The following is a 54,548-nucleotide window of genomic DNA, read 5'->3' as shown; positions in this document are numbered from 1 at the left end:
AGGCTCACCTCGGCTGGATCGCGGCCCGCGGCTGGGACATCTCGGGCCTGACCGAGCAGTGGGCCGAGCGCCTGCGCGAGAAGGGCTTCGAGCAGGTCGCGCCGCGCACCAACGTGGCCACGCCGGTCTTCGACGGCGCCCACGAGGAGGAGATCGTCGGTCTGCTCAGCAACACCCTGCCCAACCGCGACGGCGATCGCATGGTGCAGGAGAGCGGAAAGGCGCTGCTGTTCGACGGCCGCTCCGGCGAGCCGTTCCCCTACCCGATCGCGGTGGGCTACAGCTACATCCTCAAGCTGCTGCACCTGGTGGACGACAAGATCCACGCCCGGTCCACCGGCCCCTACTCCATGATCACCCAGCAGCCGCTCGGCGGTAAGGCCCAGTTCGGTGGCCAGCGCTTCGGTGAGATGGAGGTGTGGGCGCTGGAGGCCTACGGCGCGGCGTACGCCCTGCAGGAGCTCCTGACCATCAAGTCCGACGACGTCCTCGGCCGAGTCAAGGTCTACGAGGCCATCGTCAAGGGCGAGAACATCCCCGAGCCCGGCATCCCCGAATCCTTCAAGGTCCTCATCAAGGAAATGCAGTCGCTGTGCCTGAACGTCGAGGTGCTCTCCAGCGACGGCATGTCCATCGAGATGCGCGACACCGACGAGGACGTCTTCAGGGCCGCCGAAGAACTCGGTATCGACCTGTCCCGGCGTGAGCCGAGCAGCGTGGAAGAAGTCTGAGGGGGAGATCGCACATGCTAGACGTCAACTTCTTCGACGAGCTCCGGATCGGGCTGGCGACGGCCGATGACATCCGCCAGTGGTCACACGGCGAGGTCAAGAAGCCGGAGACGATCAACTACCGGACTCTCAAGCCGGAAAAGGACGGACTCTTCTGCGAGAAGATCTTCGGCCCGACCCGCGACTGGGAGTGCTACTGCGGTAAGTACAAGCGCGTCCGCTTCAAGGGCATCATCTGTGAGCGCTGCGGCGTCGAGGTCACTCGCGCCAAGGTGCGTCGTGAGCGGATGGGCCACATCGAGCTGGCCGCGCCCGTCACGCACATCTGGTACTTCAAGGGCGTTCCCTCGCGTCTCGGCTACCTGCTTGACCTGGCCCCGAAGGACCTCGAGAAGGTCATCTACTTCGCGGCCTACATGATCACGCAGGTCGACGCCGAGATGCGCGACCGTGACCTGCCCTCGCTCGAGGCCAAGATCTCGGTCGAGCGGCAGCACATCGAGCAGCGTCGTGACGCCGACATCGAGACCAGGCAGAAGAAGCTCGAAGGCGACCTGGCCGAGCTTGAGGCCGCGGGCGCCAAGGGCGACCAGCGCCGCAAGGTCCGCGAGGGCGCCGAGCGCGAGATGCGCCAGCTGCGCGACCGCGCGCAGCGCGAGCTCGACCGCCTGGACGAGGTGTGGAGCCGGTTCAAGAACCTCAAGGTCCAGGACCTCGAGGGCGACGAGCTGCTCTACCGCGAGATGCGCGACCGCTTCGGCCGCTACTTCAAGGGCGGCATGGGCGCGCAGGCGATCCAGGACCGTCTGACCAGCTTCGACCTCGACGCCGAGGCCGAGAACCTGCGCGAGACGATCCGCAGCGGCAAGGGCCAGAAGAAGGCCCGCGCCCTCAAGCGGCTCAAGGTCGTCTCGGCGTTCCTCAACACCACCAACTCGCCCCGCGGGATGGTGCTCGACTGCATCCCGGTCATCCCGCCGGACCTGCGCCCGATGGTGCAGCTCGACGGTGGCCGGTTCGCGACCTCCGACCTCAACGACCTCTACCGTCGTGTGATCAACCGGAACAACCGCCTCAAGCGTCTCCTTGACCTCGGCGCTCCCGAGATCATCGTGAACAACGAGAAGCGGATGCTCCAGGAGGCCGTCGACTCGCTGTTCGACAACGGCCGCCGCGGCCGCCCGGTCACGGGTCCCGGCAACCGTCCGCTCAAGTCCCTCAGCGACATGCTGAAGGGCAAGCAGGGCCGCTTCCGCCAAAACCTGCTGGGCAAGCGCGTCGACTACTCCGGCCGTTCGGTCATCGTCGTCGGCCCGCAGCTGAAGCTGCACCAGTGCGGTCTGCCCAAGCAGATGGCGCTGGAGCTCTTCAAGCCGTTCGTGATGAAGCGCCTGGTCGACCTCAACCACGCGCAGAACATCAAGTCGGCCAAGCGGATGGTCGAGCGGGCCCGCCCGGTTGTGTGGGACGTCCTCGAAGAGGTCATCACCGAGCACCCCGTGCTGCTCAACCGCGCTCCGACGCTCCACCGCCTGGGTATCCAGGCGTTCGAGCCGCAGCTGGTCGAGGGCAAGGCCATCCAGATCCACCCGCTCGTCTGCACCGCGTTCAACGCGGACTTCGACGGCGACCAGATGGCCGTGCACCTGCCGCTGTCGGCTGAGGCCCAGGCCGAGGCACGCATCCTGATGCTCTCGACCAACAACATCCTCAAGCCGGCCGACGGCAAGCCCGTGACGATGCCCACCCAGGACATGGTCATCGGCCTCTACTGGCTGACCACGCAGAAGGAGGGCGCCCTCGGCGAGGGCCGCGTCTTCGGCTCCGTGGCCGAGGCCCAGATGGCGTTCGACCGCCGCGAGCTGGACATCCAGGCGAAGATCCAGATCCGGCTCAAGGACGTCTTCCCCGCGCGCGACTGGGTCGCGCCGGAGGGCTGGGAGCAGGGCGACCCGATCCGCCTGGAGACGACGTTCGGCCGGTGCCTGTTCAACCAGACGCTGCCGCCGAACTACCCGTTCGTCAACTTCCAGGTCGGCAAGAAGCAGCTGTCCACGATCGTGAACGAGCTGGCCGAGACCTACCCCAAGGTCGAGGTCGCGGCTTCGCTCGACGCGCTCAAGGACGCCGGCTTCCGCTGGGCGACCCGCTCCGGTGTCACGATCTCGATCGACGACGTCGTCGCGCCGCCCAACAAGGCCGAGATCATGGAAAACTACGAGCGCCGGGCCGACAAGGTCCAGCGCGAGTACGAGCGCGGCCTGATCACCGACGAGGAGCGCCGCCAGGAGCTCATCGAGATCTGGACCCACGCCACCGCGGACGTCGAGACCGACATGGTCAACGCGTTCCCGGCGACGAACCCGGTCTGGATGATGCTCAACTCCGGCGCCCGCGGTAACAAGATGCAGGTGCGTCAGATCGCCGGTATCCGTGGCCTGGTGTCCAACACCAAGGGTGAGACGATCCCGCGTCCGATCAAGGCCTCGTTCCGCGAGGGCCTGTCGGTGCTGGAGTACTTCATCTCCACCCACGGTCAGCGGAAGGGTCTGGCCGACACCGCCCTGCGCACCGCCGACTCGGGTTACCTGACCCGTCGTCTGGTGGACGTGGCGCAGGACGTCATCGTGCGCGAGATCGACTGCGGCACCGACCGCGCCGTCCCGCTGCACGTCGGCGAGCGCGACGCGTCGGGCAACCTGGTCAAGGCCGACAACGCCGAGTCCAACGTGCACGGCCGCATCCTGGCCGAGGACGTCGAGGTCGACGGCAAGATCATCGCTCCGGCGGGTGTCGACATCAACGACATCCACGTGACCGACCTGGTCAACGCCGGGATCGAGACCGTGCGCACCCGCTCCGCGCTGGTGTGCGAGGCCAAGATCGGTGTCTGCGCGACCTGCTACGGCCGCTCGCTGGCCACCGGCAAGCTCGTGGACGTCGGCGAGGCGGTCGGCATCATCGCCGCCCAGTCGATCGGTGAGCCCGGCACCCAGCTGACGATGCGTACCTTCCACACCGGTGGTGTGGCCGGCGCTGACATCACCCACGGTCTGCCCCGTGTCCAGGAGCTCTTCGAGGCGCGCATCCCCAAGGGTGTCGCCCCGATCTCCGAGGCCGAGGGCCGCGCGCGGATCGACGAGACCGACAAGACCCGCAAGGTGGTCATCACCCCGGACGACGGTTCCGAGGAGATCGCCTACCCGGTGTCGATGCGGTCGCGTCTGCTCGTCTCGGAGGGCCAGCACGTCAAGGTCGGCCAGCAGCTGATCGCCGGTGCGGTCAACCCGAACGAGGTCCTGCGCATCATGGGCCCGCGCGAGGTGCAGCTGCACCTGGTCGCCGAGGTCCAGCAGGTGTACCGCTCGCAGGGTGTGTCGATCCACGACAAGCACATCGAGATCATCGTCCGCCAGATGCTCAAGCGCGTGAACGTGCTCGAGTCGGGCGACACCGACCTGCTCCCCGGCGAGCTGGTCGAGCGTCCCCGCTTCGAGAACATGAACCGCGAGACCGTGGCCGAGGGCGGCCAGCCCGCCGCCGGCCGTCCGGTCCTCATGGGCATCACGAAGGCGTCGCTGGCCACCGAGTCGTGGCTGTCGGCGGCCTCCTTCCAGGAGACGACCAGGGTTCTGACGGACGCGGCGATCCACGCCAAGTCCGACTCGCTCCTGGGCCTGAAGGAGAACGTCATCATCGGTAAGCTCATCCCGGCCGGCACTGGCATGCCCCAGTACCGCAACATCCGGGTCGAGCCGACCGAGGAGGCCAAGGCCGCGATGTACACGGTCGGCGGCTACGACGGCTCCGCCGCGGACTACACGTTCGGCACCGGGTCGGGCGAGGCTGTGCCGCTGGAGGAGTACGACTTCGGGCAGTACAACCGATAGGCCCGTCGCGCTAGACGGTTAGCGGAAGCGCCCGAGATCTCCGGATCTCGGGCGCTTCCGCGTTCCCCGGGCTACACAGGCTGGGGAGAGACCACATGCACCGCCGCGGCGCTGTGACGGGCCGTCCGCGGCCGCACCCGGGCTACGCCATCCGCCTCCACGACCGAAGGCGACGCCTCGTCCTGGGCGGGTTCAGGGGGAGGGCTTGTCGTTCCCGCGTAGAAGGTTGGTGTAAGGAGGGCAGAACAGTAGCCCGGAGCGGGTAAACTTGGCGCGGAGTCTGCTACTGACCACGGCGCGAAACATATCGACGCGCAGCCGTTTTGACGTGCTGCGCGGGGCTAGGTAGTCTTGCCCTTCGTGCCCGTGTATTCATGGGCTCTCACGCGTGCGCTCGCAACGGCGCGGCGTGGCCTCCCCCTGGCGTACTTCTGCGCGGGAGTGTGGCTCTGTAAGAGCGCGACACGCCCGACCGCGTGGGTCGAAGCAGGGGAGAAAACCGCAGGTCATGACACCGGCAGTACCTGCGAAATGCACAACCTGACGTATCACCGGCATAGGCATGAACGGAGTGGCAGTGCCCACTATTCAGCAGTTGGTCCGCAAGGGCCGGCAGGACAAGGTCTCCAAGACCAAGACTCCTGCCCTAAAGGGGAGTCCGCAGCGTCGCGGCGTCTGCCAGCGCGTCTACACCACGACCCCCAAGAAGCCCAACTCGGCACTGCGCAAGGTGGCCCGTGTCCGCCTCACCAACGGCATCGAGGTCACGGCCTACATCCCGGGTGTGGGTCACAACCTGCAGGAGCACTCCATCGTGCTCGTGCGTGGCGGTCGTGTGAAGGACCTGCCGGGTGTTCGCTACAAGATCATCCGTGGCTCGCTCGACACCCAGGGTGTCCGTAACCGCAAGCAGGCCCGCAGCCGCTACGGCGCGAAGAAGGAGAAGAGCTAACTATGCCTCGCAAGGGTTCTCCTGGCCGCCGTCAGCTCATGTCTGACCCGGTTTACAGCTCGCCGCTGGTTACGGCCCTGATCAACAAGGTGCTGCTGGACGGCAAGCGCTCCATCGCGCAGTCGATCGTCTACGGCGCCCTCGAGGGTTGCAAGGACAAGACCGGCAACGACCCGGTCATCACGCTCAAGCGTGCCCTCGACAACGTCAAGCCCACTCTTGAGGTCCGCAGCCGCCGTGTCGGTGGCGCGACCTACCAGGTCCCGGTCGAGGTGCGCGCCTCGCGCAGCACCACCCTGGCCCTGCGCTGGCTGGTGCAGTACTCCCGCGCCCGCCGTGAGAAGACCATGACCGAGCGCCTCATGAACGAGCTCCTCGACGCCAGCAACGGCCTGGGGGCGAGTGTCAAGAAGCGCGAGGACACCCACAAGATGGCCGAGTCCAACAAGGCCTTCGCCCACTACCGCTGGTAACAGCGGGTTCGACGAGACGACGAGGACGCGAGAGAAGTGGCCGCAACGACCGCTCTTGACCTGGCCAAGGTCCGTAACATTGGGATCATCGCCCATATCGATGCGGGCAAGACCACGACGACCGAGCGCATCCTGTTCTACACCGGCATCAACTACAAGATCGGTGAGGTCCACGATGGCGCTGCCACCATGGACTGGATGGAGCAGGAGCAGGAGCGCGGCATCACGATCACGTCCGCCGCGACGACTGCCGAGTGGGACGGTCACACGATCAACCTGATCGACACCCCGGGCCACGTCGACTTCACCATCGAGGTTGAGCGCAACCTGCGCGTCCTCGACGGCGCTGTCACCGTGTTCGACGGTGTCGCGGGTGTCGAACCGCAGTCCGAGACGGTGTGGCGGCAGGCTGACCGCTACGGCGTCCCGCGCATCTGCTTCGTTAACAAGATGGACCGCGTCGGCGCGGAGTTCCACCGCTGCGTCGACATGATGGTCAGCCGTCTGGCGGCGACGCCGGCGGTCGTCCAGCTTCCGTGGGGCGTCGAGGCCGGCTTCAAGGGCGTCATCGACCTCATCCGGATGAAGGGTCTGCTCTGGAGCGAGGAGGCGGCCAAGGGTGAGATGTACGACGTCGTCGACATCCCGGCCGACCACGCCGAGATCGCTCGCGAGTGGCGCGACAAGCTGGTCGAGACCGTCGCCGAGAACGACGACGAGCTGATGGAGCTCTTCCTCGAGGCCGTCGAGCCCACCGAGGAGCAGCTGATCGCCGCCATCCGGCGCGCGACGCTCGCCAGCGCCATCAACCCGGTCCTCACCGGCACCGCGTTCAAGAACAAGGGCGTGCAGCCCCTGCTCGACGCCATCGTCGCCTTCCTCCCCGCGCCGACCGACATCCCGGCCTTCAAGGGCCACGCGGTCGGCAACGAAGAGGAGATCATCGAACGGCACGCGGACCCGTCCGAGCCGTTCTCGGCCCTGGCCTTCAAGATCATGAGCGACCCCCACCTGGGCAAGCTCACCTACCTCCGCATCTACTCGGGTTCGCTCGAGACCGGCTCGCAGGTGCTCAACCCTGTGAAGGGCCGCAAGGAGCGGATCGGCAAGATCTACCAGATGCACGCCAACAAGCGCGAAGAGCGCCCGTCGGCGTACGCCGGTCAGATCGTCGCCGTCATGGGTCTGAAGGACACCACGACCGGTCACACGCTCTGCGATGTGAGCAACCCCGTGGTCCTCGAGTCGATGACGTTCCCGGCTCCGGTCATCAACGTCGCGATCGAGCCCAAGACCAAGGGCGACCAGGAGAAGCTGTCCACCGCCATTCAGCGGCTGGCCGAGGAGGACCCGTCCTTCCGCGTCCAGCGTGACGAGGAGACCGGTCAGACGATCATCTCCGGCATGGGCGAGCTCCACCTGGAGATCATCGTCGACCGCATGCGCCGCGAGTTCAAGGTCGAGGCCAACGTCGGTCGTCCGCAGGTCGCGTACCGCGAGACCATTCGCCGCAAGGTGGAGAAGGTCGACTACACCCACAAGAAGCAGACCGGTGGTTCCGGTCAGTTCGCGCGGGTCATCATCAACCTCGAGCCGCTCGGCGAAGGCAACGACGGGTACGAGTTCGAGAACAAGGTCTCGGGTGGCCGCGTCCCGAGGGAGTACATCCCCTCGGTCGACGCCGGCGCCCAGGAAGCCGCCGAGTTCGGCGTGCTGGCCGGTTACCCGATGGTCGGCGTGAAGGTTACGCTGACCGACGGTGCCGCGCACGACGTCGACTCCTCGGAAATGGCCTTCAAGATCGCTGGCTCGATGGCCTTCAAGGAGGCCGCGCGCAAGGCGGACGCTGTGCTTCTCGAGCCGATGATGGCCGTCGAGGTCACCACGCCCGAGGACTACATGGGTGACGTCATCGGTGACCTCAACGGTCGCCGCGGGCAGATCCAGTCGATGGACGAGCGCGCAGGCGCCCGGGTCATCACCGCCCTGGTTCCGCTGTCCGAGATGTTCGGCTACGTGGGTGACCTTCGTAGCAAGACGCAGGGCCGCGCGAGCTACAGCATGCAGTTCGACTCCTACGCGGAGGTGCCTCCCGGCATCGCCAAGGAGATCGTCGCGAAGGCCCGGGGCGAGTAGTACGAACCCCGGAGTCCCTGGTGAGGCGGTGCTAGCCGCCTCACCGCCCAGGGGCCGGGTAACTTCCCGGGCCCGAGTGTGAAGTAAGTCAGTCAGATTCTCTAAGGAGAGAACCAGTGGCTAAGGCCAAGTTCGAGCGGACTAAGCCGCACGTGAACATCGGCACCATTGGGCACATCGACCACGGCAAGACCACTCTGACCGCGGCGATCACCCAGGTGCTGCACAAGCGCTTCCCCGACATCAATGAGGCGACCCCGTTCGACAAGATCGACAAGGCGCCCGAGGAGAAGGCGCGCGGCATCACGATCTCGATCGCGCACGTCGAGTACCAGACCGAGAAGCGCCACTACGCCCATGTGGACTGCCCCGGTCACGCCGACTACGTGAAGAACATGATCACCGGTGCCGCGCAGATGGACGGCGCGATTCTGGTGGTCGCGGCGACCGACGGTCCGATGCCCCAGACGAAGGAGCACGTCCTCCTGGCCCGCCAGGTCGGCGTTCCCTACATCGTCGTGGCGCTCAACAAGTCCGACATGGTGGACGACGAGGAGATCCTGGAGCTCGTCGAGCTCGAGGTTCGTGAGCTCCTGTCCGCTCAGGAGTTCCCCGGCGACGACCTCCCCGTGGTCCGCGTCTCCGCGCTCAAGGCGCTGGAGGGCGACACCAAGTGGGAGGACAGCATCATCGAGCTGATGACCGCTGTCGACGAGAACGTCCCCGAGCCGGTCCGTGAGACCGACAAGCCGTTCCTGATGCCGGTCGAGGACGTTTTCTCGATCACGGGTCGCGGCACCGTCGTCACCGGTCGTATCGAGCGCGGTGTGGTCAAGGTCAACGAGACTGTCGACATCATCGGCATCAAGGAAGACAAGACCACCACCACGGTCACCGGTGTCGAGATGTTCCGCAAGCTGCTCGACGAGGGCCAGGCCGGTGACAACGTCGGTCTGCTCCTGCGTGGCATCAAGCGCGAGGACGTCGAGCGCGGTCAGTGTGTCATCAAGCCGGGCACCACGACCCCGCACACCGAGTTCGAGGCTCAGGTCTACATCCTGGGCAAGGACGAGGGCGGCCGCCACACGCCGTTCTTCAACAACTACCGCCCGCAGTTCTACTTCCGTACGACGGACGTGACCGGCGTGGTGAACCTCCCCGAGGGCACCGAAATGGTCATGCCGGGCGACAACACCGAAATGCGCGTTGAGCTGATCCAGCCCATCGCCATGGAGGACGGTCTCAAGTTCGCGATCCGTGAGGGTGGCCGCACCGTCGGCGCCGGTCGCGTGACGAAGATCCTGAAGTAGCACGATTCGCCGGGGCGGCGGTCGGCCTCATTCACAGGGCCGGCCGCCGATCCGCGAAAGCACCAGCACGGCTCCACGCAAAGCCGTGATCTCGCAGTGGCTTCGGACGACCGCAGGTTGTGACCGAAGTAACTGCCGGATCACGGAAGAAAACGGCAGATCATATGCGTCTGCTACGTGGGGTTATCGGGCGGTTTCGCCCGTATGAACAGCGGCAACAGGCCGCACGATACTTTTTCAGACGACAGCGAAGGACACCGAGGCCACTATGGCGGGACAGAAGATCCGCATCCGGCTTAAGGCCTATGACCACGAGGTCATCGATAGCTCGGCCAAGAAGATCGTCGAGACGGTGACGCGGACTGGCGCGAAGGTCGCGGGCCCGGTGCCGCTGCCGACCGAGAAGAACGTGTACTGCGTCATCCGCTCGCCGCACAAGTACAAGGACAGCCGCGAGCACTTTGAGATGCGCACGCACAAGCGGCTGATTGACATCATCGACCCCACGCCCAAGACCGTCGACTCGCTCATGCGTCTCGACCTCCCCGCGGGCGTTGACATCTCGATCAAGCTCTGAGGGAACGCACTGACATGGCTAAGACGATCAAGGGCGTCCTGGGCAAGAAGCTCGGCATGACCCAGGTCTTCGACGCGGACAACCGGATGGTTCCGGTGACCGTGGTCGAGGCCGGTCCGTGCGTGGTGACCCGCGTCCGCAGCGCTGAGAAGGACGGCTACTCCGCCATCCAGCTCGGCTTCGGGCAGGTCGACCCCCGGAAGGTCAACAAGCCGCTCGGCGACTACCTGCGTAAGCACGACATCACCCCGCGCCGTTACTTTGCGGAGATCCGCACCGACGACGCGAGCGACTACACCCTCGGCCAGGAACTGCTGGCCGACACCTTCGAGGCGGGCCAGTACGTTGACGTGACTGGCAAGTCCAAGGGCAAGGGCTTCGCCGGTGTCATGAAGCGCCACGGCTTCAAGGGCCTGGGCGCCTCGCACGGTACGCAGCGCAAGCACCGCTCGCCGGGTTCCATCGGTGGCTGCGCCACCCCGGGCCGCGTATTCAAGGGTCTTCGCATGGCTGGCCGGATGGGTAACGTCCGCACCACCGTGCAGAGCCTCAAGGTTCACGCCGTGGACGCCGAGAAGGGCCTCATCCTGATCAAGGGTGCGATCCCCGGCGCCAACGGCAGCCTGGTCCTCGTCCGTACCGCTGCCAAGAAGGGGGCTGCCAAGTGAGTACCACTATTGACGTCCTCGACGCCAGCGGCGCGAAGACCGGCACGGTTGACCTCCCCGAGAACATCTTCGGGGCCAAGGTCAACGTTCCGCTGATCCACCAGGTGGTCGTGGCCCAGCTCGCCGCTCGCCGGCAGGGCACGCACAAGGCCAAGACCCGTGGTGAGGTCCGCGGTGGCGGCAAGAAGCCTTACCGCCAGAAGGGCACCGGCCGCGCCCGTCAGGGTTCGACCCGCGCGCCCCAGTTCGCCGGCGGTGGCGTCGTCCACGGTCCGGTTCCGCGCGACTACTCGCAGCGGACCCCGAAGAAGATGAAGGCCGCCGCCCTGCGTGGCGCCCTGTCCGACCGGGCGTCCGGCAACCGCGTTCACGTGGTCAGCACGCTGGTCACGGGGGAGACCCCGAAGACCAAGGCGGCCCTTGAGGCGCTGCGCAAGATCACCCAGGCTCCGCGCGTTCTCGTCGTCGTCGACGAGGCCGACGAGCTGACCTGGATGAGCCTGCGCAACGCTCCGGAGGTCCACCTGCTGGACGCCGGGCAGCTGAACACCTACGACGTGCTCGTCCACGACGACGTGGTCTTCACGCAGGAGGCCTACGACCAGGTCGTCGCGCGGCTTTCGGTCGAGTCGAGCAAGAAGGAAGACGCCTGATGGAGAAGATCGCCGACCCGCGCGACGTCATCATCAAGCCGGTCGTCTCCGAGAAGAGCTACGGCCTGATCGATGAGCACAACAAGTACACGTTCCTGGTCCGTAAGACCGCGAACAAGACTCAGGTGAAGATCGCCGTTGAGCAGATCTTCGGGGTCAAGGTCAGCAGCGTGAACACCATCAACCGGCAGGGCAAGCGCAAGCGCACCCGCACCGGTTTCGGCAAGCGTCCCGACACCAAGCGCGCGATTGTGAGCCTGGTCGAGGGCGACCGGATCGACATCTTCGGTCAGATCGCCTAGTGCTTGCCGTACATAGCTAGAAAAGGGCGAACCGCCGCACATCCGTGCGGCGGGCTCTCCCATGTAACCGACAAAGGATGAACGAAAAAGATGGGCATCCGTAAGTACAAGCCGACGACCCCGGGTCGCCGCGGGTCGAGTGTCTCGGACTTCTCCGAGATCACCCGCAGCACGCCCGAGAAGTCGCTGCTTGCGCCCCTTCACAGCAAGGGCGGCCGCAACGTACACGGCCGGGTCACCGCGCGCCACCAAGGCGGCGGTCACAAGCGCGCCTACAGGATTATCGACTTCCGCAGGCATGACAAGGACGGCGTTCCCGCCAAGGTCGCTCACATCGAGTACGACCCCAACCGGACCGCCAACATCGCTCTGCTGCACTATGCCGACGGTGAGAAGCGCTACATCATCGCTCCCACCGGCCTCAAGCAGGGCGACCGGATCGAGAACGGCCCTTCGGCCGACATCAAGCCGGGCAACTGCCTGCCGCTGCGCAACATCCCGACCGGTACCTTCATCCACGCGGTGGAGCTCCGTCCGGGCGGTGGCGCCAAGCTGGGTCGGTCCGCCGGTGCGCAGATCCAGCTGCTCGCCAAGGAGGGCCAGTACGCCACGCTGCGTATGCCTTCCGGCGAAATGCGCATGGTCGACGTGCGTTGCCGCGCGACTGTCGGTCAGGTGGGCAACGCCGAGCAGGCCAACATCAACTGGGGCAAGGCCGGACGTATGCGGTGGAAGGGCAAGCGCCCGACCGTCCGCGGTGTCGCGATGAACCCCGTCGACCACCCCCACGGTGGTGGTGAGGGTAAGACCTCCGGTGGTCGCCACCCGGTCAACCCCAAGGGCAAGCCCGAGGGCCGTACCCGTCAGGCGAACAAGGCCAGTGACAGGCTGATCATCCGCCGTCGGTCCAAGAGGAAGAAGCGGTAGGAGCAGCCACAATGCCACGTAGCCTTAAGAAGGGCCCCTTCGTGGACGACCACCTTCAGAAGAAGGTCGAAGTCCAGAACGAAAAGGGTTCCAAGAACGTCATCAAGACGTGGTCGCGCCGGTCGATGATCGTGCCCGACATGCTCGGTCACACGATCGCCGTGCACGACGGCCGCAAGCACGTCCCGGTGTTCGTCACCGAGTCGATGATCGGCCACAAGCTCGGCGAGTTCGCACCCACGCGGACGTTCCGCAGCCACGTCAAGGAAGACCGCCGCAGCCGGCGATAAACAGCCTTCAGAAGTAAGAGGAGTAAGCGATGGAAGCCAGGGCTCAGGCGCGGTTCGTCCGTGTCACGCCCCTCAAGGCCCGCCGCGTGGTGGACCTTATTCGCGGGCTGCCCGCTTCGGAGGCGCAGGCCGTGCTGCAGTTCGCTCCCCAGGCGGCGAGCGAGCCGATCTACAAGGTGCTCTCGAGCGCGGTAGCGAACGCGGAGCACAACTTCAAGCTCGACCCCGAGACGCTCGTCGTGAGCCGCGCGTGGGTCGACGAGGGCCCGACGCTGAAGCGGTTCCGTCCGCGTGCCCAGGGTCGCGCCTATCGGATCAACAAGCGGACGAGCCACATCACCGTGATCGTGGAGTCCCGCGAGCCGAAGGGAAGGACCCGATAGTGGGCCAGAAGGTTAACCCGCACGGGTTCCGCCTCGGCATCACGACCGACTTCAAGAGCCGGTGGTACGCCGACAAGCTGTACAAGTCGTACGTCGCCGAGGACGTCGCGATCCGCCGCATGCTGCAGAAGGGCATGGAGCGGGCCGGCATCTCCAAGGTCGAGATCGAGCGCACGACGGACCGCGTGCAGGTGGACATCCACACCGCGCGTCCCGGCATCGTCATCGGCCGCCGCGGCGCCGAGGCGGACCGCATCCGTGGTGACCTGGAGAAGCTGACCAAGAAGCAGGTTCAGCTCAACATCCTCGAGGTCAAGAACCCGGAGATCGACGCTCAGCTGGTGGCCCAGGCCGTCGCCGAGCAGCTGTCCAGCCGTGTCTCGTTCCGCCGTGCCATGCGTAAGGCGATGCAGTCCTCCATGAAGTCCGGCGCCAAGGGCATCCGTGTCCAGTGCTCCGGTCGTCTGGGCGGCGCTGAGATGTCCCGGTCGGAGTTCTACCGCGAGGGCCGGGTGCCGCTGCACACCCTTCGCGCGGACATCGACTACGGCTTCTACGAGGCCCGCACGACCTTCGGCCGGATCGGCGTGAAGGTCTGGATCTACAAGGGCGAGGCTCCGACCAGCCGCGCCGAGCGTGAGGCGGCTGCCGCCGGTGCTCGCGCCGGCCAGCGTCGCGAGCGCGACGACCGTCGTGGTGGTGGCGGCGGCGACCGTCCGCGTCGTGGTGGTGGCGCCGGTGGCGCTCGCCGCGGCGGCGGTGGCGGTGGCCGTGGCGACCGCGCCCCCCGCACCGAGGCGGCCGCACAGGCCGCCCCCGAGACCGGCCCGGCTGCGCAGCCGGGTGCTGAAGGGAGCTGACCATGCTGATCCCGCGCAGGGTCAAGCACCGCAAGCAGCACCGGCCCGACCGCAGTGGCGCCGCCAAGGGTGGCACCAGGGTCACGTTCGGCGAGTTCGGCATTCAGGCGATTGAGCACTCTTACGTGACCAACCGCCAGATCGAGTCCGCGCGTATCGCGATGACCCGCCACATCAAGCGTGGTGGCAAGGTGTGGATCAACATCTACCCCGACCGTCCCCTCACCAAGAAGCCCGCCGAGACCCGCATGGGTTCCGGTAAGGGTTCGCCGGAGTGGTGGATCGCCAACGTCAAGCCCGGACGCGTGATGTTCGAGCTGTCGGGTGTCGCCGAGCCGGTGGCTCGTGAGGCGCTCAAGCGCGCCATTCACAAGCTGCCCATGAAGTGCAAGATCGTCAAGCGTGAAGTGGGTGAGGCGTGATGGCCAAGAGCCTGACCGCCGGCGAGCTGCGGGTGGAGGACCAGGACACCCTGGTCCAGAAGCTCAAGGAAGCCAAGGAGGAGCTGTTCAACCTCCGCTTCCAGTCAGCGACCGGTCAGTTGGAGAGCCACGGGCGGCTGCGCGCCGTTCGCCGCGAGATCGCCCGCATCTACACCGTGATGCGCGAGCGCGAGCTCGGCATTGTCACGGTGGTTGAGAAGGAGTCGAGCGATGGCTGAGACCGAGACCACTGAGACGACGCAGCGGACCTTCCGCAAGGTCCGCGAGGGCCTGGTCGTCAGCGACAAGATGGACAAGACCGTCGTCGTCGCCGTCGAGGACCGCGTCAAGCACCGTCTGTACGGCAAGGTCATCCGCCGTACGACCAAGTACAAGGCACACGACGAGGCCAACGCCTGTGGCGTCGGCGACCGCGTGCTGCTCATGGAGACCCGCCCGCTCTCCGCTACCAAGCGGTGGCGCGTGGTGGAGATCCTCGAGAAGGCCAAGTAAGGCCTGCTCGGATATATGCGCGCCTCGTGGGGGCTGTCTCGACAGCCCCCATGACGGCGTCCAAGGACGTGGCCGTCGTACGGCTGCCGCATCGCCTGCGGTGCGGCCTCTCTCGCTGAGAGGGGCTGTGGCCGGGGGAACAAGACAACGACAGGTTCCGCCAGGCTCAGCTCGCTGAGAACCGGCGCGACTAACAGGAGTAACAGTGATCCAGCAGGAGTCGCGACTCAAGGTCGCCGACAACACGGGTGCCAAGGAGATTCTCTGCATCCGCGTTCTCGGTGGCTCGGGTCGACGCTACGCGGGTATCGGCGACGTCATCGTCGCCACGGTTAAGGACGCCCTCCCCGGCAGCACGGGCGTCAAGAAGGGTGACGTGGTCAAGGCCGTCGTCGTACGCACGGTCAAGGAGCGCCGCCGGCCTGACGGCTCCTACATCCGCTTCGACGAGAACGCCGCCGTCATCATCAAGGACAGCGGTGACCCTCGTGGCACTCGTATCTTCGGCCCGGTCGGCCGCGAGTTGCGCGACAAGAAGTTCATGCGCATCATCTCGCTCGCTCCGGAGGTGTTGTAATGCCGAAGTTCCTGCACGTGAAGAAGGGTGACCTGGTTCAGGTCATCGCCGGCAAGGACAAGGGTGCCAAGGGCCGGGTCATCGCCTCCCTCCCGCACGAGGACCGTGTGGTGGTCGAGGGCGTCAACCTGATCAAGAAGCACTCGAAGGAGACCAACCAGGGTCCGCGTGGCGCCAAGCAGGGCGGCGTGCAGACCATGGAGGCCCCCATCCACGTGAGCAACGTGAAGAAGCTCAAGGACGAGAAGCCCGCTGAAAAGCAGCCCGCCGACGAGAAGTCCAAGAAGGCCGGCGACGCTTCGGAGGGTGAGGACAGCTGATGACTGCCACGACCACCGAGACCGAGCGCCCGACGCCGCGCCTCAAGACGAAGTACCGCGAGGAGATCATCGCGAAGCTTCGTGAGGAGTTCGGCTTCGAGAACGTCATGCTGGTGCCCGGGCTGACCAAGATCAAGGTCAACATGGGTGTCGGCGAGGCCGCTCGCGACTCCAAGCTGATCGAGGGCGCTGTCCGCGACCTCACGGTGATCACCGGCCAGAAGCCGGCCGTCGTCCGCGCCCGCAAGTCCATCGCGCAGTTCAAGCTGCGCGAGGGCATGCCGATCGGCGCGCACGTGACCCTTCGCGGCGACCGGATGTGGGAGTTCCTCGACAGGCTGCTGTCGCTGGCGCTGCCCCGTATCCGTGACTTCCGCGGTCTGTCGCCGAAGCAGTTCGACGGCAACGGCAACTACACCTTCGGTCTGACCGAGCAGGTCATGTTCCACGAGGTCGACCAGGACAAGGTCGACCGCCCGCGGGGCATGGACATCACGGTTGTGACCACCGCGAAGAACGACGACGAGGGCCGGGCGCTGCTGAAGCTCCTCGGCTTCCCTTTCAAGGAGGCCTAAACGATGGCGAAGAAGTCGCTGATCGCCAAGGCGGGGCGTAAGCAGAAGTTCGAGGTCCGGGCCTATACCCGTTGCTCTCGCTGTGGCCGTCCCCGCGCCGTCTACAGGAAGTTCGGCCTGTGCCGTGTCTGCTTCCGCGAGATGGCGCACCGGGGCGAGCTGCCCGGCATCACCAAGTCCAGCTGGTAGGTACTCTGAGGGGCGGCCGTTCTCCGGCCGTCCCTGGAGTGCGCCAGCCGTACTTTCCAGATATATCCAAATGGGGCGCTCCGTCGGAGCGCCCGTGACCACGCCGAAGGTCCACCGGTAGAGCGCGGAGAGGTAGCCGAAGCGGACACTGAGGGAGGCATTCGCCCACCCCGAGGTGCGAGCCGAGGCGGACTCGACCATCAGAAGCGCTTCACCGACTGGAAACCGCGGCGAGGAAGGCCGTTGGCCATGACGATGACCGACCCGATCGCAGACATGTTGACGCGTCTGCGCAATGCGAATTCGGCATATCACGACAGCGTGACCATGCCGTATTCCAAGATCAAGGCGCACATCGCCGAGATCCTCCAGCAGGAGGGTTACATCCAGGCCTGGACCGTCGAAGACGCCAAGGTCGGAAAGAACCTCGTGGTGGAGCTCAAGTTCGGGCCGAGCCGTGAGCGTTCGCTCGCGGGGCTGCGCCGGGTTTCCAAGCCCGGGCTGCGTGTATATGCGAAGAAGGACAACCTGCCTCGCGTTCTGGGCGGGCTGGGCGTCGCGATCATCTCGACGTCTGGCGGGCTCATGACCGACAAGCAGGCCGGCAAGCGTGGCGTGGGCGGCGAAGTCCTCGCCTACGTCTGGTAGAGGGGAGGAACACAGCATGTCGCGAATCGGACGGCTGCCCATCCCTGTGCCCAGTGGCGTAGACATCACGATCACCGGCCAGGACGTCCAGGTCAAGGGCCCGAAGGGCACGCTTTCTCACACGGTGGCCGAGCCCATTTCGGTGGCTCGCGCCGATGACGGGACCATCTCGGTCTCCCGTCCCAATGACGAGAACAAGGTCCGTGCGCTGCACGGCCTGTCTCGCACGCTCATCGCCAACATGGTGGAGGGTGTCACTCAGGGCTACTCCAAGAGCCTTGAGATCGTCGGTGTTGGTTACCGCGTTCAGGCCAAGGGCCCGACGCAGCTGGAGTTCGCTCTCGGCTTCAGCCACCCGGTGGTCGTTGACGCTCCCGAGGGTGTCTCCTTCCGCGTCGAGAAGCCGACGCTGTTCCACGTGGACGGCATCGACAAGCAGAAGGTCGGCGAGGTCGCCGCGAACATCCGCAAGCTGCGCAAGCCTGACCCGTACAAGGGCAAGGGTGTGCGGTACCAAGGCGAGCAGATCCGCCGCAAGGTCGGAAAGGCTGGTAAGTAGGCATGGCTGGCAAGACTGCGTACAGCAAGCACACGGCTGCCCGCACCGTCTCGCGGGCCCGCCGTCACGGCCGCGTCCGCAAGAAGGTCGTCGGTACGGCGGAGCGTCCGCGCCTCGTCGTCAACCGCTCGACCCGGCACCTGTTCGTCCAGATCGTGGACGACTCCAAGGGTCACACGCTGGTCAGCGCCTCGACCATGGACGCCACGCTGCGTTCTGCCGAGGGCGACAAGACCGCGAAGGCCAAGAAGGTCGGCGAGCTCCTCGCTCAGCGGGCCAAGGATGCCGGTATCACCGCTGTCGTCTTCGACCGTGGTGGTAACCGCTACGCGGGCCGTATCGCCGCTCTGGCGGACAGCGCCCGTGAAGGCGGGCTCGAGTTCTGATGAGGAACCGAGGATCGCAACTGATGGCAACAGCTGAGAAGAGGAACCACTGATGGCTGCAGCTCCGCGTCGCGGTGGCGGCACCGGTGGCGAGCGGCGGGACCGTCGCGACGACCGCCGCGGTGGCGCCGCCGACAAGGGCGTTTCGTACATCGAGCGCGTAGTGAAGATCAACCGAGTGGCCAAGGTCGTGAAGGGTGGTCGTCGCTTCAGCTTCACCGCCCTGGTCGTCGTCGGTGACGGCAACGGCATGGTCGGCGTCGGCTACGGCAAGGCCAAGGAAGTCCCCGCGGCCATCGCCAAGGGTGTCGAAGAGGCGAAGAAGCACTTCTTCCGCGTTCCTCGCATCCAGGGCACCATTCCGCACACCGTGCAGGGCGAGGAGGCGGCAGGCGTCGTCTTCCTGCGTCCGGCCTCGGCCGGTACCGGCGTCATCGCCGGTGGCCCGGTGCGCGCGGTCCTGGAGTGCGCGGGCATCCACGACGTGCTGTCCAAGTCGCTCGGCTCGGACAACCCGATCAACATCGTGCACGCCACGGTGGCGGCGCTGCGGGGTCTGTCGACTCCCGAGGCGATCGCGGCCCGTCGTGGCCTGCCGATCGAGGACGTCGCTCCCAAGGCGATGCTCAAGGCGCGCGCCGAGGGTATTGCCGAGGCTGCCGCGGCGGCTAAGGCGGTGAGCTAGTCATGGCACGCCTGAAGATCACTCAGGTTCGCTCGAAGATCGGTGGCAAGCAGAACCAGCGTGACTCGCTGCGTTCGCTTGGCCTGAAGCGAATCGGCGACGTCGTCGTCAAGGAGGACCGTCCCGAGATTCGTGGGATGGTCTCCGTGGTGACGCACCTCGTCGTGGTGGAAGAGGTCGACTAGTCATGACTGACAAGGCTCCGCTCAAGATTCACGACCTGCGTCCGGCCCCCGGATCCAACAAGTCGAAGGTCCGTAAGGGCCGCGGCGAGGCGTCCAAGGGCAAGACCGCGGGTCGCGGCACCAAGGGCTCGCGGGCCCGCACGACGGTTCCCCTCGGTTTCGAGGGTGGCCAGGTGCCGCTGCAGCGCCGTCTGCCGAAGCTGAAGGGCTTCTCCAACGCGCTGTTCAAGACGACGTACCAGGTTGTCAACCTGGACAAGCTCGGCGAGCTGTTCCCCGACGGTGGCGAGGTCACCGTCGAGACGCTGGTCGCCAAGGGCGCCGTCCGCAAGAACCAGCCGGTGAAGGTCCTCGGCACCGGTGAGATCTCCGTCGCGGTGAACGTGCAGGCACACGCCTTCTCGGGTTCCGCGAAGGAGAAGATCACCGCTGCTGGTGGGTCCGTTACCGAGCTGTAAGACCGCTATGACGAGGCGTGGGGGCCCTGACCATGGGCCCTCACGCCCGTAGTGCGTTAGAGTTCGCGAGACGGCAGGCATCTGTCCGGCTCGAATTGACTTGACACTTCAAATGGCAGATCCCCGCACCATCGCATACTCACACCGCCACCATGGCGCGCAGGAGGGACCGTGCTGACCGCGTTTACCCGGGCGTTCCGGACGCCGGACCTGCGCAAGAAGTTGCTCTTCACTCTGGGCATCATCGCGCTGTTCCGACTCGGCTCGGTTCTTCCGACTCCGGGCGTTCACGTCCAGAATCTCGCGACCTGTCTCGAACAAGCACGAGACAGTTCCGCCGGCAACATCTATGGAATGGTGCAGCTGTTCAGCGGCGGCGCCCTTCTGAAGTTGTCGGTTTTCGCGCTGGGCATCATGCCGTACATCACCGCGAGCATCATTCTGCAGCTGCTCGTCGTCGTGATCCCCCGACTAGAAGCCCTGAAGAAGGAGGGGCAGGCCGGGCAGACGAAGATCACGCAGTACACGCGTTATCTGACCATCGGCCTCGGCATTCTCCAGTCGACCGCCTTCATCGCGCTGGCCCGTACCGGCCAGTTGTTCCCGCAGTGCCAGCAGGAGATCCTGCTCGACCCGGACAACATCTTCGGGATCGTCACGATGGTCATCATCATGACGGCGGGCACCTCGGTGATCATGTGGCTTGGTGAGCTCATCACCGACCGCGGTGTCGGCAATGGTATGTCGATCCTCATCTTCACGCAGGTCGTCGCGGTCTTCCCGTCCGAGCTGGCCAACATCTTCCAGGCGAACAAGTTCACCTTCGCCGCCGTTCTGGTGGTCGGCATCTTCATGATCGCCGCGGTCGTCTTCGTCGAGCAGGCTCAGCGCCGCATCCCCGTGCAGTACGCCAAGCGGATGGTCGGGCGCCGGATGTATGGCGGCACTTCCACCTACATCCCGCTGAAGGTGAACCAGGCGGGCATCATCCCGGTCATCTTCGCGTCGTCCCTGCTCTATCTGCCGCAGCTGCTCACGTCACTCTTCGCCAACGCGGAGAGCCCGAACGCGGTCGTGCAGTGGATCTCGCAGAACTTCGTGACGGGCGACACCCCGATCTACATGATCACGTTCTTCCTGTTGATCGTGTTCTTCACGTACTTCTACGTGTCGATCACCTTCAACCCCGTCGAGATCGCCGACAACATGAAGAAGTACGGTGGGTTCATTCCGGGTATCCGCCCGGGACGGCCCACGGCCGAATACCTCAACTTCGTGCTCACCCGGTTGACGGCGCCCGGCTCGCTCTATCTGGGTCTGATCGCCATGGTCCCGATCGTCGCCCTGGCCATCGCCGGTGCGAGCCAGAACTTCCCGTTCGGAGGGACGAGCATTCTCATCATGGTTGGCGTCGGCCTGGACACGGTGAAGCAGATCGAGAGCCAGCTCCAGCAGCGTAACTACGAAGGTTTCCTGCGCTAGTGAGGCTGGTTCTGGTCGGGCCCCCCGGAGCGGGTAAGGGGACACAGGCCCAGTACATCGCATCAAACCTGTCCATCCCGAAGATCTCGACAGGTGACATTTTCCGTGCCAATGTCTCGGGCGGCACGGAGCTCGGCACGCTCGCCAAGACGTACATGGACCGCGGCGACCTCGTGCCCGACGAGGTCACGATCGCCATGGTCCGCGACCGGCTCCGTGAGGACGACGCGCAGGACGGTTTCCTGCTCGACGGCTTCCCCCGCAACGTGTCGCAGGCCGAGGTGCTGCGCGACATGCTGAAGGACTGGGAGCTGGGTCTCGACCTCGTGCTGGAGCTCGTGGTCGACGACGAGGAGGTGGTACGCCGGCTGGCCGGCCGGCGTACCTGCAGTCAGTGCGGGCGCATCTGGCACGTCGAGTTCGACGACAAGAAGGACGACGTCTGCGACGCGTGCGGAGGCAAGCTCTTCCAGCGCGACGACGACAAGGAGGAGACCGTCAGGCACCGCCTGGAGGTCTACCAGGAGCAGACGGCGCCGTTGGTCTCCTTCTATGCCAAGGACGACCTTCTCGTGGGTGTCGACGCCACCGGTCCGGTGGAAGAGGTCACGCAGCGGGCCATGGAGGCGATTCGCCCTTACATGGGATAGCGATCAAAGTATGCGAGGTGGCGCGGGATTCCGTGCCACCTCGCGGCTATTGTGGGGGAATTGACCTCCCGCGTCCGCCCGTTGAAACACCCTGGGGGGTGCCACACGTGTTCAAGAAGAACCGGCATGGAATTCAGATCAAGTCGCCCGAGCAGCTCGAGAAGATGCGGGCGGCCGGCCTGGTCGTCGGGCGTACGCTCGATCTGCTGAAGCGTTCGGTACGGCCCGGCATGACGCCGCTGGATCTTGACGTGATCGCGGAGAAGGCGATCCGCGAGGAGGGCGCCATCCCGTCGTTCAAGGGCTACCAGGGCTTTCCCGCGACGATCTGCGCCTCGGTCAACGACGAGGTCGTCCACGGGATCCCGACCAACGCCCGCCAGTTGCGCGAGGGCGACATCATCTCGATCGACTGCGGCGCGATCCTGGACGGCTGGCACGGCGACTCGGCGGTGACGGTCGCGGTGGGCGAGGTGGCGCCCGAGCTGGTCGAGCTCATGCGGGTGACGGAGGAGTCGATGTGGCGGGGAATCGCGGCACTCAAGGTGGGCGCGAACCTGTCCAATATCGGCTTCCAGGTGGAGAAGTACGTCAAGTCCCAGGGCCGCTACGGCATCCCCCAGGAGTACGGCGGGCACGGCATCGGCACCGAGATGCACATGGACCCCTGGATCGCCAACCACGGCAAGCCGGGCCGCGGGCCGGTTCTGGAAGAGGGCATGTGCCTGGCGATCGAGCCCATGGTCAACCTGGGCGGAGCGCGTACACGGGTGCTGGCCGACGAGTGGACCGTCGTGACGATGGACGGTAAGCCTTCCGCGCACTTCGAGCACAGCGTCGCGGTGACACATAATGGTCCTTGGGTGCTAACCGCCCTCGATGGGGGCAAAGAGCGACTAGCACAGCTGAACTAGCGGCCGGGAGTTGAGTGTGATGGCGCAAAGCCCTGAGATGAGGGCGTCCGACGTCGACCGCGACCGGGTGGCCGCAGTCCTGCGTGAACACACGGCACAGGGCCGCATCACCATGGACGAGTTCAACGATCGGCTTGAGCAGCTGTACCAGAGCAAGACCTACGGCGAACTGGCCAGGCTGACGGCCGACCTGCCCGACGTGGACCTGCGGGCACGGCCCGCGAAGGCGGTCGGATCGGCGTCGCCGGCGCCCAAGCAGGGCATGCATCCCGGGATGCGCGGCGCCTGGGGCGCATGGGCGGCGGCCAGCGGCATCAACTGGGTGATCTGGCTGATCGTCAGCGTGACCTCGGGAGACTTCATCTATCCGTGGCCGCTGTGGGTGATGGGGCCGTGGGGTGTGATCCTTCTGCTGAGCACGGTCTTCGGCAGCGGGCCGCGCCGTACGTAAAAGTGGTATGTGTGCATTCCTGCGCAGATCGGGCGGGTTCTGCTTCCTAACGTGAGCGGTGTCGGCAACAGCCGGCCCAACTCCCGGAGGAAGACAGATGCGTAAGTTCCTCGTAGCAGCAGCGATCGCGGGCTCCGTCGCCAGCGGTCTCGCCCTCGCCCCCGCCGCCCAGGCGAGCGCCGACACCTCGAGCTCGGCCGGCTTCTGGGGGCCGTACTTCTCCAGCAACGGCGGCAAGGCCTACGCGAAGGGCCGCACCTCCAAGGACAGCAACGGATACGTCCACACGACCTGGTCCGGCAAGGAGAAGTTCGGCGGCGACAAGAAGTACGGCTACGTCTGGTTCGAGTACTACAAGGGCGGCAGCTGGCACAAGTTCTACCGCCACTGGAACGGCTCGGGCGGCGACAGCTGGAAGGCCAAGGGCATCAAGAAGATGTACACCTACACCTGCTGGGGCAAGAAGCCGAACCACTACTGCGGCTCGAAGCACCGCATCTACTAGGGGATTCCCGCACAGAGCCCGTCCGTGACCTGGTCACGGGCGGGCTTTGCCCTATATCCGGAGCGTAAGACGCACTCTTTACCGCTGGTGCCAGTTGGCGGCGATCAAGAGGGGTAGATGATCTTTGACCAGCGAACCGGCGCTTTGGGGGGACAGATTGAGACGTGTCCTGCTCGGGGTGCTGGTGACCGCGTTCTCCACTACGGGGGCTTCGTCTTCTGAGCCCGGGGTGAGTGTTTCGCCCGCCAGTGCTGGGCCTGGTGAGCGGGTGACCGTCTATGTCCATTCGTGCACGGCTGTGGATCAGGTTGTCGCCTCGTCGATGGCGTTCGCCGGGCAGCATGTGCGGCTGGGGCGTGGTGGGAGTCCCGGTGGGTGGGTGGGGAGCGTCGAGGTTCAGGACAAGGCGGTCAGCTCGGTGCATGAGGTGACTGCTCGGTGTTCGGATCGGCTGGTCAGGACCTATCTCACTGTGCGTGGCCATCCTCGGCGCGGGCCGGAGACCGGAGGGGGCGGGCTGGCCATTGGCGCCGGTTCTGCCTCTTCTGCCGGTTCTGGCTCTTCTGTCGGTTCTCTCGCTTCTGAGGTCGCGGGTTCTGAGCTCGCCGACCCCACGCTTGCGGACTCCACGTTCGCGGACTCCGCGCGCGCGGGGGAAGAGGCGCGGGCGCCGTGGCTGGCTGGGGCGCTGGCCGTGCTGGTGCTCGCGGCCGGGGGCGGTGGGCTGGCCGCCTGGAGGCGGTGGCGCGGCTCGCGTGACGCCGCGCCCTAGAGACTCGTGCCCGCCCGGCGCCGCGTGTCGGCGGTCGTCGGCGGCGGGCGGGCACGTGATCGTCGCTGTGGGGCTCGTTCTGGGCCTTTCCTCCTGTACGGCGCAGCCGCCCGCCGTGCCCTGGGAGGTGGCCGGCGGGCGGCCTGCCGTACCGGGGAGGGGGTGGCCGCGGCCGCTCGCGGGAGAGTTGAGCAGAGCCGAGCCCACGCGGGTGCTGATCCCGCGCCTCCATGTGAGCGCGCCGCTCGTGGTGCTCGGGGTGGGTGGCGACGGGGCGCTGGCGGTGCCGCCGCTGGAGCACGGGAATGTGGCCGGATGGTACGGCGGCGGCGTGACGCCGGGCGAGCGTGGTTCGGCGGTGATCGCGGGGCATCTCGACACCAGGCGGGGACCGGCGGTCTTCGCCCGGCTGGCCGAGTTGCGGGCGGGGGACGTGGTGGGCGTGGTGCGCGCTGACGCGAATGTGGCGGTGTTCGTCGTGGAACGGCTGTCGCGTGCGCCGAAAGACCGCTTCCCCGCGGAGGAGGTCTACGGGCCGGCGGACGCGGGCTGGCTGCGCCTGGTGACGTGTGGAGGCAGCTTCGACCGGGTCCGGCGTACCTATAGTGACAACGTGATCGTGCACGCGCGCTTCCGAGCGGCTTACGCGAGCGCGGACTTGCGCTAAACTGGCGCATGGTTGTGTCAGGACACCTGGCACGCGTTTCGCGTTTTTAGCTCAGGTGTCGTACACTCCTTAGTCGGCTCACTTTGACTCTCACGCGTCGGCGATCCTTGCCGGTCGCCGCTCTCTTCGAAGCGTGATGTCGCGGCTGCAGTGAACCGAAACCTCAGACGACCGATCAGTGAAACGCGAGGGATTTTGGCCAAGAAAGACGGCGCCATCGAGATCGAGGGCACTGTGGTTGAGTCGCTCCCGAACGCCATGTTCCGGGTGCAGCTCGACAACGGCCATAAGGTCCTGGCCCACATCAGCGGCCGGATGCGGATGCACTACATCCGAATCCTGCCTGACGACCGGGTAGTCGTTGAACTGAGCCCCTACGACCTCAGTCGTGGGCGGATCGTCTACCGATACAAGTAGCGACGGAACCCGCAGCTCTGCGGGGATGTTCCGGCGTTAGTCGCGGGTTTCGGCCCGCGCGAGGAAACACGTCTGAGGATACGAAGGACAATGAAGGTTAAGCCGAGCGTCAAGAAGATCTGCGACAAGTGCAAGGTGATTCGCCGGCACGGTCGCGTCATGGTGATCTGCGACAACCTGCGCCACAAGCAGCGTCAGGGCTAGTCGCGGTAAGGCTTCTCCGAGTCCGACACCCGTAAAGGGGTGGCGGGCTCGACGCATGAGCAGCCTGAAGTAATCGCGTGCCACACCCACATCAGTGGGACACCCTCGGTCGGAGGCCGAGGCCCTCACCCCGGGCATGGGGAGGGGCAGTGGAGCGCAAGACCTCCGCCACAGAGAAGGAGAATGCCCGACCATGGCTCGCCTGGTTGGCGTCGATCTCCCCCGCGAAAAGCGGCTGGAGATCGCTCTCACCTACATTTTCGGAATCGGCCGCACCCGGGCCCTTGAGATCCTCAAGGCCACCGGCGTCAGCGGCGACCTCCGCGTCCACCAGCTCTCCGACGCTGAGCTCGTCCCGATGCGTGACTACATCGAGACGAACTACAAGATCGAGGGTGACCTGCGTCGCGAGGTCCAGGCCGACATCCGTCGCAAGATCGAGATCGGTTGCTACCAGGGCATCCGGCACCGCAAGGGTCTTCCGGTCCACGGCCAGCGCACGCAGACCAACGCGCGCACCCGTAAGGGCAAGAAGAAGACCGTCGCCGGTAAGAAGAAGCCCGGTAAGAAGTAGTTCGCGCAGCCGCGGACCGAAGACCTCAGGAGTAATGGCTAACAATGCCTCCTAAGAGCCGTCAGGGCGCACCGAAGAAGGTGCGCCGCAAGGAAAAGAAGAACGTCGCTCACGGGCACGCCCACATCAAGAGCACGTTCAACAACACGATCGTCTCGATCACCGACCCCAACGGGAACGTGATCTCCTGGGCCAGCGCCGGCCACGTGGGTTTCAAGGGCTCCCGTAAGTCCACCCCGTTCGCCGCACAGATGGCCGCCGAGAATGCCGCCCGCCGCGCCATGGAGCACGGCATGCGCAAGGTCGACGTCTTCGTGAAGGGCCCCGGCTCCGGCCGTGAGACCGCGATCCGTTCGCTTCAGGCGACCGGGCTCGAGGTCGGCTCCATCCAGGACGTGACCCCGGTTCCGCACAACGGCTGCCGTCCGCCGAAGCGCCGCCGCGTCTGACACCCAGGAGATATTGAGAAATGGCTCGTTACACGGGCGCGGACTGCAAGCTCTGCCGTCGGGAGAAGACCAAGCTCTTCCTCAAGGGCAGCAAGTGCGAATCCGCCAAGTGCCCCATCGAGATCCGTCCTTACCCGCCGGGTGAGCACGGTCGCGGTCGTCCCAAGGAGTCTGAATACCAGCTCCAGCTTCGTGAGAAGCAGAAGACCCGCCGCATCTACGGCGTCCTCGAGAAGCAGTTCCGCAACTACTACGAGGAAGCCAGCGCCAAGACCGGCAAGTCCGGTGAGGTGCTTCTCCAGATTCTGGAGAGCCGTCTCGACAACGTCGTCTTCCGCGCCGGGTTCGCCCAGTCGCGTGACGCCGCCCGCCAGCAGGTGCGCCACGGCCACATCCTGGTGAACGGCAAGAAGGTCGACATCCCGTCCTACCGCGTTCGCGAGCACGACATCGTCGAGGTCCGCGAGAACAAGCGCAACCTGCTTCCGTACGAGGTGGCTCGCGCCACCGCCGGCGAGCGCACGGTTCCGCCGTGGCTCGGCGTCGTGCCGGAGAAGCTCCGCGTCCTGGTTCACCAGCTGCCCGTCCGCGGTCAGATTGACACCCAGGTCCAGGAGCAGCTGATCGTCGAGTACTACTCCAAGTAGTCACTCGCCTCTAAGTGGAGTACGGCATGCCGTACTCCACTTAAGCTGTTATGGAGAGCGGCGTCATATAGCGGTCGCCGCACTACAAGGGGAGATCCCACATGCTGATCGCTCAGCGTCCGACTCTTCTCGAAGAGTCGCTCGACGAGACCCGGTCCCGATTCGTCATCGAGCCGCTGGAGCCGGGCTTCGGCTACACCATCGGCAACGCGGTGCGGCGCACGCTGCTGTCGTCCATTCCGGGCGCGGCCGTCACCAGCATCCGCATCGAGGGCGTGCTCCACGAGTTCTCGACCGTGCCGGGGGTCAAGGAGGATGTCACCGACATCATCCTGAACCTCAAGGAACTGGTCGTCTCCTCCGAGCACGACGAGCCGGTCGTCATGTACCTGCGCAAGCAGGGCCCGGGTGAGGTCACCGCCGCCGACATCGCGCCCCCGGCCGGTGTCGAGGTGCACAACCCCGAACTGCGCATCGCCACCCTCAACGGCAAGGCGAAGCTGGAGATGGAGCTGACCGTCGAGCGCGGTCGCGGCTACGTCTCCGCCGCGCAGAACAAGCAGCCCGGCCAGGAGATCGGCCGCATTCCGATCGACTCGATCTACTCGCCGGTCCTCAAGGTCACCTACAAGGTCGAGGCGACCCGAGTCGAGCAGCGTACCGACTTCGACCGTCTGATCCTGGACGTCGAGACCAAGGCCGCCATGAAGCCGCGCGACGCCGTGGCATCCGCCGGCAAGACGCTGGTCGAGCTGTTCGGCCTGGCTCGCGAGCTCAACGTCGAGGCCGAGGGCATCGACATCGGCCCGTCGCCGACCGACGCGGCCCTGGCCGCCGACCTCGCGCTGCCGATCGAGGAGCTGAACCTCACGGTTCGTTCCTACAACTGCCTCAAGCGCGAGGGCATCCACACTGTGGGCGAGCTAGTCGCCCGCAGCGAGCAGGACTTGCTCGATATAAGGAATTTCGGCGCCAAGTCCATCGAAGAGGTCAAGCAGAAGCTCCACGAGATGACGCTTGCCCTCAAGGACTCCCCGCCCGGGTTCGACCCGAGCGCGGTGGCCGGTGGCGGCTACGACGACGACGACAGCGCGTACGTCGAGACCGAGCAGTACTAAGCACGTCCCCGCCGCTCCTCTCGGGGTGACGGGGTTCGCACTGGTTGATCGCGGGCGCCCCTTTGCGGGGGCGCCTGGCGGCCCGACTCCGGTACCTCGTACGGCCGGGGCGGGTTCATTCTCAAGGAGAACGCAATGCCCAAGCCCACCAAGGGTGCACGTCTTGGCGGCAGCCCGGCTCACGAGCGGCTGATCCTGGCCAACCTCGCCACCGATCTGTTCCGCTACGGCCGGCTCACCACCACCGTGACCAAGGCCAAGCGCGTCCGCCCGCTGGCGGAGCGCCTGATCACCAAGGCCAAGAAGGGCGACATCCACAACCGTCGCCAGGTGCTGACCGTCGTCAAGGACAAGGGCGTCGTCCACCACCTGTTCACCGAGATCGCCGTGACTTTCGCGGAGCGTCCCGGTGGCTACACCCGGATCACCAAGATCGGTAACCGTAAGGGCGACAACGCGCCCATGGCGGTCATCGAGCTGGTCACCGAGCAGCTGAACCCGGTCACCGTCTCGCGCACCACCCCGGCCGCCGAGGCAGCCGCCGCTCCCGCGGCCGCCGCCGAGGTCGTCGAGGAGGCCACCGAGGCTGAGGCTCCCGAGGCCGCCGCCGACGAGGCCCCCGAGGCTTCCGAGGCTCCCGCCACGGAGACCGAGGCGAAGAAGGACAAGGACGAGGCCTGATCTTTCAGGCCGTCAACGGGCCCGGACCCCTCTTGTGGGGGTGTGGGCCCGTTTCGCATTCAGGAGGATGACATTTAGGAGGATGACATCGTGGTACGGCTCCGCCTCGACCTCGGCTACGACGGCACGGACTTCTCCGGCTGGGCCCGTCAGCCGGGGCGTCGTACGGTGCAGGGCGAGATCGAGGAAGCGCTGACGCGGATCCTGCGGCTGCCCGAGCCGGCCTCGCTGACGGTCGCCGGGCGGACGGATGCCGGGGTGCATGCCCGGGGGCAGGTGGCGCACGTCGATCTGGACGAGGAGTCGCTGGGGCAGTTGGATCCCCGTGGCGGTGCGCCTGCGGGACGGGCTGAGAGGCTTGCTGCGCTTGTGCGGAGGTTGGCGGGGGTCCTGGCCGCCGATGTACGGATATTTCGCGTCTCGGTGGCTCCTGAGGGCTTTGACGCGCGATTCTCGGCTATGTCCCGGCGGTATGCGTACCGGGTTTGTGATGCGCCGGGTGGGGTGGACCCGTTGGTGCGGCGGGAGGTGGTCTGGCATGCCCGGTCGCTGGACGTCGAGGCCATGAACGCGGCGGCCGTGCGGCTACTGGGTGAGCACGACTTCGCGGCGTTCTGCAAGAAGCGCGAAGGGGCTACGACGATTCGGGAGCTGCAGCGGCTTGAGTGGGTGCGGGATGGGCGCGGGCTGCTGGTCGCCACCGTGGTCGCGGACGCGTTCTGCCATTCCATGGTCCGGGCGCTGGTCGGGTCGTTGATGGCGGCCGGTGACGGGCGTCGGGCGGTGGAGTGGCCGGGGGAGGTGCTGGCGGCAGCCGTACGGGATTCTGGGGTGCACGTGGCGCCCGCCCACGGCCTGTGCCTGGAAGAGGTCACGTACCCGGCGCCCGACGAACTCGCCACCCGAGCAGCAACCACCCGCCGAGTCCGCACCCTCTAACCGCCCCACCGCACTCTTCGCACCCGCCGGACTCCCCGCGCCCTACCGCCCGACGTGCGCCCCGCGCTCGTCCGCTGGCGCGGCCATGCCCGCCGCGCCCCTCATGTCTGCTGCGGCTCCACACCGACGCACGCCGTCAGCCGGTGCGTGTGTTCTGACCATGACGCGCGTCCGCCCGCGCCTCCCCGCCCGCGCCCGCACCCACTTTGGGGGTACGGCTGCTGCCCACCCACTCTACGCGTCGTCCCGGCCAGGGCGGTCCGGAGGCGGCTGCGGGCCCAGACGGGTCTTGGCTGCCCATGAACCCGTGGCTCCAGGCGAGAGGCCCGCCCGTAGCTGCGCGCTCCCTGCCCGCACCTGCGGCTCCGGGCGAGAGTCACGGCCGGAGCAGGTTGTGCTTCTTGATGGCATGGGTTGCCCGCTCGTGGCGTCGAGCGGGGATGTCTGTCCCGGGTAGGGGGTTGGGTTAGCTGGCGGCTATTCGGCGTTCCAGGACCTTGGCGGTTTGGTCGCGGAAGCCGCCGCTGATCTTGCCTAGGCCGGTTTCCTTCTCTGTCGGGGTGTGGCCGTCGGCGTAGGTGGCGTAGCTGAAGACGATGTAGCGGCCCCAGACCAGGCCGGCCGCGTAGCCGCCGGCGATGTGGATGCGGTCGCCGCCGCTGCCCGCCGAGCCGGGGAGGGCGCGGAACCAGAGGTTGCGGCTGAGGTTCTTGGCCTGGTCGGCTTCGACCGCCGCCTCCTTCGTGGGCAGGACCGCGAGGCCGGTGGTGACGGCGTAGCGGCGCTTGCTGTCGACGTACGTGGCGCGCAGGACGCGGCTGCAGTCCTGCTTGCGCAGCGCGTCGGCGAACGGGCCCGCGGCGACCTTCTCGCAGTTCTCGGCCATGCTGGTCTTGACCCTGGTGAACGACCTGCCGCCGATCTTGATCTTCTTGGCGGGGAAGGCTTCGGTGAGGGCGAGCTTTTTGGGGTCGGTCTGCTCGGAGTTCAGGACCGAGGCACCTGCGGTGTCGTCCGGTGGGTCGGTGGTCGCCGTGGTGGAGGGTTGCGTGGTGGCGGGGGGTTGTGAGGCTGCGGCGTCGGCGGGCTTGGAGCCGTTGATCGACCGGTAGGCGAAGAACGCGCCGGTTGCCACGCCTGCCAGGACCAGTACGCCCAGTGCTGCCAGGAGGACCTTCTTGCCCTTGGCCGGTGGTTGCTGGGGGCCGGGGTGGCCTGGTTGCGGGGGTGTGGCGGGGCCGCCCGGGGTGAACAGGCTGCCCGGCTGGGTCTGACCCTGCTGACCGGCGAAGGGCTGGTTGCCGAAGGCCTGGCGGGCCGGTGGCTGGAAGTTGTGCGGTGGGGCTACTGGTGGCTGTTGGGGTGCTGGGTTGTTCGTCGCCGGAGGGCGGGGGCCGGGGAAGGCGGGGATGCCGTGGGGCGGGGTGTCCGAATCGGCCGGGGGCAGCGCCATGGGCTGCCTCGGGGCGGGGAGCGCGGGCTTCGGGCCCCAGACCTCGGGCGGGAAGGGGAGCTCGGGCAGCTGGTGCGGGCCGGTGTCGTCGGACTGCTTCATCGGCCACACCGGGATGTCGCCGGGCTCGGCCTGGCGGGCCACCGGGAGGGTGAGACCGGGATCGGACGGCTGATTCGGACCGGCGCCCGGGTGTCCGGGGGGCTGGTTCGGTCCCGCGCCCTGGTGTCCGGGCGGCTGGTTCTGTCCTGTGCTCGGGTGTGCGGGTGGCTGAGGTGGGCTTTGGTGTCCAGCGGGCTGAGGTGGGCCGCCTGGGTGTCCGGGGGGCTGGGGTGGGTTGTTTTGGAGGGCTGGGCCGGAGTGCTGGGCGTCCTGGGGGTTCGCGGGTACGGCGGGCGTACCCGGCCACGGGGCTGGGGGTTCCAGGGCGTCGTAGTCGGTGCCGGGGATGGGCTCGCCGGTCGCCGCCGGCCATGGGGGCACTGACGAGTCGGTTACCGGGGACGGCCATACCTGCATGCCCGCCGCGGCGGCGGTGAAGCCGGGCGGGGGTTCCCAGGTGGGGTCGCCGGGGGGCGGGGTGTCGGACGGGAGTTCCGGCTTGGGCCAGGAGGTCCTTGTGAGCTGGGGGTCGTCGGGCTCGGGGTCGGCGAACCAGTCGTACTCGGCTTCCTCGCCGGGGACCTCCCACGGCTTCGCGCCCGGGAAGGCGGGCAGCTCGGGCAGGTCGGCGGTGGGTACGGGCTCCGGGGCCGGGGGCGCAACGTTCCACGGCCGGACGTCGGCATGCGGCGGCCCGGGCAGGGGGTTGGCCGGGTTGGTGTCCGCGGTGCCGGAGTCCGGGGCGGGGCTGGGCGGCGGCGGATACCCGAGCGCGTCCGTCGGCGTGGGCTGGGGGCCGCCGCCACCGGGGGTGCCATATGCGGGCGCACCGGACGTGGGCGCACCGGACGTGGGCGCACTGGACGTGGGCGCACCGTGCGGGCCGGTGTTAGGGGCTGCGCCGTATTGGGGCGCCCCGTGCGGGCCGGGGTCGGCAGAGGCGCTGTGCGGGCCCGTGTCGGAGGGCGGGCCGAGATGGCCGGGGTGCCAGTGCCTGGTCTGACCGTCGTCGGGCAAGGCGGACTCGGGTGACGCGTGCTCGGGCAGGCCGTGGTCGGGCAGGCCGTGCTCGGGCAGGCCGTGCTGGGGGCCGCCGCCACCGGGGAAGCCCGCTGCTGGCTGAGCTCCGCTGTCAACGGAATGTCCGGGCAAGGGCAGGGCGCCGTTGTCGCCGAGAGGCACGGGGCGGCCGGTTGCCGGTCTGGTGGTGCCGGGGGGGTCGGGCCACGACGGGGGTTCGGGGGCGGGGAGGTTGGGGGGTGGGCCTGGGTAGACGGGGATGGGGGCGCCGCCGGCACTCGGCCACGGTAGGCGCTCCGCCGTCTCCTGTTGGTCGCCTTCGCCACCTTCCGTTACGGCGTCGCCGTACAGGATGGGCGGGGTTGTTGGGTCGTCGGCGGGTGAGAGGAGCTGGCCGAAGCTCGGCGGCGGTGTCGACGCCGGAGTGACCGAGCTGTCGGTCTCGGCGCGCTCGTGCTCGGACCCGGGTTCCTGGCCACGCATATAAGGGAGCCTAGCGAGAAGGTCGAGATCGTCATGCCGGTATGGGCGTTCCCGGCCGGATCGACCGCCTGATTTGTCCGATAAAAGCGTGCAGTGGGGGATTCAGTTCGCGGGGTATCCGCTGAGGGAGCGGGCGTCCAGGGCCTTGAAGGCGGTCGCCTTCGCGATGTCGTCGGCCACCTGGGCGAGAGTCTTGGAGGTCTTCTTGGTCGGTTCCGAGCCGTCCTTGTTCTGGAACCAGACCATGATCGCGTAGTGGCCGTGGGTCCAGATCTCGGCGGCGCCGGAGCCCGATCCGATGTACTTGGTGACCGCGTCCTTGCCGGGCAGCGCCTTCACGTACACCGAGCGCTTGTCCTTGCCGCCCGCGGCGGCGACCTTCTTGGCGGAGGCGGTGTTGTTGAGGTTCGCGACGCCGATGGTGCCGATGACCTTGCCGGCCTTGTCGCGGAAGCTGGCGCGGACCACCTGGGTGCACTTGCCGGACTTCAGGGCCTTGGCCAGCTTCTCGCCGTTGGCGGCGTCGCCGCACTTCTTGTCGGTCTTGGTGATGGTCATCTCGTAGGAGCGTCCCTCCACCGTGAACTTCTTCTGGGCGAAGAGCTCCTTGACCGTCAGCGGCTCCGGATCGTTCTTACGGTCGCCGGCGAAGCCGAACTCGCCGGGCGGCGCCGACGGCAGCGGCGCGGAGGTACGGCGCGCCGTCTCGGCCTGGCCGGGAGTCTTGGTGTTCCACATGATGACGAGGCCGCCGGCGAGCAGCCCGAGCACGGCCAGTCCGCCCAGTGCGAACCACAGCGGCCCCCGGGAGCGCGGTCCCTCGTCGTAGGGGCTCCACATGGTGCTCTGCCGTGTGGTCTCGGTCGCGGCCGAGGCCTCGTCTTCGCCGCCGGTCGATCGCTTCTTGGGGAAACCCATGCCGGGAGATTACCGCGTCAGCGGTAGCCGAAGTCCTGGGTCCACCACAGGCCGGTCGGCCCGTTGGCGACTCCGACGCCGATGGCGACGATGTCGCAGTTGAGGATGTTGCCCCGGTGGGAGCGGTTGGTCAGCCATCCGCTGACCGCCTCGTCGGGGGTGGTGTAGCCGCTGCCGATGTTCTCGGCGGCGCCCTGGCGGTAGCCCGCGCGCTCCATCCGCTCCCACGGCGAGGAACCGTCGGGCGAGACGTGGTCGAGCTTGCCCTCGGTGGCCATCTCCTTGGAGTGGGCGCGGGCCGACCGGGTCAGGCGGGTGTCGACGCGCAGCGGCCGGCAGCCCTTCTTGACCCTGGCGCTGTTGGTGAGGACGACCACGCGGCGGGCGAACTCGGGCTCCAGCCGTACCACGGGATCGCCGAGGATCTGCGTGGGGTGGTCCTGCGGGAAGAAGCCGGAGATCTCGCTCGACGGCGAGGGCAGCGGCTTGGCGGTCGCGCGGCCGTGCGGCTGCGAGGGGGTGGTCTCGCGCGGGATCGGGGCCGCGAACTGCTGCTTCTTCGGCGTCGGTACGGCTGTCGCCGCCGCGGGCGGCACGCTGTCGTTGAGGTAGAGCTGCTCGGCCGGCGGCGCGGCGTCGGTCAGGCGGCCGATCAGCACGCCGGCGAAGACCGCGGCAGAGAGGCACGCCAGCACCCCCAGATGGTTCCGGCGCCGGAAAGTCCGCTGGGTCAGCCGGGTGTGAATGCTCTGCCACATGCCGGAGCCAACGATAGGGATGAGCGGTGGTGGTAAAGAAGGGATTGCCGGGAAACGAAATAGAACCGTTCTGTGTCGGGTAGACTCGGCGCTGGTTACCGGTAGCTCTTGGAGTGAGGTAGCCTAGTCAATCGTTGTGTGCATAGGTCCAGAGCGACCGATGCGCGGCGCGTCCGGCGTCATCTCCCATGAAGCCTGTTGAGGCAGGGAGACGGAAGGTCCGGGCTGTCGTGCGCCCGCACCGACCGACAAAGGCGCTGACCGATTCCGGCAGCGGTAAGAAGACGCCGAGCAAGATAAGGCTAACGACCGTGCGCACGTACTCACCGAAGCCCGCTGACGTCGAACGTCAGTGGTACGTCATCGACGCGACCGATGTCGTGCTGGGCCGGCTGGCCAGCCACGTCGCGACCCTGCTCCGCGGCAAGCACAAGCCGATCTTCGCCAACCACGTCGACACCGGTGACTTCGTCATCGTCATCAACGCGGAGAAGATCGCGCTGAGCGGTAACAAGCTTGAGCAGAAGAAGGCTTACCGCCACTCGGGCTACCCGGGCGGTCTGCGTTCCGTGACCTACGGCGAGCTCATGGAGAAGCGCCCCGACAGGGCGGTCGAGAAGGCCGTCAAGGGCATGCTCCCCAAGAACTCCCTCGGCCGGAAGATGGCGAAGAAGCTCAAGGTCTACGCGGGTTCCGAGCACCCGCACCAGGCCCAGCAGCCCGTGCCGTTCGAGATCACCCAGATCGCCCAGTAGTAGTTCGAAAGATTTAGAGGAGAACCGTGGCTGAGCCCACCGGTGTCGAGACGGCCGTCGTCGAGGCCGAGCAGGAGGACTTCTCCACCGAGGAGTTCCCGTCCGAGTACACCACCGAATCCGCCGCCAGCGCCGACGCCCCCGTGCGTAAGCCCGTCACCACGGGCAACTCGTACGGCACCGGCCGCCGCAAGGAGGCGATCGCCCGCGTGCGCATCGTCCCCGGCACCGGCAAGTGGACGATCAACGGTCGTTCGCTGGATGCCTACTTCCCGAACAAGGTCCACCAGCAGATCGTCAACGAGCCCTTCGTGGTGCTCGGTGCCGAGGAGGCCTTCGACGTCATCGCCCGCATCGACGGTGGCGGCGTGACCGGCCAGGCCGGTGCTCTGCGCATGGGCCTGTCCCGCGCGCTGAACGCCCTGGACCCGGAGAACAACCGCCCGCCGCTGAAGAAGGCCGGCTTCCTCACCCGTGACGCGCGCGCCACGGAACGGAAGAAGTACGGCCTCAAGAAGGCCCGCAAGGCTCCGCAGTACAGCAAGCGCTAAGTGGGGCGCCTTTTCGGCACCGACGGGGTGCGTGGGGTCGCGGGTCGCGACCTCACGGCCGAGCTCGCCATGGACCTTTCGGTCGCGGCGGCTCACGTCCTCGGCGATGCGGGCGCGTTCGCCGCGACCGGCCACAAGAGGCCTGTCGCGGTCGTAGGCCGGGACCCCCGGGCTTCAGGTGAATTCCTGGAGGCCGCGGTGGTCGCCGGCCTCGCGTCGTCCGGAGTGGATGTGCTGCGCCTCGGCGTGCTGCCCACCCCGGCCGTCGCCCACCTCACGGCCGCGCTCGGCGCCGACATCGGCGTGATGTTGTCGGCCTCGCACAACCCGGCGCCGGACAACGGCATCAAGTTCCTGGCCAGGGGCGGCTTCAAGCTGTCCGACGCGGTCGAGGACGAGATCCAGCGGCGGCTCGGTGAGGCGTGGAACCGGCCCGTCGGCTCGGCCGTAGGCCGGGTCAGAGACGCCTACGGCGAGGCGGACCGCTACATCTCGCACCTGCTGACCACCGTCCAGGGCAGCCTTGACGGGCTGAACGTGGTGGTCGACTGCGCGCACGGCGCGGCGCACATGGTGGCGCCGGAAGCGCTGGTACGCGCGGGCGCCCGGGTGGAGGCGATCGGCGCCAGGCCCGACGGGCTCAACATCAACAACGGCTACGGCTCGACCCACCTGGACAAGCTCCAGCAGGTGGTCATCTCGCGCGGCGCCGACCTCGGGGTCGCCTACGACGGCGACGCCGACCGCTGCCTAGCGGTCGACCACACGGGTGCGATCGTCGACGGCGACCGCATCATGGCGGTGCTGGCCAGGGCGATGCACGACGAGGGCACGCTGGCCAACGACACCGTGGTGGCGACCGTGATGTCGAACCTCGGCTTCAAGCTGGCCATGCGCGAGGCCGGGATCAACGTGATCGAGACCGCGGTGGGCGACCGCTACGTTCTCGAGCGCATGAAGGCCAACGGCTACAACCTCGGCGGTGAGCAGTCGGGCCACGTCATCATGCTCGACCACGCCACCACCGGTGACGGCCTGCTGACCTCGCTCCACCTGCTGTCGGTGGTCGCGCGGACCGGCAAGACGCTGCGTGAGCTGTCCTCGGCGATGACGGCGCTGCCGCAGATCCTCATCAACGTCAAGGACGTCGACAAGGGCAAGGCGTCGGTGCCCGAACTGGTCGCCGCCGTGGCCGCGGCAGAGGCCGAACTGGGCGAGACCGGCCGGGTGCTCATCCGGCCGAGCGGCACCGAGCCGATGATCCGGGTCATGGTCGAGGCCTCGTCGGAGGACCAGGCCTCGCAGGTCGCGGGCCGCCTGGCCGACGTGGTCCGCACGTCCTGCTCGTAGAGGTTTTTCAAAGGGGTACGGCGGGCGCCGTGCCCCTTTCCTCATTCCACCCGCCCATCGGGATAGACCCGCACCTGGGCCCGCCCGGGTGGCTCTTGCGCCACTGGTAGAAGCCGAGGCCGGCGGTCAGTAGACCGCCGGCCAGGCCGATCAACGCGACGATGATCTCCGTCCCCACGCAGGGGAGTGTCTCACTCGTCTCCGGTGAGGGAGAAGGCGCGCAGCCGCAGCCCCGCCCAGACGACGGCGCCGACCGTGACGATCACGATGGCCGGTATGGCCCAGCCGATCGTCACCGCGGTCTGGTCGATGAACGCCGAGGTGGAGATCTGGTCGGCGATCGCCTGGGCCCACTGCTGGATGGAGAAGTTCTGGGCGCCCTTGACGAAGCTGCCGACCATGCCTTCCCAGATCAGCGCGTAGATGACGCCGATCGTGACCGCGTGGCGGGTGAGGACGCCGAGCAGCAGGAACAGGGCCGCGTACGCGATGCCGCCGAGCAGGGAGCCCAGGGCGAACCCGAAGGCGATGCCGTCCTCGTTGCGCACCAGCAGCCAGGCGGCGAAGTAGGTGGGGACGGCGGCGAAGACGGCCAGCATGGAGGCGGCGACCAGGAACTTCGTCTGGGCGATCACCGGCCGGGAGATCGGCTTGGACATCAGGTGGATGATGGTGCCGTCGTCGATCTCGGGTGCGATGACGCCGGTGCCGGCGATCAGGCCGAGCAGCGGCAGCATGGTGGCGATCGCGAAGTTCTGCATGAGCAGGATGGCCGAGCGCTGGTCGGCGCCGCCGGTCAGGCGCAGCAGGACGGCCAGGCCGATGAGCGCGAGCGGCAGCAGGAGCAGCAGCAGGATGCGCCGCCTGCCGAGCAGCGCGCGGTAGGTGATCCCGGCAACCACGGTGTTCATCAGGTGCTCCGGTTGATCAGGTAGGAGAAGACGCTCTCCAGGTCCTCGTCGACGGGGGAGACCTGGTGCAGGTTGATGCCCTCGGCGCGGGCGACGCGCGGCAGGAGCCAGGCGAAGCGGCGGAATTCCACCGCCTGCACCTCCAGGCCGTCGGGGCCGAGCGTGACGCCTCCGGAGGAGGCGTCCACGATGAGCGCGGCGGCCAGCTTCCTGTCGTCGCTGGACTTGATGCGGAACAGGTGCGGGCGGTCGGTCATCAGGCGGCGGATCTGCCGGAAGTCGCCGGAGGCGGCGTGGCGCCCGGCGACGAGCACCTCGATGTGCTGGGCGACCCGCTCGACCTCTTCGAGGATGTGCGAGCTGAACAGGATGGTCTTGCCTGCGGTGCCCATGGCCCGGATGAGGTCCATCAGGTGCATGCGCTGGCGCGGGTCCATGCCGTTGAACGGCTCGTCGAGCAGCAGCACCTCGGGGTCGTGCACGAGGGCGGCGGCGACCTTGACGCGCTGGCGCATGCCCTTGGAGTACGTCTCGACGCGGCGGTCCTTGGGCCCTTCCATCTCGACCGTGGCCAGCGCCTTCTGGGCGGCGCTGATGGGGTCGGACAGGCCGTGGAGCTTGGCGGCCGACAGCACGAACTGCCAGCCGGTGAGGAAGCCGTAGACGCCTTCGCGCTCGGGCACGAGGCCGATGTTGCGGTAGATGCGATGGTTCTTCCACACCTTGGTGCCGTCGAGCGTGACGCTGCCTCCGGACGGGCCCAGGAACCCGGCCATCATGTGCAGGAGCGTCGACTTGCCCGCGCCGTTGGGCCCGAGCAGGCCGGTCACGCCGGGCCCGATCGTCATGGTGACGTCGTTGACGGCCACCACGTTGCCGTACCAGCGCGAGACCTGGGAGAGCTCGAGTTTCATTGGGCCGCCGCCTTCCGGTAGCGCAGGGCCAGCACGCCGATGGCGAAGGCGATCAGCGCGAGTGTGATCAGCGCGGGGGCCGGGCCGGGCGGGTATCCGCCCTCGGAGTTGGGCGTGCTGCCGAACAGCCACACCTGGACCGCGTCCAGCAGCCAGAACGGGTTGAGCAGCCATGCCCACCGGGCCGCGGCGTCCTCGTTCAGCGAGAGCAGCGTTCCGTAGATGACCGGTACGGCGGCCAGCGACAGCAGGTAGACGGCGATGACCGAGGCCACGCCGAGCCCGCGCCGGGGCGTGAGCGAGGCCAGCGCCAGACCGAAAGCGGTCAGCAGCACCGACAGCAGCAGCGCCACGGTCAGCGCGCCCAGGTATTCCTTGGTCTGCGGCGGCCCCGGCAGGTCGATGAGCAGTTCGCCGACGTAGATGAGCGTGAGCGGCAGCGCCACCAGCATGAACAGCGCGGCCGTCATCGCGATGACCTTGGCGCTGACGTACTGCACGACCGCGACCGGCCGCGAGAGGTAGAGCGGCAGCACGCGGTAGCGCAGGTCGGGGGCGACCACGGTGGGCGCCTGCGCGGCCAGGAAGATGGCGATCACCGGCTGCATGATCACCGCGAACGCGCTGTAGGCCATGCCGCGCTGCTGGAGCAGGGCCATCATGGCGATGCTCACGACCGCGGGCAGCAGCATGATGATGGCGAGCAGGAACGGCATGATCTTGCTGCGGGCCGTACGGCCGAGGCCGAAGATGCCGCGCAGGCTGTGCAGCGTCAGCGCCCGCGTCGCGTAGCCGGGGCCCAGTCGCGGCCCGTCGTAGTGGCGGTAGCCGATGTCATAGATCTCAGACGACATCCGCGGCCTCCTCCCTGAAGACGTCCTCGATGCGGTGGCGGCCCTGCTCCATCCGGATGAGGCACAGGTCGAGGTCGACCACGGCGTCGCGGATGGCGTCGAAGGTCTCCGGTCCGCTCACCTTGACCAGCAGCAGGCGGCCGTGCTGGGTGACCTGCTGGCCGTGCTCCGCCAGCCGTTCGGCCAGGGGCTGCACGCCCTCCTCGACCTCGACGGTGAGGCTCTGCGTGGCCTGGGTGAACTCGGTGATGGCTGAGGAGCGCAGCAGGCGGCCGGCGTCGATGACGATCACGTGGTCGCAGATGCGCTCCAGCTCGCCCAGCAGGTGGCTGGTGACCAGGACGCTGATCCCGAACTCGGTGCCGATGCGGCGGATCAGCGCGAGCATCTCGTCGCGCCCGCGCGGGTCGAGGCCGTTGGTGGGCTCGTCCAGGAAGATCATCTTAGGATCGTGTACGAGCGCCTGCGCCAGCTTGACCCGCTGCTTCATGCCGGTGGAATAGCCGCCCATGGCGCGGTAGCGCTCTTCGGCCAGCCCCACGTGGCGCAGGACGTCGGCGGCGCGCTCGCGGGCGGCGGTGCGCGGCAGCCCGGACATCTGGGCGAGGTGGACGACGAACTCGGTGGCCGACACGTCGGGCGGCAGGCAGTCGTGCTCGGGCATGTAGCCGACGATGCGGCGGATCTGGGTGCCCTGCGTGGTCACGTCGAGATCGAGCACCTTGGCGCCGCCCGCGGAAGGCGGCAGCAGGCCCAGGAGGATCTTGATCAGTGTCGACTTGCCCGCGCCGTTGGCGCCGACCAGGCCGGTGACGCCGGTTCCGACGTCCACCGTGAGCCGGTCGAGCGCGGTGACGGTCGGGAAGCGTTTGGTCAGCCCCTCGGTAGCGAGGATGTGCATGATCCGGACACTACCCTCCGTGGCCATGCCCTGGCCTCCTTCAATCGGAGGAGTGGCGTCCTACTTGAGGCCAGACTCTGCGCTGGATCAGGAGGGTGACGGTGCCGGCCAGGACCATGCCGAAGATGTTGACCGCGAGCTGCCAGACCGGACCGGCCACCTCCGCCCAGTCACCCACCGCGAGCGCCACGGCGAGGTATCCGGCGGCGGGCACGGTGGTGACCGAGATGAAGACGCCGATCAGCGCCGAGGACTTGCCCGAGGTGATCGACAGCACACCGGCGACGCCGGCCAGCAGCGCGACGATGAACGACCAGCGGTCCGGCTTCACGATGAACTTCACCTCGTCGTTGATGTCGAGGTTCGTGATGTCGATCCAGCCGAGCCAGTGGGAGACCAGCGCGCAGGCGAAGGTGATCGCGATCGCGACGGTGAAGCCGATGAACAACGTCCGCAGCGCCTCGATCACCAGGTGCCACCGGCGCAGCAGGAGCCCGAAGCAGATCGCCGCGACCGCGCCGAACTCGGGCCCGAGCACCATCGCGCCGACGATGAGGATGGGCGAGTTCTGCAGCGCGCCGATGCCGGCCAGCTGCGTGGCGATGGCCAGGAACGCCAGGTACGCCCACGTGATCCGGGAGTCGTTGTGCACCCGCTGGGACAGTTCCTCCCAGACCACGGCGTCGTCGGGGTCGCCCGGCGCCTCCTCGACCGCCTCCTCGGCGACCCTGGACAGGGACAGGTCGATGTGCTCGATCGCGATCGATCCTTCGTCCTCCAGCCACTTGAGCCTGGACAGGGCCTCGTTGGCCGACTCCCGCGCGGTGTCGCAGAAGATGAGGTCGCCGGCGGGCTCGCGGGCGGCGCCGGGCAGCACCACGATGTTGGTGACGCCCAGGCACTCCTCCAGCACGCTCAGCGCTTCGTCCGTACGGCTGGGCGGGCAGATCAATCGAAGATGTAGCACGGGGCCATTGTCGTAGATTCGACGTTGACGTTCTGTTGAACGGGTCCCTCCAGGCTGTGCCCATGTCAATTCGCATCTGCCACGTCGACGGCGAGGACTGCTGGTTCGCCGACATCGACGACCAGGGCTGCCAGGGTCGCTTCGCCGTCTACGTGATGGGGGAGAGCGGGGGCGACGACTTCACGTACGGCGCAGCCGTATCCGCCTGATCGAGTGGTCGGCGCCCTTCTGCAGGACCAGGTCGGCGCGGCCGCGGGTGGGGGCGATGTTCTCCACCAGGTTCCGCTCGTTGATGTCGCGCCAGACGTTGACGGCGAAGTCGGTGGCCTCTTCGTAGGAGAGTTCGGCGATGTACTTGAAGTAGGACTTGGGGTCTTCGAAGGCGGTTCTGCGCAGCTTGTGGAAACGGTCGACGTACCAGGTCCTGATGTCCTCGACCTTCGCGTCCACGTAGATGGAGTAGTCGAAGTAGTCGTTGACGGCCAGTGAGGTCGGGGGAGCCGGCTGCAGGACGTTGAGCCCCTCGATGATCAAGATGTCGGGGTCTTTCACGATCTGGTGGGCCCCGGGGACGATGTCGTATTCCAGGTGGCTGTAGACCGGGGCGCGTACCTCGCCCATGCCCGCCTTCACCTCGGCCACGAACCGCACCAGCGCCCGCCGGTCGTAGCTTTCCGGGAAGCCCTTGCGGTGCATGATGCCCTTGGCTTCGAGAACCTTGTTGGGGTAGAGGAAACTGTCGGTGGTCAGCAGCCCGACCTTGGGGTGCTCCGGCCAGCGGGCCAGCAGCGTGTGCAGCAGCCGCGCCGTCGTCGACTTGCCGACCGCGACGCTTCCGGCGATCCCCAGCACGTACGGCACGCGCGGCCCCGGCTTGCCGAGGAAGGCGCTCAGCACGTTGCTGCGCTGCTTGGACCCGGTGTAGTGCAGGTTGAGCAGCCGGGTGAGTGGGAGGTAGATGTCGGTGACCTCGGCGAGATCGATGGGATCATCGACGCCGCGAAGGGCTTCCAGCTCGTCTGCGGTGAGAGTCAAGGGCGTGTTCTTGCGGAGATCGCTCCACTGCTCCCTGCTCAGTTCCACGTAGCCGTTGTTCACGTTGGCAGCGTAGCGACGGCGTACAAACCGGGTCTCCAGGGGTGCCCCGCGAACCTCTCCACAGCCTGTGGATAAAACACGGGGATTACCGGAGCTTGGTACGGGGAATGATGTACCCCCTTGGCGAGGTCTGACATAGGCCACGATCTTCCGCGCACCTTAACATCCGGTGAACAACGTCACGGAAGGTCTGCACTATGGATCGACGTCGCTTTCTCACTGGAGCCGGGGCCGTCGCGGCGGGTGTCGCCGGACCGTTCGCCGGGGTCGCCGAGGCCGGCGCCCGGGGCGGCGTACGGCCGGTGCCCGGCTACGGCCCGCTCAGGCCGGTGCCCGACGCCCGGGACGGCCTCGTCAGGCTTTTCCTGCCGGACGGCTTCCGCTACCGCTCGTTCAACGCGGCGGGCGAGACCTTCCCCGACGGCAGCAGGGTGCCGGGCAGGCACGACGGCATGGCCGCCTTCCGCGGCCCGCGCGGCAGCACGATCCTGGTCCGCAACCACGAGGTCAACGGGCCGGTCGGCGCGTTCGGCGACCCGGCCAGGGCCTACGATCCGGCCGCCGGCGGCGGCACCGCGACCCTGCGGGTGACCCCGTACGGGGAGGTGCTGGCCGGCGGGCCCTCGCTCAACGGCACGATGATGAACTGCTCGGGCGGTCCGATGCCGTGGGGCGCCTGGGTGACCTGCGAGGAGACGGTCAACGGGCCGGACGTGGGCAACGACTTCTCCGGGGGTGACAACTCCAAGCTCACCCAGAAGCACGGCTACGTGTTCGAGGTGCCGATCACCGGTGTCGCGCGGCCGGTGCCGATCCGGTCGGCGGGGCGCTTCGCGCACGAGTCGGCGGCCTTCGACCCGGTCAGCGGGGCGTTGTACCTCACCGAGGACAACTTCGGCTTCCCGTCCGGCTTCTACCGTTACCTTCCGCCGAAGCATCCGCTCAGGGCCGGGCGCATCCTGGACGGCGGGCGGCTGGAGATGCTGGCCGTACGGGATGAGGACGGGAAGGATCTGTCGGCGGGACAGCCCGCCGGCGCCGTCTACCGGACCCGCTGGGTGGAGATCGCCGAGCCGGACCCGGAGTTCACCGGCACGCCGTCCAACGACACGGCGGTGCGGGCGGTGAGCCGGCAGGGGCTCGACCAGGGCGCGGCGATCTTCTCCCGCCTGGAGGGCGCCGTCCATCACCACGGCACCGTCTACTTCGTCTCCACCCAGGGCGGCGCCACCGGCGACACGCCGCCGTCCGGGTTCGGGAAGGGCCGAGGGCAGGTCTGGGCGTACGAGACGTGGAGCGGCCGGCTGAAGCTCGCCTACGAGTCGCCCGGCTCAACCGTCCTGGACCTGCCCGACAACGTCACCGCCAGCCCGCGCGGCACGCTGGTGCTGTGCGAGGACGGCGCAGGCGACAACTTCCTGCGCGGCCTGACCCGGCGCGGTGAGATCTTCGACTTCGCCCGGCTGGCGCCCGTGGCGGGCGATCCTGGGGCGGAGTTCGCGGGCTCGACCTTCGGCCCCGGCGGGCGGACCCTCTACGTCAACATCCAGTCGAACCAGGGCGTGTCGTTCGCCATCTGGGGACCCTGGCACCGGGGCGGCTTCTGACGTGAACGACGTGCGCGGGCATCCAGAACGTTCGCATCCCGCGTACGTCGTGCGCTATGCTGGTGGGCACGTGAGAGGAGTTTCACATGCCCGCCCAGAAGCAGCCCATCCCCTCGGTGTGGACGCGCCCGCGCCGCCAGCAGCAGCAACCCGCCCTCAGCCGTGAGCGCATCGTGGCGGAGGCCGTGAAGCTCCTCGATGAAGAGGGCATGGACAACCTCAGCATGCGCACGCTCGGCACCCGGCTCAACGCCGGCGCCACCTCTCTGTACCGCCACGTCGCCAACAAGGACGAGCTCATCGAGCTCGTCGTCGACGAGGTGTACGGCGAGCTGCGCGTGCCCGAGGCCGGCGGCGACTGGCGGGAGGCGGCGTTCGCGTGCGCCGACAGCCTGCGCTCGATGATCCTGCGCCACCCGTGGGTGGCCTCGGTCCTGGGCCAGGTCGGCCTGGCCGAGCTCGGCCCCAACCTGATGCGTCAGACCGACCGCATGCTGGCCATCTTCAACCAGGCCGGGTTCGAGCTCGACGAGGCCAGCCAGGCCATGAGCACGCTCATCTCCTACGTCATCGGGATGTCGACCTCCGAGGCGGCGCTGCTGTCGATGCTGGCCAGGCTCGGCCAGACCGAGGAGGAGCTGGAGGCCCAGATCCGCGCGGCGGCCGCGGAGACCAACCGGGAGCTGCCCCGGCTCCAGGCGCTGGACGAGCACATCCTGAAGGACGGCGGCGGCCCCGCGGCGATGCGCGACCGGGACTTCCGCTACGGCGTGGACCGCATCCTCGACGGCCTCGCGACCCGCCTGCCCTAGCCTGGAGACATGATCCTGGGCATCGGGGTGGACGTGGTGGACGTCAAGCGGTTCGCGGCGGCCTTGGAGCGCACCCCGGGGCTGCGCGGCAGGCTGTTCACCGAGGACGAGCAGAAGGGCCGGGCCGTCCACTCCCTGGCCGCCCGCTTCGCCGCCAAGGAGGCCGTCGCCAAGGCCCTCGGCGCGCCCGACGGCCTCGGCCACCTGGAGGCCGAGGTCGTCTGCGACGAGAACGGCCGGCCAGAGCTGCGCGTGCGCGGCAAGGCCGCCGAGGTCGCCTACGGCCTGGGCGTCAAACGCTGGCACCTCTCGCTCTCGCACGACGCCGGTGTGGCGATGGCCTATGTGATCGCGGAGGGATAGCTTCTGATCATGCTTACCGCCTACACCGCCGATCAGATCAGGGCCGCCGAGCAGGCGCTCATGGCGCGCCTGCCCGACGGGACGCTGATGGAGCGCGCCGCCGCCGGCCTGGCAGCCTGCTGCGCCGCCATGCTCGGGCGCGTCTACGGGGCGCGGGTAGTCCTGCTCGTCGGCAGCGGCGACAACGGCGGCGACGCCCTCTATGCCGGCGTACGGCTGGCGCGGCGCGGCGCCCAGGTCGAGGCGGTCCTGGCGGGCAGCAAGGTGCACGAGGCCGGGCTGGCGGCCCTGCGGCAGGCGGGCGGGCGGGTGCGCGGCATCGAGGCCGTGGACCGGGCGGACCTGGTCGTCGACGGGCTGGTCGGGATCGGGGTGACGGGGGCGCTGCGCGAGCCGTACGCGAAGGCCGTGGCGCGGGCGAACCAGGGGCCGGGGCTGGTGGTCGCCGTGGACGTGCCGTCCGGGGTGGACGCGAGCACGGGCCGGGTGCCTGGGGCCGCTATACAGGCGCACGTGACGGTCACGATGGGCGCCTGCAAGACCGGGTTGCTGATCGACCCCGGCGCCGGCTACACCGGGCGGCTGGAGCTGGTCGACATCGGGCTGGGCGCGTACCTGCCGGATCCGGACGTCGCGGCGCTCACCGACGGTGACGTCGCCGACCTGCTGCCGGAGCCGGGCGCGGAGTCCGACAAGTACCGCAGAGGCGTGGTGGGCGTGGCCGCGGGCAGCGAGGAATACACGGGCGCCGCCGTGCTGGCCGTCGGCGGGGCGCTGCACGCCGGGGCCGGGATGGTGCGCTACGTGGGCACCGCCGCGCCCGTGGCGCAGGTGCGCTCCCACTGGCCGGAGGCGGTCATCACCGAGCTGCGCGAGCCCTCGCTCGACGGCGTCGGCCGCGTGCAGGCGTGGGTGCTCGGCCCCGGGCTCGGCACCGGCGACTTCGCCCACGAGCTGGCCAGGAGGGTGCTGGCCAGCGACGTGCCCGTGCTGGTGGACGCCGACGCGCTCACGCTGGTCTCGCGCGACCCCACGCTGCTGCGCCGCAGCGCGCCCGTGCTGATCACGCCGCACGCCGGGGAACTGGCGCGGCTGATGCGGGTCCCGCGCGAGCGCGTCGAGGCGAGCAGGCTGGAGCACGCCCGCCGGGCGGCGGCCGACCTCGGCGTGACGGTGCTGCTCAAGGGCTCCACGACGCTGGTGGCCGAGCAGGACAGGCCGGTGCGGGTCAACCGCACGGGCACCCCGGCGCTGGCCACGGGCGGCACCGGCGACGTGCTGGCCGGGGTGGCGGGGGCGCTGCTGGCCCAGGGGCTGAGCTGTTATGACGCCGGGTCGTGCGGGGCGTACCTGCACGGGCTGGCCGGACGGCTGGCCGCCGACGGGGCGCCGCTGGTCACCGCGGACGTGGCCGCCGCGATCCCGGCGGCGATCAGGTCGCTCTCCTAGCTGCAAGCGGGCTGCGATCGAACCTCGCTCAAGCATCGAGTCCAGCTGACACACTGGAAAGATGACATCTCCTGCCGAGGCCCGCATCGATCTGTCCGCCATCAGGCACAACGTCGCCGTGCTCACCGAGCACGCCGACGGCGCCGCGTTGATGGGCGTGGTCAAGGCCGACGCCTACGGGCACGGGCTGGTGCGGGTGTCGCGGACCCTGCTCGACGCGGGGGTGGGCCGGTTGGGCACCGCCACGCTGAGCGAGGGGCTGGCGCTTCGGGCCGCCGGGATCACCGCTCCGGTCACGTCGTGGCTGCTGACGCGGGGCGGGCCGTACGAGGAGGCGCTGCGCGCGGACGTCGAGCTGTCGGCGGCGGAGACGGGGCTGCTGGGGGAGATGGCCGCCGCGGCGCGTGCCACCGGCATCACCGCGAAGGTGCACCTGGAGGCCGACACGGGCATGAGCAGGGGCGGTTCGCCGCTCGCCGCCTGGCCCGAGCTGCTGGCCGCCGCGGCGGCGCTGCGGGCCGAGGGCGCCGTCGAGGTCGTGGGCCTGTGGTCCCACTTCGCCTGCGCCGACATCCCCGGCCACCCCTCGATCGAGGCGCAGCTCGACGCCTTCGACCAGGCGCTCAAGATGGCCGACCAGGCGGGTCTCAGCGGCTCCCACGTGATCAGGCACATCGCCAACTCCGCCGCGCTGGTCGACGTGCCGCGCGCCCGCTTCGATCTGGTACGGCCGGGCATCGCCCTCTACGGCCTGAGCCCGATCCCCGAGCGGGGTGATTTCGGTCTGCGCCAGGCGATGACCCTGGTGGCCAGGCTCGCCCTGGCCAAGCGCATGCCGGAGAATTCCGGAGTGTCCTATGGGCACCTTTATGTCACAGATCGCGAGACAACGCTTGGCCTGGTTCCCCTCGGGTACGCCGACGGGATCCTCAGACACGCGACGGGGCGGGTCGAGGTGCTGGCGGGAGGCCGTCGCAGGGCGATCGCCGGCCGGGTGTGCATGGACCAGTTCATGATCGACGTCGATGACGACGTCATCGCCGCAGGGGACGAGGTCGTCCTGTTCGGACCTGGCAAGGACGGCGAGGCCACCTTGCAGGAATGGGCGGATAACCTCGGCACGATCACGCATGAGATCGTGACGAAGATCGGCGCACGCGTGCCGAGAGTTTATGAGGGGACATGACGACGACAACACGGCGGAAGGTTGGGATCGCCGGCGCGATCGTCGGCGCCGCTTCGGCGGGCGTCGCGGGGCTGGCCCTGGCCAAGCGCCTCGCGGTGGGCCGGATCAGGCTGCGCCCCGACTCCGAGGCCAGCGAGCCCTTCGGCGAGCTGCGCGGCCGAGAGCGCACCCACACCACCTCCGACGGCATCGACCTGCACGTGCAGATCGACGGCCCCGAGGACGCGCCGCTGACGATCGTGCTGTGCCACGGCTACTGCCTCAACCTGGAGTCCTGGCACTACCAGCGCCGCGACCTGCGTGAGGACTACCGCCTGGTGCTGTGGGACCAGCGCTCACACGGCCGCTCACAGCGCGCCGCCCCCGAGGACAGCACGATCGACCGGCTCGGCGACGACCTGGCCGAGGTGCTGGAGCGCTTCGTGCCCGGCCCGTGCGTGCTGGTCGGCCACTCGATGGGCGGCATGACCATCATGGCGCTGGCCGACCGCCACCCCGAGCTGTTCGGCGACAAGATCCGCGCCGTCTCGCTCATGGCCACCAGCGCGGGAAAGCTGGCCGAGCTGACGCTGGGCCTGCCCGCGATGGTCTCCAAGGCGGTCCACAAGATCGCACCGGGCACGATCTCCCTGCTCGGCAAGCGCGGCTCCTTCGTGGACAAGACCCGCCACGCCGGCAGCGACATCGCCTTCCTGATCACCCGCTTCGTCGGTTTCGGCGACTCCAAGAACGTCAGCCCGACCCTGGTCGACTTCGCCGAGTCGATGATCCGCGCCACCCCGACCGAGGTGTTCGCGAACTTCTACCCGGCGCTCATGGACCACGACAAGCTCTCGGCGCTGCACGTGCTCGACCCGGTGCCGACCGCGATCCTGGTGGGCGACAAGGACTGGCTCACCCCGCCCGAGCACGGCAGGGCGATGGCCGAGGCGCTGCCCAGGGCGAGCTTCACCGAGGTGGCCGACACCTCGCACCTCATCCAGCTGGAGCGCCCCGCCGTGATCAACGAGGCGCTGCGCGATCTGATCAAGGAGATCTAGTGGAAAGGCTCGCCACCGCCGAGGACATGCGCGCGTACGGCGCGCGGCTGGCCGCCCGGCTGCGCGCGGGAGACCTGCTGGTGCTGTCCGGCCCGCTGGGCGCCGGGAAGACCACGATGGTCCAGGGGATCGCCGAAGGCCTGAAGGTCCGCGGCCCGATCACCTCGCCCACGTTCGTCATCGCCCGCGTGCATCCGTCGCTGTGCGAGGGGCCGCCGCTCGTGCACGCGGACGCGTACCGGCTGGGCGGGGACCTTGAGGTTGACGACCTCGACCTGGACGCCTCGCTGGAGGAGTCGGTCACGGTCGTCGAGTGGGGCGAGGGCCTGGTGGAGGGCCTGTCGGAGGACCGGCTGGAGATCCACATCGACCGGGAGGGCGGCGACGACGTCCGCCTGGTCAGCCTGCGCGCAGTGGGCGAGCGCTGGGCCGACACGCCGTCTGATCGCGTAGAAGAGTAAAACGCTCCTCAGGCCCCGGCAACCCTGGCACCCTTGACGAGTATCGACATTGGCGTAAATCATGATCATTGGTCATGGATTTACCTAGATTTTCTGGGTATCAGGTGGGGCGGTATCCACAATTCTGGTGGATGCTAAGGGAAGTCGGCGGAGTGGGGTGCGGCCGTGCTCAGGGTCAGGCAAGTCGCGTGCGCAGGTGCCATCGTCATGATCGGCGTCGTCGGCTGCACAGCCGACGCCTCGACCGAACCCACAGGCTCGCCCACAGGGAGTCCCACCACGACCGCGACCACCTCCCCACAGGCCACCGCGAGCGCCACCCGGGCGCCCATCGACGTCCAGCTCAACCCCGACCGCGTCACCGCCGGCGAGACCTCCAAGGTCTGGATCCTGGCCAACTGCCCGGTGCCCACCGGTGGGCCCGCGCACGTCGGCACCGCCTCGTCCAACGCGTTCCTGTCCGGCGTCACGCTCAACCCGGTGCCGCCCGCCACCCCGTCGGCCAGCCCAGCCACCGCCACAGCGACCCCCGCGCCCGTCCCCTGGGTACGCGGGCAGGCGTCGGTCTCCGGCACCGTCAAACGCGGCAACTACACCGTCGACGTCAAGTGCGACGGCACCAGCCACACCGGCAAGGCCACGCTGCGCGTGGTCAGGGCCACCGATGACACGCCCACCGGCGTGCCCACCAAGGCGCCCAGGGCGGGCGGCGGCGGCACGTTCGGCCAGGACGCCGGTGACGACTCCTCGATGCCGATCGGCCCCGTCGGCGTGATCGTCGGACTGGCCCTGGCGGGCGGCGCCGTACTGATCCTCAAGCGCCGCCGGGCCTGAGCATGGCCCGTGCGGGACGGATCGTGCTGGCGGGCGCGATCACCGGCCTGGTGCTGGTGGCGTTCGGCAAGACCGTGGAGAAGAAGGCCGAGGCGGTGGTCCCGGAGAGCATCGGGATCCCGTCGATCGACGTGGACGCGCCGCTGATGAAGCTCGGGCTGACGAAGGACGGCGAGGTCGAGCTGCCGCCGTACGAGAAGCCCAAGCTGGCCGGGTGGTACGAGAAGAGCGCGGTCCCGGGGGAGAAGGGCGCCTCCGTCATCGTCGGCCACGTGGACACCAAGACCGCCCCGGCCGTCTTCTACAAGCTGCGGCACCTGCGTAAGGGCCAGATCGTCCGGGTGGAGCGCAGCGACGGCAAGACCGCTGAGTACAAGGTCGACTCGGTCGAGCAGGTGCACAAGAACGACTTCCCGGCCAAGCGCGTCTACGTCGACGACGGGCTCAAGCTGGTCACCTGCGGCGGAAAATTCGATTACGCCAAGGGCGAGTACGACGATAACGTCATCGTCTATGCCTCCCCCGCCTGATGCCTCCGGAGTAAGAGTTCCCTGGTCGGAGGTGGCGGCGCCGGTGCGCGCCCGGGTCGAGCACGTGCTCGGCGGGCGCGTGGCCGAGGCCGTCACCCAGACCGGCGGCTTCTCGCCCGCCACCGCCGCGCGGCTGCTGCTCGACACCGGCCGCCGCGCCTTCGTCAAGGCGGTCGGCCCCGGCGTCAACGACCGGGCCACCGCCCTCTACCGCGCCGAGGCCCGCGTGGCCGCCGCGCTGCCGCCCAGCGTGCCCGCGCCGCGCATGCTCACCTCCTTCGAGCAGGACGGCTGGGTGGTGCTGCTCTTCGAGGACATCGACGGCCGTACACCGGCGATGCCGTGGCGGCGCGACGAGCTCGACCGCGTCCTGGCCGCCGTCGGCGATCTGGCCGCCTCGCTCACCCCCGCGCCCATCGACGTGCCGCCCATCGCCGAGATCTTCGGGCCGATGTTCCACGGCTGGCGCCAGCTGCTCGGAGAGGACCACGACGGGCTCGACCCGTGGATCGTCCGCAACCTCGACGCCCTGGCCGAGCTGGAGCCCGGGTGGGAGGGCGCCGCCGCCGGCGACACGCTCGTCCACGCCGACCTGCGCGCCGACAACGTCCTGCTCACCGACGAACGCGTCTACGTCGTCGACTGGCCCTACGCCTGCCTGGGCGCCCCCTGGTTCGACCGGCTGGCCATGCTGCCGTCCGTCGCCATGCAGGGCGGCCCTCGTCCCGCCGAGCTGCTCACCGACCCCGACCCGGCCCTGACCTGCGTCATCGCCGCCCTGGCCGGCTTTTTCGTACGGCAGAGCCGCCAGCCGCCGCCCCCCGGCATCCCCACCGTCAGGGCTTTCCAGGCGGCGCAGGGCGAGGTCGCCGTCGACTGGCTTCGCCAGCGAACAGGATGGTCATGACGCGGGGCCGGTAGGCTCATTGTTCGTGCTGGTCCTGGCTTTCGATACCGCGACACCCGCCGTCACCGCCGCTCTCCACGACGGTGACCGCGTGCTCGCCGAGTCCACCACGGTCGACGCGCGCCGCCACGGCGAGCTCCTCGTGCCCACCATCGAGAAGGTGCTGGCAGAGGCTCGGGTGCGGCTGCGCGACGTGACCGCCATCGTCGCCGGCACCGGCCCCGGCCCCTACACCGGGCTGCGGGTCGGGCTGATGACCGCCCAAGGGCTCGGCACCGCGATCGGGCTGGCCGAGGTCTACGGCGTCTGCACGCTCGACGCCCTCGCCTACGGCACCCGCCGCGACGAGCCCTTCCTCGTGGTGACCGACGCGCGGCGCAAGGAACTGTTCTGGGCCCGCTACGACGACGCGCGCACCCGGGCCGAGGGGCCTTACGTGGACAAACCTGCCGACATTCCGCGAGGCGGGCTGCCGGTCGCCGGTGCCGACCTCTATCCGGAGGTGCTGGGGGCCGCGGTGGCGCCGCCGTACCCCTTGGCGGGGTTTCTGGCCGCGCTGGCGGCCGAGCGCATCGCGGCGGGGCAGCCGCTCGACGAGCCGCGCCCCATCTACCTGCGGCGGCCCGACGCGGTCGAGCCCAAGGCGCCCAAGAAGGTGACCGACAGGGAGCCCAGGCGGACCAGGGAGCGGGCGTGAGACTGCGGCAGATGACCGACGCGGACCTGCCCGCGGTCATGGCCATCGAACGCGCGACGTTCCCGCTGGACGCGTGGAGCGAGGGGATGATGCGCGGCGAGCTGGCCGACCAGCCGCGTACCCGGCACTACGTCGTCGCGATGCGCGACGACGGCGAGATCGTCGGCTACGCGGGGCTCGCCGCCGCCGGCGACCAGGCCGACGTGCAGACCATCGCGGTGCTGCAGGACCACCAGGGCCGCGGCATCGGCGGCGCGATGCTGACCGAACTGCTCGGCGAGGCACGCCGGCGCGGCGCCAGGGAGATCTTCCTGGAGGTCAGGGCCGACAACCCGCGGGCCAAGGCGGTCTACGAACGGTTCGGTTTCGAGGAGATCGGCCTGCGCCGGCGCTATTACGACGACGGCACCGACGCGGTCATGATGAGAAGGAAGCTGGATGGCTGACAAGGACGAACCCCTGGTCCTCGGCATCGAGACCTCGTGCGACGAGACCGGCGTCGGGATCGTACGCGGGCACACGCTGCTGGCCAACACGATCGCCTCCAGCATGCACGAGCACGCCAGGTTCGGCGGCGTGGTGCCGGAGGTGGCCTCGCGGGCGCACCTGGAGGCGATGACGCCGGTCGTGGAGGGCGCGCTGGCCGAGGCGGGCCTGACCTTCTCCGACATCGACGCGATCGCGGTCACCGCCGGACCCGGGCTGGCCGGGGCGCTGCTGGTGGGCGTGGCCGCCGCCAAGTCGTACTCGCTGGGCCTGGGCGTCCCCCTCTACGGCGTCAACCACCTGGCCGCCCACGTCGCCGTCGACCAGCTCGAACACGGGCCGCTGCCCAAACCCTGCATCGCCATGCTGGTGTCCGGCGGTCACTCGTCGCTTCTCCTGGTCCCCGACGTGGCCCAGGACGTGATCTCCCTCGGCTCCACCGTCGACGACGCCGCCGGCGAGGCCTTCGACAAGGTCGCGCGGGTCCTCGGCCTGCCCTTCCCCGGAGGCCCCTACATCGACCGCGCCGCCCGCGAAGGCTCCGCCACCGCGATCGGCTTCCCCCGCGGCAAGATGGACGACGGCACCCTCGACTTCTCCTTCTCCGGACTGAAGACCGCCGTGGCCCGCTGGGTCGAGGCCCAGGAGTCCGTCCACGTGCCCGACGTCGCCGCCTCCTTCCAGGAGGCCGTGGTGGACGTGCTGACCCGCAAGGCCCTTCAGGCGTGCAAGAAGTACGACGTGAAGGACCTGCTCATCGGCGGTGGCGTCGCGGCCAACTCACGGCTGCGCGCGCTGGCCCAGGAACGTTGCGACAAGGCCGGCGTACGGCTGCGCGTGCCCCGCCCCGGCCTCTGCACCGACAACGGCGCCATGGTCGCCGCACTGGGTTCGGACCTGGTGGCGGCCGGAATCACCCCGTCGGCGCTGGACATCCCGGCCGACTCGTCCATGCCCGTCACAACCGTCCACGTGTAAGCCCACGCCTGGAGGCCCATGACA

General features: G+C 68.2%; 68 protein-coding genes (1 of these 68 only partly in view). 58 read left to right on the top strand and 10 right to left on the bottom strand.

Annotation, left to right across the window (positions count from 1 at the left end):
- The 41 genes from rpoB to truA all read left to right on the top strand — a co-directional run.
- A protein-coding gene (rpoB, locus tag HNR40_RS02855) for a DNA-directed RNA polymerase subunit beta (RefSeq protein ID WP_184958082.1) crosses the window boundary here: on the top strand, positions 1-731 show its final stretch. It extends 2,737 nt beyond the left edge of the window; 731 of the gene's 3,468 nt are visible here — the last part of the coding sequence; its start codon lies beyond the left edge, outside the window; the stop codon is at positions 729-731.
- A gap of 14 nt (positions 732-745) precedes the next feature.
- A complete protein-coding gene (locus HNR40_RS02850; RefSeq protein WP_184958081.1) occupies positions 746-4,621 on the top strand; it encodes a DNA-directed RNA polymerase subunit beta' in 3,876 nt (1,291 codons plus the stop codon).
- 577 nt (positions 4,622-5,198) lie between these two features.
- On the top strand, positions 5,199-5,573 hold the full coding sequence (rpsL, locus tag HNR40_RS02845) for a 30S ribosomal protein S12 (protein WP_020542315.1): 375 nt from the start codon (positions 5,199-5,201) through the stop codon (positions 5,571-5,573).
- Positions 5,574-5,575: 2 nt separating this feature from the next.
- Positions 5,576-6,046, top strand: coding sequence for a 30S ribosomal protein S7 (gene rpsG / locus HNR40_RS02840; RefSeq protein ID WP_184958080.1), 471 nt, complete (start codon positions 5,576-5,578; stop codon positions 6,044-6,046).
- Positions 6,047-6,082: 36 nt separating this feature from the next.
- Positions 6,083-8,182 (top strand): elongation factor G, encoded by a 2,100-nt coding sequence (gene fusA, locus HNR40_RS02835; protein WP_184958079.1) that lies wholly within the window; start codon positions 6,083-6,085, stop codon positions 8,180-8,182.
- 116 nt (positions 8,183-8,298) lie between these two features.
- The gene (gene tuf, locus HNR40_RS02830; protein WP_184958078.1) at positions 8,299-9,492 is read left to right on the top strand and encodes an elongation factor Tu; all 1,194 of its coding nucleotides are present in this window, start codon (positions 8,299-8,301) and stop codon (positions 9,490-9,492) included.
- Positions 9,493-9,760: 268 nt separating this feature from the next.
- Positions 9,761-10,069, top strand: a complete 309-nt coding sequence (gene rpsJ, locus HNR40_RS02825; RefSeq protein WP_012887830.1) for a 30S ribosomal protein S10 — start codon at positions 9,761-9,763, stop codon at positions 10,067-10,069.
- 14 nt (positions 10,070-10,083) lie between these two features.
- Entirely contained in the window at positions 10,084-10,737 is a 654-nt protein-coding gene (gene rplC / locus HNR40_RS02820) for a 50S ribosomal protein L3 (protein WP_184958077.1), read from the top strand.
- Positions 10,734-11,390 (top strand): 50S ribosomal protein L4, encoded by a 657-nt coding sequence (gene rplD / locus HNR40_RS02815; RefSeq protein WP_184958076.1) that lies wholly within the window; start codon positions 10,734-10,736, stop codon positions 11,388-11,390. Before rplC ends, rplD begins: the two co-directional genes overlap by 4 nt.
- On the top strand, positions 11,390-11,692 hold the full coding sequence (gene rplW, locus HNR40_RS02810) for a 50S ribosomal protein L23 (RefSeq protein WP_184958075.1): 303 nt from the start codon (positions 11,390-11,392) through the stop codon (positions 11,690-11,692). The genes rplD and rplW overlap by 1 nt, the downstream gene beginning before the upstream one ends.
- Positions 11,693-11,782: 90 nt before the next feature.
- Positions 11,783-12,619, top strand: coding sequence for a 50S ribosomal protein L2 (rplB, locus tag HNR40_RS02805; RefSeq protein WP_184958074.1), 837 nt, complete (start codon positions 11,783-11,785; stop codon positions 12,617-12,619).
- Positions 12,620-12,630: 11 nt separating this feature from the next.
- Positions 12,631-12,909: a 30S ribosomal protein S19 gene (gene rpsS, locus HNR40_RS02800; RefSeq protein ID WP_184958073.1), complete on the top strand. Its 279-nt coding sequence runs from the start codon at positions 12,631-12,633 to the stop codon at positions 12,907-12,909.
- A 29-nt stretch (positions 12,910-12,938) separates the two neighbouring features.
- Entirely contained in the window at positions 12,939-13,292 is a 354-nt protein-coding gene (gene rplV, locus HNR40_RS02795; RefSeq protein WP_184958072.1) for a 50S ribosomal protein L22, read from the top strand.
- Positions 13,292-14,152: a 30S ribosomal protein S3 gene (gene rpsC / locus HNR40_RS02790; protein WP_184958071.1), complete on the top strand. Its 861-nt coding sequence runs from the start codon at positions 13,292-13,294 to the stop codon at positions 14,150-14,152. The genes rplV and rpsC overlap by 1 nt, the downstream gene beginning before the upstream one ends.
- A 2-nt stretch (positions 14,153-14,154) precedes the next feature.
- Positions 14,155-14,574: a 50S ribosomal protein L16 gene (gene rplP / locus HNR40_RS02785; RefSeq protein ID WP_184958070.1), complete on the top strand. Its 420-nt coding sequence runs from the start codon at positions 14,155-14,157 to the stop codon at positions 14,572-14,574.
- Positions 14,574-14,813, top strand: a complete 240-nt coding sequence (rpmC, locus tag HNR40_RS02780; protein ID WP_184958069.1) for a 50S ribosomal protein L29 — start codon at positions 14,574-14,576, stop codon at positions 14,811-14,813. The genes rplP and rpmC overlap by 1 nt, the downstream gene beginning before the upstream one ends.
- Complete coding sequence (gene rpsQ / locus HNR40_RS02775) at positions 14,806-15,087, top strand: 30S ribosomal protein S17 (RefSeq protein WP_184958068.1); 282 nt, start codon at positions 14,806-14,808, stop codon at positions 15,085-15,087. Before rpmC ends, rpsQ begins: the two co-directional genes overlap by 8 nt.
- A 205-nt stretch (positions 15,088-15,292) precedes the next feature.
- Positions 15,293-15,664 carry a 50S ribosomal protein L14 gene (gene rplN / locus HNR40_RS02770; protein WP_043623452.1) on the top strand — a complete coding sequence of 124 codons (372 nt, stop codon included), beginning with the start codon at positions 15,293-15,295 and terminating at the stop codon, positions 15,662-15,664.
- Between the two features lie 11 nt (positions 15,665-15,675).
- Positions 15,676-15,984, top strand: coding sequence for a 50S ribosomal protein L24 (gene rplX / locus HNR40_RS02765; RefSeq protein WP_221340025.1), 309 nt, complete (start codon positions 15,676-15,678; stop codon positions 15,982-15,984).
- Positions 15,984-16,559, top strand: a complete 576-nt coding sequence (gene rplE / locus HNR40_RS02760; protein ID WP_184958066.1) for a 50S ribosomal protein L5 — start codon at positions 15,984-15,986, stop codon at positions 16,557-16,559. Before rplX ends, rplE begins: the two co-directional genes overlap by 1 nt.
- Positions 16,560-16,562: 3 nt before the next feature.
- Complete coding sequence (locus HNR40_RS02755; protein WP_020542298.1) at positions 16,563-16,748, top strand: type Z 30S ribosomal protein S14; 186 nt, start codon at positions 16,563-16,565, stop codon at positions 16,746-16,748.
- Between the two features lie 249 nt (positions 16,749-16,997).
- The gene (gene rpsH, locus HNR40_RS02750; protein WP_184958065.1) at positions 16,998-17,396 is read left to right on the top strand and encodes a 30S ribosomal protein S8; all 399 of its coding nucleotides are present in this window, start codon (positions 16,998-17,000) and stop codon (positions 17,394-17,396) included.
- Between the two features lie 16 nt (positions 17,397-17,412).
- Positions 17,413-17,955, top strand: a complete 543-nt coding sequence (rplF, locus tag HNR40_RS02745) for a 50S ribosomal protein L6 (RefSeq protein ID WP_184958064.1) — start codon at positions 17,413-17,415, stop codon at positions 17,953-17,955.
- Positions 17,956-17,957: 2 nt separating this feature from the next.
- Positions 17,958-18,341, top strand: coding sequence for a 50S ribosomal protein L18 (gene rplR, locus HNR40_RS02740; protein WP_184958063.1), 384 nt, complete (start codon positions 17,958-17,960; stop codon positions 18,339-18,341).
- A 52-nt stretch (positions 18,342-18,393) separates the two neighbouring features.
- On the top strand, positions 18,394-19,026 hold the full coding sequence (gene rpsE, locus HNR40_RS02735) for a 30S ribosomal protein S5 (protein ID WP_184958062.1): 633 nt from the start codon (positions 18,394-18,396) through the stop codon (positions 19,024-19,026).
- 2 nt (positions 19,027-19,028) lie between these two features.
- Positions 19,029-19,211, top strand: a complete 183-nt coding sequence (gene rpmD, locus HNR40_RS02730) for a 50S ribosomal protein L30 (protein ID WP_049572666.1) — start codon at positions 19,029-19,031, stop codon at positions 19,209-19,211.
- Between the two features lie 2 nt (positions 19,212-19,213).
- Positions 19,214-19,669 (top strand): 50S ribosomal protein L15, encoded by a 456-nt coding sequence (gene rplO / locus HNR40_RS02725; protein WP_184958061.1) that lies wholly within the window; start codon positions 19,214-19,216, stop codon positions 19,667-19,669.
- 171 nt (positions 19,670-19,840) lie between these two features.
- Positions 19,841-21,151 carry a preprotein translocase subunit SecY gene (gene secY, locus HNR40_RS02720; protein WP_184958060.1) on the top strand — a complete coding sequence of 437 codons (1,311 nt, stop codon included), beginning with the start codon at positions 19,841-19,843 and terminating at the stop codon, positions 21,149-21,151.
- Positions 21,151-21,801: an adenylate kinase gene (locus tag HNR40_RS02715; RefSeq protein WP_184958059.1), complete on the top strand. Its 651-nt coding sequence runs from the start codon at positions 21,151-21,153 to the stop codon at positions 21,799-21,801. Before secY ends, HNR40_RS02715 begins: the two co-directional genes overlap by 1 nt.
- A gap of 107 nt (positions 21,802-21,908) precedes the next feature.
- Positions 21,909-22,715 (top strand): type I methionyl aminopeptidase, encoded by an 807-nt coding sequence (gene map, locus HNR40_RS02710; protein WP_184958058.1) that lies wholly within the window; start codon positions 21,909-21,911, stop codon positions 22,713-22,715.
- Positions 22,716-22,752: 37 nt separating this feature from the next.
- Positions 22,753-23,166, top strand: a complete 414-nt coding sequence (locus HNR40_RS02705) for a DUF1707 SHOCT-like domain-containing protein (protein ID WP_246508312.1) — start codon at positions 22,753-22,755, stop codon at positions 23,164-23,166.
- Positions 23,167-23,263: 97 nt separating this feature from the next.
- Complete coding sequence (locus HNR40_RS02700) at positions 23,264-23,671, top strand: hypothetical protein (protein ID WP_184958056.1); 408 nt, start codon at positions 23,264-23,266, stop codon at positions 23,669-23,671.
- 959 nt (positions 23,672-24,630) lie between these two features.
- Entirely contained in the window at positions 24,631-25,110 is a 480-nt protein-coding gene (locus HNR40_RS02695; RefSeq protein WP_246508310.1) for a class F sortase, read from the top strand.
- Between the two features lie 195 nt (positions 25,111-25,305).
- On the top strand, positions 25,306-25,527 hold the full coding sequence (infA, locus tag HNR40_RS02690; RefSeq protein WP_012887858.1) for a translation initiation factor IF-1: 222 nt from the start codon (positions 25,306-25,308) through the stop codon (positions 25,525-25,527).
- A 90-nt stretch (positions 25,528-25,617) separates the two neighbouring features.
- Complete coding sequence (gene rpmJ, locus HNR40_RS02685; protein WP_003956441.1) at positions 25,618-25,731, top strand: 50S ribosomal protein L36; 114 nt, start codon at positions 25,618-25,620, stop codon at positions 25,729-25,731.
- Positions 25,732-25,924: 193 nt separating this feature from the next.
- Positions 25,925-26,305, top strand: a complete 381-nt coding sequence (gene rpsM, locus HNR40_RS02680; protein WP_184958055.1) for a 30S ribosomal protein S13 — start codon at positions 25,925-25,927, stop codon at positions 26,303-26,305.
- A 44-nt stretch (positions 26,306-26,349) separates the two neighbouring features.
- On the top strand, positions 26,350-26,754 hold the full coding sequence (rpsK, locus tag HNR40_RS02675) for a 30S ribosomal protein S11 (protein ID WP_020542285.1): 405 nt from the start codon (positions 26,350-26,352) through the stop codon (positions 26,752-26,754).
- A 20-nt stretch (positions 26,755-26,774) separates the two neighbouring features.
- On the top strand, positions 26,775-27,401 hold the full coding sequence (gene rpsD / locus HNR40_RS02670) for a 30S ribosomal protein S4 (protein ID WP_184958054.1): 627 nt from the start codon (positions 26,775-26,777) through the stop codon (positions 27,399-27,401).
- A 101-nt stretch (positions 27,402-27,502) separates the two neighbouring features.
- The gene (locus tag HNR40_RS02665) at positions 27,503-28,519 is read left to right on the top strand and encodes a DNA-directed RNA polymerase subunit alpha (protein ID WP_184958053.1); all 1,017 of its coding nucleotides are present in this window, start codon (positions 27,503-27,505) and stop codon (positions 28,517-28,519) included.
- A gap of 135 nt (positions 28,520-28,654) precedes the next feature.
- Entirely contained in the window at positions 28,655-29,200 is a 546-nt protein-coding gene (rplQ, locus tag HNR40_RS02660; RefSeq protein WP_184958052.1) for a 50S ribosomal protein L17, read from the top strand.
- A gap of 90 nt (positions 29,201-29,290) precedes the next feature.
- A complete protein-coding gene (gene truA / locus HNR40_RS02655) occupies positions 29,291-30,139 on the top strand; it encodes a tRNA pseudouridine(38-40) synthase TruA (protein ID WP_184958051.1) in 849 nt (282 codons plus the stop codon).
- A gap of 466 nt (positions 30,140-30,605) precedes the next feature.
- On the opposite strand, the gene HNR40_RS02650 is transcribed toward truA, so the two are convergent.
- The 3 genes from HNR40_RS02650 to HNR40_RS02640 all read right to left on the bottom strand — a co-directional run bounded on the left by HNR40_RS02650 (position 30,606) and on the right by HNR40_RS02640 (position 34,873).
- Positions 30,606-33,197, bottom strand: coding sequence for a hypothetical protein (locus HNR40_RS02650; RefSeq protein ID WP_184958050.1), 2,592 nt, complete (start codon positions 33,195-33,197; stop codon positions 30,606-30,608).
- Positions 33,198-33,299: 102 nt separating this feature from the next.
- Positions 33,300-34,115 carry a hypothetical protein gene (locus HNR40_RS02645; RefSeq protein ID WP_184958049.1) on the bottom strand — a complete coding sequence of 272 codons (816 nt, stop codon included), beginning with the start codon at positions 34,113-34,115 and terminating at the stop codon, positions 33,300-33,302.
- A gap of 17 nt (positions 34,116-34,132) precedes the next feature.
- Complete coding sequence (locus HNR40_RS02640; protein ID WP_184958048.1) at positions 34,133-34,873, bottom strand: CAP domain-containing protein; 741 nt, start codon at positions 34,871-34,873, stop codon at positions 34,133-34,135.
- A gap of 311 nt (positions 34,874-35,184) precedes the next feature.
- Here HNR40_RS02640 and rplM point away from each other — a divergent pair, with 311 nt between their 5' ends.
- Genes rplM through glmM form a run of 3 tightly spaced genes read left to right on the top strand, consistent with a single transcriptional unit; the run spans position 35,185 to position 37,529 of the window.
- Complete coding sequence (rplM, locus tag HNR40_RS02635; protein WP_184958047.1) at positions 35,185-35,628, top strand: 50S ribosomal protein L13; 444 nt, start codon at positions 35,185-35,187, stop codon at positions 35,626-35,628.
- A gap of 26 nt (positions 35,629-35,654) precedes the next feature.
- Positions 35,655-36,179 carry a 30S ribosomal protein S9 gene (gene rpsI, locus HNR40_RS02630; protein ID WP_184958046.1) on the top strand — a complete coding sequence of 175 codons (525 nt, stop codon included), beginning with the start codon at positions 35,655-35,657 and terminating at the stop codon, positions 36,177-36,179.
- Positions 36,180-37,529 carry a phosphoglucosamine mutase gene (gene glmM / locus HNR40_RS02625; RefSeq protein WP_184958045.1) on the top strand — a complete coding sequence of 450 codons (1,350 nt, stop codon included), beginning with the start codon at positions 36,180-36,182 and terminating at the stop codon, positions 37,527-37,529.
- Positions 37,530-37,536: 7 nt separating this feature from the next.
- On the opposite strand, the gene HNR40_RS02620 is transcribed toward glmM, so the two are convergent.
- Genes HNR40_RS02620 through HNR40_RS02595 form a run of 6 tightly spaced genes read right to left on the bottom strand, consistent with a single transcriptional unit; the run spans position 37,537 to position 42,076 of the window.
- A complete protein-coding gene (locus HNR40_RS02620; protein WP_184958044.1) occupies positions 37,537-37,707 on the bottom strand; it encodes a hypothetical protein in 171 nt (56 codons plus the stop codon).
- Between the two features lie 13 nt (positions 37,708-37,720).
- The gene (locus HNR40_RS02615; protein WP_184958043.1) at positions 37,721-38,440 is read right to left on the bottom strand and encodes an ABC transporter permease subunit; all 720 of its coding nucleotides are present in this window, start codon (positions 38,438-38,440) and stop codon (positions 37,721-37,723) included.
- A complete protein-coding gene (locus HNR40_RS02610; protein ID WP_184958042.1) occupies positions 38,440-39,354 on the bottom strand; it encodes an ABC transporter ATP-binding protein in 915 nt (304 codons plus the stop codon). The genes HNR40_RS02615 and HNR40_RS02610 overlap by 1 nt, the downstream gene beginning before the upstream one ends.
- Positions 39,351-40,208 (bottom strand): ABC transporter permease subunit, encoded by an 858-nt coding sequence (locus HNR40_RS02605; RefSeq protein WP_184958041.1) that lies wholly within the window; start codon positions 40,206-40,208, stop codon positions 39,351-39,353. Before HNR40_RS02605 ends, HNR40_RS02610 begins: the two co-directional genes overlap by 4 nt.
- Positions 40,198-41,109, bottom strand: a complete 912-nt coding sequence (locus HNR40_RS02600; protein ID WP_184958040.1) for an ABC transporter ATP-binding protein — start codon at positions 41,107-41,109, stop codon at positions 40,198-40,200. Before HNR40_RS02600 ends, HNR40_RS02605 begins: the two co-directional genes overlap by 11 nt.
- 40 nt (positions 41,110-41,149) lie before the next feature.
- Positions 41,150-42,076, bottom strand: a complete 927-nt coding sequence (locus HNR40_RS02595; protein ID WP_184958039.1) for a DUF389 domain-containing protein — start codon at positions 42,074-42,076, stop codon at positions 41,150-41,152.
- A gap of 62 nt (positions 42,077-42,138) precedes the next feature.
- Between HNR40_RS02595 and HNR40_RS02590 the strand changes: the two genes are divergently transcribed.
- Positions 42,139-42,285 carry a hypothetical protein gene (locus HNR40_RS02590; protein ID WP_184958038.1) on the top strand — a complete coding sequence of 49 codons (147 nt, stop codon included), beginning with the start codon at positions 42,139-42,141 and terminating at the stop codon, positions 42,283-42,285.
- Here the strand turns inward: HNR40_RS02590 and coaA are convergent.
- Positions 42,257-43,159: a type I pantothenate kinase gene (gene coaA / locus HNR40_RS02585; RefSeq protein WP_312896233.1), complete on the bottom strand. Its 903-nt coding sequence runs from the start codon at positions 43,157-43,159 to the stop codon at positions 42,257-42,259. The two genes, HNR40_RS02590 and coaA, sit on opposite strands and share 29 nt — an antisense overlap.
- A gap of 212 nt (positions 43,160-43,371) precedes the next feature.
- On the opposite strand from coaA, the gene HNR40_RS02580 reads away from it, so the two are divergent.
- The 13 genes from HNR40_RS02580 (at position 43,372) to tsaD (ending at position 54,524) form a co-directional block, all read left to right on the top strand.
- Positions 43,372-44,781 carry an alkaline phosphatase PhoX gene (locus HNR40_RS02580; RefSeq protein WP_184958036.1) on the top strand — a complete coding sequence of 470 codons (1,410 nt, stop codon included), beginning with the start codon at positions 43,372-43,374 and terminating at the stop codon, positions 44,779-44,781.
- An 86-nt stretch (positions 44,782-44,867) separates the two neighbouring features.
- The gene (locus tag HNR40_RS02575; protein WP_184958035.1) at positions 44,868-45,593 is read left to right on the top strand and encodes a TetR/AcrR family transcriptional regulator; all 726 of its coding nucleotides are present in this window, start codon (positions 44,868-44,870) and stop codon (positions 45,591-45,593) included.
- A gap of 9 nt (positions 45,594-45,602) precedes the next feature.
- Complete coding sequence (locus HNR40_RS02570) at positions 45,603-45,956, top strand: holo-ACP synthase (RefSeq protein WP_184958034.1); 354 nt, start codon at positions 45,603-45,605, stop codon at positions 45,954-45,956.
- A 9-nt stretch (positions 45,957-45,965) separates the two neighbouring features.
- Positions 45,966-47,405, top strand: a complete 1,440-nt coding sequence (locus HNR40_RS02565) for an NAD(P)H-hydrate dehydratase (RefSeq protein WP_184958033.1) — start codon at positions 45,966-45,968, stop codon at positions 47,403-47,405.
- Between the two features lie 61 nt (positions 47,406-47,466).
- Positions 47,467-48,591: an alanine racemase gene (alr, locus tag HNR40_RS02560; RefSeq protein WP_184958032.1), complete on the top strand. Its 1,125-nt coding sequence runs from the start codon at positions 47,467-47,469 to the stop codon at positions 48,589-48,591.
- On the top strand, positions 48,588-49,631 hold the full coding sequence (locus HNR40_RS02555; RefSeq protein ID WP_184958031.1) for an alpha/beta fold hydrolase: 1,044 nt from the start codon (positions 48,588-48,590) through the stop codon (positions 49,629-49,631). Before alr ends, HNR40_RS02555 begins: the two co-directional genes overlap by 4 nt.
- On the top strand, positions 49,631-50,092 hold the full coding sequence (tsaE, locus tag HNR40_RS02550; protein ID WP_312896158.1) for a tRNA (adenosine(37)-N6)-threonylcarbamoyltransferase complex ATPase subunit type 1 TsaE: 462 nt from the start codon (positions 49,631-49,633) through the stop codon (positions 50,090-50,092). Before HNR40_RS02555 ends, tsaE begins: the two co-directional genes overlap by 1 nt.
- Before the next feature lie 207 nt (positions 50,093-50,299).
- Complete coding sequence (locus tag HNR40_RS02545; RefSeq protein ID WP_184958030.1) at positions 50,300-50,926, top strand: hypothetical protein; 627 nt, start codon at positions 50,300-50,302, stop codon at positions 50,924-50,926.
- Between the two features lie 2 nt (positions 50,927-50,928).
- Positions 50,929-51,456 (top strand): class F sortase, encoded by a 528-nt coding sequence (locus HNR40_RS02540; RefSeq protein WP_184958029.1) that lies wholly within the window; start codon positions 50,929-50,931, stop codon positions 51,454-51,456.
- A gap of 43 nt (positions 51,457-51,499) precedes the next feature.
- Positions 51,500-52,363 (top strand): phosphotransferase family protein, encoded by an 864-nt coding sequence (locus tag HNR40_RS02535; RefSeq protein ID WP_221339893.1) that lies wholly within the window; start codon positions 51,500-51,502, stop codon positions 52,361-52,363.
- A 25-nt stretch (positions 52,364-52,388) separates the two neighbouring features.
- Positions 52,389-53,060 carry a tRNA (adenosine(37)-N6)-threonylcarbamoyltransferase complex dimerization subunit type 1 TsaB gene (tsaB, locus tag HNR40_RS02530; protein ID WP_184958027.1) on the top strand — a complete coding sequence of 224 codons (672 nt, stop codon included), beginning with the start codon at positions 52,389-52,391 and terminating at the stop codon, positions 53,058-53,060.
- A gap of 11 nt (positions 53,061-53,071) precedes the next feature.
- Positions 53,072-53,506, top strand: a complete 435-nt coding sequence (gene rimI, locus HNR40_RS02525; protein ID WP_184959384.1) for a ribosomal protein S18-alanine N-acetyltransferase — start codon at positions 53,072-53,074, stop codon at positions 53,504-53,506.
- The gene (gene tsaD, locus HNR40_RS02520; RefSeq protein ID WP_184958026.1) at positions 53,499-54,524 is read left to right on the top strand and encodes a tRNA (adenosine(37)-N6)-threonylcarbamoyltransferase complex transferase subunit TsaD; all 1,026 of its coding nucleotides are present in this window, start codon (positions 53,499-53,501) and stop codon (positions 54,522-54,524) included. Before rimI ends, tsaD begins: the two co-directional genes overlap by 8 nt.
- Positions 54,525-54,548 lie beyond the last annotated feature (24 nt).

This window comes from Nonomuraea endophytica, assembly GCF_014203235.1.
Classification (GTDB): domain Bacteria; phylum Actinomycetota; class Actinomycetes; order Streptosporangiales; family Streptosporangiaceae; genus Nonomuraea; species Nonomuraea endophytica.
The sequence above is the reverse complement of the archived record's forward strand: the minus strand, read 5'-3'. Positions and strand labels throughout refer to the sequence as shown.

Bases quoted from the DNA above. Each gene is read 5' to 3' on its own strand.
- rpsE (WP_184958062.1), top strand. From the start codon at position 18,394: ATGGCTGCAGCTCCGCGTCGCGGTGGCGGCACCGGTGGCGAGCGGCGG.
- rpsQ (WP_184958068.1), top strand. From the start codon at position 14,806: ATGGCTGAGACCGAGACCACTGAGACGACGCAGCGGACCTTCCGCAAG.
- HNR40_RS02570 (WP_184958034.1), top strand. From the start codon at position 45,603: ATGATCCTGGGCATCGGGGTGGACGTGGTGGACGTCAAGCGGTTCGCG.
- rimI (WP_184959384.1), top strand. From the start codon at position 53,072: ATGACCGACGCGGACCTGCCCGCGGTCATGGCCATCGAACGCGCGACG.
- HNR40_RS02665 (WP_184958053.1), top strand. From the start codon at position 27,503: ATGCTGATCGCTCAGCGTCCGACTCTTCTCGAAGAGTCGCTCGACGAG.
- tsaD (WP_184958026.1), top strand. From the start codon at position 53,499: ATGGCTGACAAGGACGAACCCCTGGTCCTCGGCATCGAGACCTCGTGC.
- HNR40_RS02565 (WP_184958033.1), top strand. From the start codon at position 45,966: ATGCTTACCGCCTACACCGCCGATCAGATCAGGGCCGCCGAGCAGGCG.
- rplP (WP_184958070.1), top strand. From the start codon at position 14,155: ATGCTGATCCCGCGCAGGGTCAAGCACCGCAAGCAGCACCGGCCCGAC.
- rplQ (WP_184958052.1), top strand. From the start codon at position 28,655: ATGCCCAAGCCCACCAAGGGTGCACGTCTTGGCGGCAGCCCGGCTCAC.
- rplC (WP_184958077.1), top strand. From the start codon at position 10,084: ATGGCTAAGACGATCAAGGGCGTCCTGGGCAAGAAGCTCGGCATGACC.
- HNR40_RS02700 (WP_184958056.1), top strand. From the start codon at position 23,264: ATGCGTAAGTTCCTCGTAGCAGCAGCGATCGCGGGCTCCGTCGCCAGC.
- rpsD (WP_184958054.1), top strand. From the start codon at position 26,775: ATGGCTCGTTACACGGGCGCGGACTGCAAGCTCTGCCGTCGGGAGAAG.
- rplV (WP_184958072.1), top strand. From the start codon at position 12,939: ATGGAAGCCAGGGCTCAGGCGCGGTTCGTCCGTGTCACGCCCCTCAAG.
- HNR40_RS02610 (WP_184958042.1), bottom strand. From the start codon at position 39,354: ATGAAACTCGAGCTCTCCCAGGTCTCGCGCTGGTACGGCAACGTGGTG.
- HNR40_RS02650 (WP_184958050.1), bottom strand. From the start codon at position 33,197: ATGCGTGGCCAGGAACCCGGGTCCGAGCACGAGCGCGCCGAGACCGAC.
- rpmC (WP_184958069.1), top strand. From the start codon at position 14,574: ATGGCCAAGAGCCTGACCGCCGGCGAGCTGCGGGTGGAGGACCAGGAC.
- rpsK (WP_020542285.1), top strand. From the start codon at position 26,350: ATGCCTCCTAAGAGCCGTCAGGGCGCACCGAAGAAGGTGCGCCGCAAG.
- HNR40_RS02575 (WP_184958035.1), top strand. From the start codon at position 44,868: ATGCCCGCCCAGAAGCAGCCCATCCCCTCGGTGTGGACGCGCCCGCGC.
- HNR40_RS02590 (WP_184958038.1), top strand. From the start codon at position 42,139: ATGTCAATTCGCATCTGCCACGTCGACGGCGAGGACTGCTGGTTCGCC.
- rpsS (WP_184958073.1), top strand. From the start codon at position 12,631: ATGCCACGTAGCCTTAAGAAGGGCCCCTTCGTGGACGACCACCTTCAG.
- rpsH (WP_184958065.1), top strand. From the start codon at position 16,998: ATGACGATGACCGACCCGATCGCAGACATGTTGACGCGTCTGCGCAAT.
- HNR40_RS02705 (WP_246508312.1), top strand. From the start codon at position 22,753: ATGAGGGCGTCCGACGTCGACCGCGACCGGGTGGCCGCAGTCCTGCGT.
- HNR40_RS02755 (WP_020542298.1), top strand. From the start codon at position 16,563: ATGGCGAAGAAGTCGCTGATCGCCAAGGCGGGGCGTAAGCAGAAGTTC.
- HNR40_RS02580 (WP_184958036.1), top strand. From the start codon at position 43,372: ATGGATCGACGTCGCTTTCTCACTGGAGCCGGGGCCGTCGCGGCGGGT.
- rplR (WP_184958063.1), top strand. From the start codon at position 17,958: ATGGCTGGCAAGACTGCGTACAGCAAGCACACGGCTGCCCGCACCGTC.
- rpmJ (WP_003956441.1), top strand. From the start codon at position 25,618: ATGAAGGTTAAGCCGAGCGTCAAGAAGATCTGCGACAAGTGCAAGGTG.
- rpsG (WP_184958080.1), top strand. From the start codon at position 5,576: ATGCCTCGCAAGGGTTCTCCTGGCCGCCGTCAGCTCATGTCTGACCCG.
- HNR40_RS02850 (WP_184958081.1), top strand. From the start codon at position 746: ATGCTAGACGTCAACTTCTTCGACGAGCTCCGGATCGGGCTGGCGACG.
- rplF (WP_184958064.1), top strand. From the start codon at position 17,413: ATGTCGCGAATCGGACGGCTGCCCATCCCTGTGCCCAGTGGCGTAGAC.
- rpmD (WP_049572666.1), top strand. From the start codon at position 19,029: ATGGCACGCCTGAAGATCACTCAGGTTCGCTCGAAGATCGGTGGCAAG.
- HNR40_RS02605 (WP_184958041.1), bottom strand. From the start codon at position 40,208: ATGTCGTCTGAGATCTATGACATCGGCTACCGCCACTACGACGGGCCG.
- rpsJ (WP_012887830.1), top strand. From the start codon at position 9,761: ATGGCGGGACAGAAGATCCGCATCCGGCTTAAGGCCTATGACCACGAG.
- HNR40_RS02540 (WP_184958029.1), top strand. From the start codon at position 50,929: ATGGCCCGTGCGGGACGGATCGTGCTGGCGGGCGCGATCACCGGCCTG.
- HNR40_RS02545 (WP_184958030.1), top strand. From the start codon at position 50,300: ATGATCGGCGTCGTCGGCTGCACAGCCGACGCCTCGACCGAACCCACA.
- rplE (WP_184958066.1), top strand. From the start codon at position 15,984: ATGACTGCCACGACCACCGAGACCGAGCGCCCGACGCCGCGCCTCAAG.
- rplO (WP_184958061.1), top strand. From the start codon at position 19,214: ATGACTGACAAGGCTCCGCTCAAGATTCACGACCTGCGTCCGGCCCCC.
- rplB (WP_184958074.1), top strand. From the start codon at position 11,783: ATGGGCATCCGTAAGTACAAGCCGACGACCCCGGGTCGCCGCGGGTCG.
- HNR40_RS02615 (WP_184958043.1), bottom strand. From the start codon at position 38,440: ATGAACACCGTGGTTGCCGGGATCACCTACCGCGCGCTGCTCGGCAGG.
- HNR40_RS02555 (WP_184958031.1), top strand. From the start codon at position 48,588: ATGACGACGACAACACGGCGGAAGGTTGGGATCGCCGGCGCGATCGTC.
- rplW (WP_184958075.1), top strand. From the start codon at position 11,390: ATGGAGAAGATCGCCGACCCGCGCGACGTCATCATCAAGCCGGTCGTC.
- HNR40_RS02600 (WP_184958040.1), bottom strand. From the start codon at position 41,109: ATGCACATCCTCGCTACCGAGGGGCTGACCAAACGCTTCCCGACCGTC.
- rpsM (WP_184958055.1), top strand. From the start codon at position 25,925: ATGGCTCGCCTGGTTGGCGTCGATCTCCCCCGCGAAAAGCGGCTGGAG.
- alr (WP_184958032.1), top strand. From the start codon at position 47,467: ATGACATCTCCTGCCGAGGCCCGCATCGATCTGTCCGCCATCAGGCAC.
- HNR40_RS02645 (WP_184958049.1), bottom strand. From the start codon at position 34,115: ATGGGTTTCCCCAAGAAGCGATCGACCGGCGGCGAAGACGAGGCCTCG.
- HNR40_RS02640 (WP_184958048.1), bottom strand. From the start codon at position 34,873: ATGTGGCAGAGCATTCACACCCGGCTGACCCAGCGGACTTTCCGGCGC.